Annotated in this window: 55 protein-coding genes, 1 tRNA gene and 2 pseudogenes (2 of these 58 only partly in view); 16 read left to right on the forward strand and 42 right to left on the reverse strand. The window is 69.1% G+C overall.

The genetic code is table 11. From position 1 onward, the window contains the following. The 5 genes from ABH928_RS14715 to ABH928_RS14735 form a co-directional block, all read right to left on the reverse strand. Window positions 1–737 carry the beginning of a mobilization protein gene (locus tag ABH928_RS14715; protein WP_370066210.1) on the reverse strand. 1,024 nt of this gene lie to the left of the window's left edge, so 737 of the gene's 1,761 nt are visible here — the first part of the coding sequence; the start codon lies at window positions 735–737; the stop codon falls past the left edge of the window. Then, a complete protein-coding gene (locus ABH928_RS14720) occupies window positions 734–1,405 on the reverse strand; it encodes a hypothetical protein (RefSeq protein ID WP_370066212.1) in 672 nt (223 codons plus the stop codon). The genes ABH928_RS14715 and ABH928_RS14720 overlap by 4 nt, the downstream gene beginning before the upstream one ends. 337 nt (window positions 1,406–1,742) lie before the next feature. Next, window positions 1,743–2,759, reverse strand: a complete 1,017-nt coding sequence (locus tag ABH928_RS14725; protein WP_370066214.1) for a DUF2637 domain-containing protein — start codon at window positions 2,757–2,759, stop codon at window positions 1,743–1,745. Between the two features lie 142 nt (window positions 2,760–2,901). Beyond that, window positions 2,902–3,885 carry a hypothetical protein gene (locus ABH928_RS14730; protein ID WP_370066216.1) on the reverse strand — a complete coding sequence of 328 codons (984 nt, stop codon included), beginning with the start codon at window positions 3,883–3,885 and terminating at the stop codon, window positions 2,902–2,904. Window positions 3,886–4,194: 309 nt separating this feature from the next. Next, the gene (locus ABH928_RS14735; RefSeq protein ID WP_370066218.1) at window positions 4,195–4,413 is read right to left on the reverse strand and encodes a hypothetical protein; all 219 of its coding nucleotides are present in this window, start codon (window positions 4,411–4,413) and stop codon (window positions 4,195–4,197) included. Between the two features lie 103 nt (window positions 4,414–4,516). Between ABH928_RS14735 and ABH928_RS14740 the strand changes: the two genes are divergently transcribed. Then, complete coding sequence (locus ABH928_RS14740) at window positions 4,517–5,233, forward strand: helix-turn-helix transcriptional regulator (RefSeq protein ID WP_370066220.1); 717 nt, start codon at window positions 4,517–4,519, stop codon at window positions 5,231–5,233. A gap of 47 nt (window positions 5,234–5,280) precedes the next feature. Next, window positions 5,281–6,879: pseudogene (locus tag ABH928_RS14745) on the forward strand (tyrosine-type recombinase/integrase); the annotation flags it as partial. Window positions 6,880–7,393: 514 nt separating this feature from the next. On the opposite strand, the gene ABH928_RS14750 reads toward ABH928_RS14745, so the two are convergent. Continuing rightward, window positions 7,394–8,584 (reverse strand): hypothetical protein, encoded by a 1,191-nt coding sequence (locus ABH928_RS14750; RefSeq protein WP_370066222.1) that lies wholly within the window; start codon window positions 8,582–8,584, stop codon window positions 7,394–7,396. Between the two features lie 344 nt (window positions 8,585–8,928). Between ABH928_RS14750 and ABH928_RS14755 the strand changes: the two genes are divergently transcribed. Further along, a tRNA-Thr gene (locus tag ABH928_RS14755) sits at window positions 8,929–9,002 on the forward strand. Window positions 9,003–9,565: 563 nt separating this feature from the next. Beyond that, window positions 9,566–9,823, forward strand: a complete 258-nt coding sequence (locus tag ABH928_RS14760; RefSeq protein WP_370066224.1) for a hypothetical protein — start codon at window positions 9,566–9,568, stop codon at window positions 9,821–9,823. A 30-nt stretch (window positions 9,824–9,853) separates the two neighbouring features. On the opposite strand, the gene mobF is transcribed toward ABH928_RS14760, so the two are convergent. Continuing rightward, window positions 9,854–14,878, reverse strand: a complete 5,025-nt coding sequence (gene mobF, locus ABH928_RS14765) for a MobF family relaxase (protein WP_370066226.1) — start codon at window positions 14,876–14,878, stop codon at window positions 9,854–9,856. 315 nt (window positions 14,879–15,193) lie between these two features. On the opposite strand from mobF, the gene ABH928_RS14770 reads away from it, so the two are divergent. Next, a complete protein-coding gene (locus tag ABH928_RS14770; protein ID WP_370066228.1) occupies window positions 15,194–15,667 on the forward strand; it encodes a hypothetical protein in 474 nt (157 codons plus the stop codon). A 102-nt stretch (window positions 15,668–15,769) separates the two neighbouring features. On the opposite strand, the gene ABH928_RS14775 is transcribed toward ABH928_RS14770, so the two are convergent. From ABH928_RS14775 to ABH928_RS14880, 22 genes are all read right to left on the reverse strand, one after another. Next, window positions 15,770–16,774, reverse strand: a complete 1,005-nt coding sequence (locus ABH928_RS14775) for a hypothetical protein (RefSeq protein WP_370066230.1) — start codon at window positions 16,772–16,774, stop codon at window positions 15,770–15,772. 59 nt (window positions 16,775–16,833) lie between these two features. Further along, the gene (locus tag ABH928_RS14780; protein ID WP_370066232.1) at window positions 16,834–17,877 is read right to left on the reverse strand and encodes a hypothetical protein; all 1,044 of its coding nucleotides are present in this window, start codon (window positions 17,875–17,877) and stop codon (window positions 16,834–16,836) included. Next, on the reverse strand, window positions 17,874–18,722 hold the full coding sequence (locus ABH928_RS14785; RefSeq protein WP_370066234.1) for a phosphoadenosine phosphosulfate reductase family protein: 849 nt from the start codon (window positions 18,720–18,722) through the stop codon (window positions 17,874–17,876). The genes ABH928_RS14780 and ABH928_RS14785 overlap by 4 nt, the downstream gene beginning before the upstream one ends. Next, window positions 18,685–19,683, reverse strand: a complete 999-nt coding sequence (locus ABH928_RS14790; RefSeq protein ID WP_370066236.1) for a DUF2637 domain-containing protein — start codon at window positions 19,681–19,683, stop codon at window positions 18,685–18,687. Before ABH928_RS14790 ends, ABH928_RS14785 begins: the two co-directional genes overlap by 38 nt. A gap of 83 nt (window positions 19,684–19,766) precedes the next feature. Then, on the reverse strand, window positions 19,767–20,246 hold the full coding sequence (locus tag ABH928_RS14795) for a hypothetical protein (RefSeq protein WP_370066238.1): 480 nt from the start codon (window positions 20,244–20,246) through the stop codon (window positions 19,767–19,769). A 92-nt stretch (window positions 20,247–20,338) separates the two neighbouring features. Next, on the reverse strand, window positions 20,339–20,830 hold the full coding sequence (locus ABH928_RS14800; RefSeq protein ID WP_370066240.1) for a hypothetical protein: 492 nt from the start codon (window positions 20,828–20,830) through the stop codon (window positions 20,339–20,341). Window positions 20,831–20,861: 31 nt separating this feature from the next. Beyond that, window positions 20,862–21,374 (reverse strand): hypothetical protein, encoded by a 513-nt coding sequence (locus tag ABH928_RS14805; RefSeq protein WP_370066242.1) that lies wholly within the window; start codon window positions 21,372–21,374, stop codon window positions 20,862–20,864. Between the two features lie 270 nt (window positions 21,375–21,644). Continuing rightward, window positions 21,645–21,899: a hypothetical protein gene (locus tag ABH928_RS14810; RefSeq protein ID WP_370066244.1), complete on the reverse strand. Its 255-nt coding sequence runs from the start codon at window positions 21,897–21,899 to the stop codon at window positions 21,645–21,647. An 84-nt stretch (window positions 21,900–21,983) separates the two neighbouring features. After that, window positions 21,984–23,132 (reverse strand): DUF932 domain-containing protein, encoded by a 1,149-nt coding sequence (locus tag ABH928_RS14815; RefSeq protein WP_370066246.1) that lies wholly within the window; start codon window positions 23,130–23,132, stop codon window positions 21,984–21,986. 121 nt (window positions 23,133–23,253) lie between these two features. Continuing rightward, window positions 23,254–23,778, reverse strand: coding sequence for a hypothetical protein (locus ABH928_RS14820; RefSeq protein ID WP_370066248.1), 525 nt, complete (start codon window positions 23,776–23,778; stop codon window positions 23,254–23,256). 64 nt (window positions 23,779–23,842) lie between these two features. After that, window positions 23,843–24,295, reverse strand: coding sequence for a hypothetical protein (locus tag ABH928_RS14825; RefSeq protein WP_370066250.1), 453 nt, complete (start codon window positions 24,293–24,295; stop codon window positions 23,843–23,845). A gap of 200 nt (window positions 24,296–24,495) precedes the next feature. Next, complete coding sequence (locus ABH928_RS14830) at window positions 24,496–24,774, reverse strand: hypothetical protein (protein ID WP_370066252.1); 279 nt, start codon at window positions 24,772–24,774, stop codon at window positions 24,496–24,498. A gap of 52 nt (window positions 24,775–24,826) precedes the next feature. Beyond that, window positions 24,827–25,249 (reverse strand): hypothetical protein, encoded by a 423-nt coding sequence (locus ABH928_RS14835; RefSeq protein ID WP_370066254.1) that lies wholly within the window; start codon window positions 25,247–25,249, stop codon window positions 24,827–24,829. A gap of 418 nt (window positions 25,250–25,667) precedes the next feature. After that, entirely contained in the window at window positions 25,668–26,582 is a 915-nt protein-coding gene (locus ABH928_RS14840; RefSeq protein WP_370066256.1) for a hypothetical protein, read from the reverse strand. A 52-nt stretch (window positions 26,583–26,634) separates the two neighbouring features. Continuing rightward, the gene (locus ABH928_RS14845) at window positions 26,635–26,895 is read right to left on the reverse strand and encodes a hypothetical protein (RefSeq protein WP_370066258.1); all 261 of its coding nucleotides are present in this window, start codon (window positions 26,893–26,895) and stop codon (window positions 26,635–26,637) included. A 67-nt stretch (window positions 26,896–26,962) separates the two neighbouring features. Further along, entirely contained in the window at window positions 26,963–27,454 is a 492-nt protein-coding gene (gene ssb, locus ABH928_RS14850) for a single-stranded DNA-binding protein (protein WP_370066260.1), read from the reverse strand. A gap of 16 nt (window positions 27,455–27,470) precedes the next feature. After that, complete coding sequence (locus tag ABH928_RS14855; protein WP_370066262.1) at window positions 27,471–27,752, reverse strand: hypothetical protein; 282 nt, start codon at window positions 27,750–27,752, stop codon at window positions 27,471–27,473. Between the two features lie 583 nt (window positions 27,753–28,335). Next, window positions 28,336–29,022: a Fic/DOC family protein gene (locus ABH928_RS14860; protein ID WP_370066264.1), complete on the reverse strand. Its 687-nt coding sequence runs from the start codon at window positions 29,020–29,022 to the stop codon at window positions 28,336–28,338. Window positions 29,023–29,024: 2 nt separating this feature from the next. After that, window positions 29,025–29,228, reverse strand: coding sequence for a hypothetical protein (locus ABH928_RS14865; protein ID WP_370066266.1), 204 nt, complete (start codon window positions 29,226–29,228; stop codon window positions 29,025–29,027). Window positions 29,229–29,451: 223 nt separating this feature from the next. Then, on the reverse strand, window positions 29,452–30,132 hold the full coding sequence (locus tag ABH928_RS14870) for a hypothetical protein (protein ID WP_370066268.1): 681 nt from the start codon (window positions 30,130–30,132) through the stop codon (window positions 29,452–29,454). Beyond that, on the reverse strand, window positions 30,129–30,680 hold the full coding sequence (locus ABH928_RS14875; RefSeq protein WP_370066270.1) for a hypothetical protein: 552 nt from the start codon (window positions 30,678–30,680) through the stop codon (window positions 30,129–30,131). Before ABH928_RS14875 ends, ABH928_RS14870 begins: the two co-directional genes overlap by 4 nt. A 102-nt stretch (window positions 30,681–30,782) precedes the next feature. Further along, entirely contained in the window at window positions 30,783–32,471 is a 1,689-nt protein-coding gene (locus ABH928_RS14880; protein WP_370066272.1) for a ParB/RepB/Spo0J family partition protein, read from the reverse strand. 426 nt (window positions 32,472–32,897) lie between these two features. Between ABH928_RS14880 and ABH928_RS14885 the strand changes: the two genes are divergently transcribed. Next, entirely contained in the window at window positions 32,898–33,038 is a 141-nt protein-coding gene (locus tag ABH928_RS14885) for a DUF397 domain-containing protein (RefSeq protein ID WP_370066274.1), read from the forward strand. Window positions 33,039–33,189: 151 nt separating this feature from the next. Continuing rightward, window positions 33,190–33,393: a hypothetical protein gene (locus ABH928_RS14890; protein ID WP_370066275.1), complete on the forward strand. Its 204-nt coding sequence runs from the start codon at window positions 33,190–33,192 to the stop codon at window positions 33,391–33,393. Window positions 33,394–33,559: 166 nt separating this feature from the next. Here ABH928_RS14890 and ABH928_RS14895 read toward each other — a convergent pair whose 3' ends face one another. The 6 genes from ABH928_RS14895 to ABH928_RS14920 all read right to left on the reverse strand — a co-directional run bounded on the left by ABH928_RS14895 (window position 33,560) and on the right by ABH928_RS14920 (window position 39,135). Continuing rightward, window positions 33,560–34,237 (reverse strand): aminoglycoside phosphotransferase family protein, encoded by a 678-nt coding sequence (locus ABH928_RS14895; RefSeq protein ID WP_370066277.1) that lies wholly within the window; start codon window positions 34,235–34,237, stop codon window positions 33,560–33,562. 145 nt (window positions 34,238–34,382) lie between these two features. After that, window positions 34,383–35,276: a carbon-nitrogen hydrolase family protein gene (locus ABH928_RS14900; RefSeq protein WP_370066279.1), complete on the reverse strand. Its 894-nt coding sequence runs from the start codon at window positions 35,274–35,276 to the stop codon at window positions 34,383–34,385. Window positions 35,277–35,418: 142 nt separating this feature from the next. After that, window positions 35,419–35,775, reverse strand: coding sequence for a DUF6296 family protein (locus tag ABH928_RS14905; protein ID WP_370066642.1), 357 nt, complete (start codon window positions 35,773–35,775; stop codon window positions 35,419–35,421). Window positions 35,776–35,785: 10 nt separating this feature from the next. Next, a complete protein-coding gene (gene serS, locus ABH928_RS14910; RefSeq protein WP_370066281.1) occupies window positions 35,786–37,081 on the reverse strand; it encodes a serine--tRNA ligase in 1,296 nt (431 codons plus the stop codon). Window positions 37,082–37,527: 446 nt separating this feature from the next. After that, window positions 37,528–38,289, reverse strand: a complete 762-nt coding sequence (locus ABH928_RS14915) for a methyltransferase domain-containing protein (RefSeq protein WP_370066283.1) — start codon at window positions 38,287–38,289, stop codon at window positions 37,528–37,530. Between the two features lie 99 nt (window positions 38,290–38,388). After that, window positions 38,389–39,135 (reverse strand): phytanoyl-CoA dioxygenase family protein, encoded by a 747-nt coding sequence (locus tag ABH928_RS14920; RefSeq protein WP_370066285.1) that lies wholly within the window; start codon window positions 39,133–39,135, stop codon window positions 38,389–38,391. Between the two features lie 95 nt (window positions 39,136–39,230). On the opposite strand from ABH928_RS14920, the gene ABH928_RS14925 reads away from it, so the two are divergent. Further along, window positions 39,231–39,704, forward strand: a complete 474-nt coding sequence (locus ABH928_RS14925; protein WP_370066287.1) for an NUDIX domain-containing protein — start codon at window positions 39,231–39,233, stop codon at window positions 39,702–39,704. Between the two features lie 208 nt (window positions 39,705–39,912). Beyond that, window positions 39,913–40,380 (forward strand): NUDIX hydrolase, encoded by a 468-nt coding sequence (locus ABH928_RS14930; protein ID WP_370066289.1) that lies wholly within the window; start codon window positions 39,913–39,915, stop codon window positions 40,378–40,380. Window positions 40,381–40,534: 154 nt separating this feature from the next. Here the strand turns inward: ABH928_RS14930 and ABH928_RS14935 are convergent, their stop codons facing one another. Continuing rightward, entirely contained in the window at window positions 40,535–40,993 is a 459-nt protein-coding gene (locus tag ABH928_RS14935) for a 2OG-Fe(II) oxygenase (protein ID WP_370066291.1), read from the reverse strand. Window positions 40,994–41,057: 64 nt separating this feature from the next. Between ABH928_RS14935 and argS the strand changes: the two genes are divergently transcribed. The 3 genes from argS to aspS all read left to right on the forward strand — a co-directional run bounded on the left by argS (window position 41,058) and on the right by aspS (window position 45,152). After that, window positions 41,058–42,782 (forward strand): arginine--tRNA ligase, encoded by a 1,725-nt coding sequence (gene argS, locus ABH928_RS14940; protein ID WP_370066293.1) that lies wholly within the window; start codon window positions 41,058–41,060, stop codon window positions 42,780–42,782. A gap of 160 nt (window positions 42,783–42,942) precedes the next feature. Then, window positions 42,943–43,461, forward strand: a complete 519-nt coding sequence (locus tag ABH928_RS14945) for an N-acetyltransferase family protein (protein WP_370066295.1) — start codon at window positions 42,943–42,945, stop codon at window positions 43,459–43,461. A gap of 326 nt (window positions 43,462–43,787) precedes the next feature. Then, entirely contained in the window at window positions 43,788–45,152 is a 1,365-nt protein-coding gene (gene aspS, locus ABH928_RS14950) for an aspartate--tRNA(Asn) ligase (RefSeq protein ID WP_370066297.1), read from the forward strand. Window positions 45,153–45,742: 590 nt separating this feature from the next. On the opposite strand, the gene ABH928_RS14955 is transcribed toward aspS, so the two are convergent. From ABH928_RS14955 to ABH928_RS14980, 6 genes are all read right to left on the reverse strand, one after another. Next, window positions 45,743–45,919, reverse strand: a complete 177-nt coding sequence (locus ABH928_RS14955; protein WP_370066299.1) for a hypothetical protein — start codon at window positions 45,917–45,919, stop codon at window positions 45,743–45,745. A 372-nt stretch (window positions 45,920–46,291) separates the two neighbouring features. Continuing rightward, window positions 46,292–48,757, reverse strand: coding sequence for a leucine--tRNA ligase (gene leuS / locus ABH928_RS14960; RefSeq protein WP_370066301.1), 2,466 nt, complete (start codon window positions 48,755–48,757; stop codon window positions 46,292–46,294). 54 nt (window positions 48,758–48,811) lie between these two features. Next, window positions 48,812–49,897, reverse strand: coding sequence for a hypothetical protein (locus ABH928_RS14965; protein ID WP_370066303.1), 1,086 nt, complete (start codon window positions 49,895–49,897; stop codon window positions 48,812–48,814). Next, a complete protein-coding gene (locus tag ABH928_RS14970) occupies window positions 49,894–50,643 on the reverse strand; it encodes a class I SAM-dependent methyltransferase (RefSeq protein ID WP_370066305.1) in 750 nt (249 codons plus the stop codon). The genes ABH928_RS14965 and ABH928_RS14970 overlap by 4 nt, the downstream gene beginning before the upstream one ends. An 81-nt stretch (window positions 50,644–50,724) precedes the next feature. Beyond that, window positions 50,725–52,143, reverse strand: a complete 1,419-nt coding sequence (locus ABH928_RS14975; RefSeq protein WP_370066307.1) for a radical SAM protein — start codon at window positions 52,141–52,143, stop codon at window positions 50,725–50,727. A 497-nt stretch (window positions 52,144–52,640) separates the two neighbouring features. Continuing rightward, window positions 52,641–53,498, reverse strand: a complete 858-nt coding sequence (locus ABH928_RS14980; RefSeq protein ID WP_370066309.1) for a class I SAM-dependent methyltransferase — start codon at window positions 53,496–53,498, stop codon at window positions 52,641–52,643. Window positions 53,499–54,008: 510 nt separating this feature from the next. On the opposite strand from ABH928_RS14980, the pseudogene ABH928_RS14985 reads away from it, so the two are divergent. The 4 genes and pseudogenes from ABH928_RS14985 to ABH928_RS15000 all read left to right on the forward strand — a co-directional run. Further along, a pseudogene (locus tag ABH928_RS14985) lies at window positions 54,009–54,221 on the forward strand (helix-turn-helix domain-containing protein); the annotation flags it as partial. A 168-nt stretch (window positions 54,222–54,389) separates the two neighbouring features. After that, on the forward strand, window positions 54,390–55,403 hold the full coding sequence (locus tag ABH928_RS14990) for a hypothetical protein (protein WP_370066644.1): 1,014 nt from the start codon (window positions 54,390–54,392) through the stop codon (window positions 55,401–55,403). Then, entirely contained in the window at window positions 55,400–56,284 is an 885-nt protein-coding gene (locus tag ABH928_RS14995) for a phosphotransferase enzyme family protein (protein WP_370066311.1), read from the forward strand. Before ABH928_RS14990 ends, ABH928_RS14995 begins: the two co-directional genes overlap by 4 nt. 132 nt (window positions 56,285–56,416) lie before the next feature. After that, on the forward strand, window positions 56,417–57,040 hold the start of the coding sequence (locus ABH928_RS15000) for a prolyl oligopeptidase family serine peptidase (RefSeq protein ID WP_370066313.1). 1,161 nt of this gene lie beyond the right edge of the window; the window shows 624 of its 1,785 coding nt (coding positions 1–624); its start codon is at window positions 56,417–56,419; its stop codon lies beyond the right edge, outside the window.

Here is a 57,040-nt window from a genome sequence, read left to right on the forward strand (position 1 = left end):
TGGAAGGAGAAGCCCTGCGCGTCCCCGGACGGCAGCCGTCGGACCTTGACTCGCACGCCCTCGGCCTGGACCCGGGCGAGGAACTCGTCCTCGTTCGCCGCCCCTGCCAAAGCGGTGCGCAGCGCGATGCGCAGCGTCTCGCGCGGGGTGCGCTCCCGGCCCTGCCGCTTGGCCTTGTGGACCTCCGCACGGGTCGGGGCCTTGGCCATCGTGCCGCGACCCGGTCGGTGGTCGACCTCCCGCAGGCCGAAGTCCCGCTCGATGACCGCGAGCTCGTCCATGACCCGCTTGTAGTCGTTGTGCAGGCGGGCGTGAGTGAGGTTCGCGCGCACCGTGGTGGCCACGATGTGGACGTGGTCCTCCGCGTGGCGGACCACGACCCACCGGCAGCCGTCCGGATCCCCCTCTGGGGCGATGCCGGCCGCCGCCATGACCCGGCGGGCAACCTGCTCCCACTCCGCGTCCGACAGGTGCCGGTCCTCGGGGGCGGCGCGCAGGGAGCAGTGCCACACGTGCTCCTTCGGCGCGCGCTCCCCGGCCTGGACCACGCGCAGGTCCAGGATGTCCGTCAGCTGCGCGACCGCGGCGTCGAAGTCCGGGTCACGGCCCGGGTCCGGGAGGAACGGCTCGAACGAGGCGACGGTGTGCTGGTCGGTGTGCTCATCCTCGTCGCCCGGCCCGTAGACGTAGGCGAGGACGCCGCGGGTGCGGTCGCCCCGGGTGATGGACGCGATCACGCGCGCCTCCGCGCCTTCGCCACCGCGGTGACCGTCTGGTCCACTTCCCGCACCGTGGCCCGGAGCTGCTCCAGCAGGAGTCGGCCGTCGGCGAGGAAGCGTGTGGCGGCGGGGTCGGTCGGGAGGGTGCCGTCGATGTTGTTGCGGTGGGCGATCTGGTTGAGGTTGTTGCCCCAGGCCCCCAGCTCCGGCCGGACTGCGGCGAGCTCGTCCACCAGGGCGTCCAGCGCGTCCGCCACCGAGCTGCTCGGGGCGGTCCCGGTCTCGGCGGCGAGCAGCCACCGCACCAGCAGCACCGACAGCGAATCACCGGCCTGGTCCGCCTGGGCCTGCCAGCGCGCCTTGACCTCCGGAGCCACACGGAACGTCACCCGCGCGCCCAGGGGCGTCTCGAAGTCCTTCGGGCGGCGCTTCGGGCCCCGACGGCGCTGCGCGGCCCGGGATGCCCGCACCGGACGAGACGTCGCCGGAGTCGGAGAGGCGCTGCTGGCGGTAGCGGGCTCGACAGGAGCGGACGGCGCGCTGATGCCGCGCGCGGCAGCGGTGGCCCCGTGCTGGTCGCGGCTGCCCTCGGCCGCGACCACCCCCAGACCCGGTGCCCTCGCCGGGTCGTCCCCGCCGCCCTCGGCGGGGACCAGCGCGTGCAGGCCGACGTAAGTCGGACGCACGCTATTGCTGGCTCCCCGAACGTGGCGAGCCTCATCAAGCCCAACTACCGGCAGGCTGGTTGAAGCATCTGCAAGGACAGATCCCGGCCCGGCCACGTCGACGGGAGCAGGGACCTGAGCGGCGTGCGGCGACTGCTCGGCGGGCGAGACGGGTGTGTGGGCGGGGCGGGGCCAGAAGCGAGGCGTCAAAGGCGGGACTCCAAGTCGGTAGACGGCAGGAACGGCGTGGCGATGGACCGGGGACGGTCCCGGCCAGCCGGATCACGGGATGAAGCGGAAGAGAGGGGCGGGGCTGTCCGGCCGGAAGTGCCCGGACAGCCCCGTACAGCAGTGCGGATCAGTCCGCGTCGGGGTGCGACAGCGCGGCAGGGCCGTGGTCCAGGAGCTGGACCGCTTCCTTGATCCGCTCGTTTCCGGCGGACAGTCCCGCGGCCTCGATCACGCTGCGCGCCTTCGCACGGGTGATCCGGCCGCCCTCCATCGGGGCGGCGCCAAGGACCTGCGCCAGCTCGGGGATCGACGCGCCGGCAGGCCGACCCAGACGGGCAGTGCGGACCGCGCCGCCGGAATCACCCCCGGCGGTCTGACCTGCGGGGACCGGCCGGACCATGGTGGACTCGGCGTCGTCCCCGGAAGCCAGGGCCGTGGTCCCGGGGACCAGGGCGGCGACCGAAGCGGGAGTTCCGGCCGAACCGGTCCCCGCCGCACCGTCCGGGACCGCGCCGACGGTCCCCGTGTCCGGCTCGGTGTCGGCGGGGACGGGGACGGGGACGGGGACGGCCGGAATCATGGACGTCTCCGCCCCCGGTCCGGCCGCGTCGGCCGAAAGCCCGGACGGTCCGGTCCCCGTCCCCGCGGCGAGCGGTCCGCCCTGCGTCCTGGCGGCCGGGGCGTGTTGGCCGTGGCGGCTGATCAGGATGAACAGGTGGGTCGCGCCGGCCAGCGCGAGCGGCGCGATGGTCGACAGCACGCCGACGACGCTGTCCCCGAGGTGCAGCTCTCCCTTGCCGGATATGGCGAGCTGGTTGAGACGGATCGCGTGCAGGGCGTTGGCCCAGATGCTGGCCGCGGTGGCGGTGGCGAAGAGCGTCCACACGTACAGGCGGGCCCGGAACGGGGCGCCTCGCAGCACGAGGAGGGCACGGACGCCGTAGGCGATGAAGCCGTCTATGACGATGGGGAAGAGCCATGTCAGCGCGGGGCGGACGTGGATGGCGAAGGCCATCTGGCGCAGCGCGTCGTACGACAGTGCGCAGCCGACGACGCCGAGCAAGGCGATGGCGACGCGGTCCCACCAGCCGGCGTGATGCGGCGGGCCAGCGATCTGGCGCGCGGGCGGGGTGGTTGTGGTCATGCAGGTGCTCCTGGAGGGCGTCTGGGGACGTCGAAGCTCGCGCTGGCGGCAGGCGCGGCAGCGGCGTCGAGGGAAGGAGGGTGGTAGGAAGCGGGCAGGCCGAGTCAGGCCGCGATGGCAGGACCGGCGGGTGCGGCGGCGGTCAGGCCGTGGCGGGCTGCGGTCTGCCGCTCAGGGCAGCGCGGACCAGTGCCGCGCCGCGCGCGGTCGCTGCGGCACCGGTACCCACAGCGGGTTGACGTGGGGCCAGACCCGCGCATGTGCGGCAGATCCCCGGTCGCGGGACCGGGTCGGCGCACCGGGCGCACTCGTGCCGCTGGGCGGCTGTGGTGGCGGCAGGCTGCCCCATGTGGCCGGTCGGGAGCTTTCGTCGCAACCGGTCCCGCAGCAGTGCCTGCGGCGCGTGGACCTGGGGTGGCAGCCCGGGCAGCAAGGCGGCGGCGAGGTCGCCCTCGCTGGCGCCCTGGGCCAGCCACTTGGCCACGAGCGGTGCCAGGGCGAGGGCCTCGGACGCGCCCAGGACCAGGCGCGGCTCGGACCGGATCACCCGGAACAGCGCGGCTGCCGCCTCCCGCACCTCCGGCGCGGCATCGCCGACTCGGGAGCGCACTGCGGGCTTGGGCTCGCCGCCCTCCGTCGCGGACGGCTCTGCCGTGGTGGTGTCGGAGCTCTCCCACCCGCCCGCCCGGTCTTCGGGCCGGGGGAACTCCTCCGCGCCGTCGCCAGCGGGGTGGGGGTGGGGGTGGGAGGGTTCTTTCACCAGGTCCTTTGGAAGGACGTCAGGACCACCGAGCGTCCGACGGCCGGAGACCGCAAACCTGGCAGCCGGAGCCGCCTGCGGAGCGTCGTAGACGTGGGACTCGCTGACCACGGTCCCGTCGGCCTGTCGGACCTTCTCGACCCGGTAGTACCCGGCGCGCGCGAGCTCGCGCAGTGCCTTCGCGACCGCGGTTCGGCCCTGCGGGCTGGAGTCGGCCATCTGCCGGCCGTCCTCCCGCCAGCCGTCCGGGCGCGAGAGCAGGTCGGCCAGCAGGCCACGGGCCGTGTACGACAGCCTGCGGTCCTGCAGGAGGTAATTGGGCAGGGCGGTGAAGCCGCGCACATGGCGGCTACGATGAACGTGCATCCGGAGGTCCATCTCCTGGTGCCGGACCCCGGAGCGTTGGCGCGCTGCCGGGGTCGCCTTATTCGGTTGGTGGACCAGCGACACTACTACACACACCATGCCCAATCACCTCCTTCCACAGAGACTGTGATCACACGTCAGACAGCACTCCCGCACGTGCGGACAGTGGTGTTCCGGCCGGTCAGGAAGCTCCCTTCGCCGTCCGCCCGGATTCGGGAGCCTTTCTGCTCCGCGGCGGGTGCGCCAAGGTAGTTCGCTCTCGGCCCGCGACCTAATTGGCGGCCTTCGAGGCCCGGCGCAGCGGGGTCCTCATGCCGCCCGCTGGGCGTCCTGCGGGTGCTCCACACCGAGCAGCCGCAGCAGGTCGGCGGTGATCACGCGGTACGTCTTCCCCAGCCGCAGCACCCGGCACGGGTACGCGTCACGTCGCGCGAGGTCGTAGCCCTTGCTGCGGCCAAGGCCGATCGCCCGGTTCGCCGTCTCCAGGCTCACGGCGGCAGGCAGGGCCAACAGCTCGACACGGGTCATCCCAGCGGCGCGCTCTGTCTCCAAGTAATCCCCCGGTCATCGGTACGGGAACAACAGCTGTACCCGAACTGCTGACCACTCTGGCCGCAGCTATTGTGTCGTCATGACACAGCAACGCCCGGATGCTGGTGGAGACAGTTTTGGCAGGCCCCCCAGGGCCAGGAACAGGGCGGAGGAGGAGAAGGAGGATGCGCTCCTCGACCAGGACAGCGAGCTCTACGGGGAGAAGTGGGGCGACGATTGGCCTCGGGCGGTCATCGGGGTCGCGGCCGCGGAGATCAAGCGCCTCCGTGTCGAGCTCGAACTCAGCCAGCACGACCTAGCGGAAGCATGCGCGGAGATCGGCTACCCGATCCCGCGTAATGTGCTCGCCAACCTGGAGAGTGGCCGACGCGAGTCCTTGCAGGTCGTCGAGCTGCTGGTCCTGGCCAAGGCGTTGGCATGCTCGCCGGTGTCGATCCTCTTCCCGGTCGCCTACCGCGAGACCGTCCACCCCCTTCCAGGCGAGCCGCGCGACTCCCTGGCAGCCGCCGACTGGGTATCGGACGTGCCGAATTCCACCTCTGACTTCGATATCTCCTACCAACTCCCGTTCTACCGCGAAATTGCCAAGGCGCGGGAGACGCGGGAACGAAACCTTTGGACGGTCCGGCAGGCCAAGGAGGACCTGCGTCGAGAAACGCGTCTTGAGAAACGCCGGGAGCTCCAGGCGACCCTCTCGACGGCCCAGGCGAATGTCGCGAACGCCGACGCCACGGTCGCCAGGCTCAAGGCCTACCTCGAAGAGGACGGCCTTCGAGTGCCCATCGGACTGCCGTAATCCACTCACTCACCCACCACGATCAACCTCATTGATACGGAGGCTGCATGAAGGGTTCCACCTACCGCCGCTGCTACTGCCGCGACGCCGAGACCGGCAAGCCGTTCGGCAAGAACTGCCCCAAGCTCTCCAGCCGGAAGCACGGCTCGTACTCGATACGCCAGGAGCTGCCCAACCGGCCCGACGGAACGCGTCGGGCCTTCAACCGCGCCGGCTACACGACCCTCAAAGCCGCTCAGGACGACCTCGACCAGGTGCGCGGCCTCCTCGCCCTGGCCGGTGAGGACGACCCCGAGGGCATCGCCCTGATCGCGGCCCTGCTGGAGCAGGTGGCCGACGAGAAGGCGGCCATTCCCGAGATCGAGGAGACCCGACGTCGCCTTGCCTCGGGCCAGGACCTGGCCAACCGCCTCACCGTCGGCGAATGGCTGGACCAGTGGCTCGCGGGCAAGCGCGGGCGGCAGACCGCGATCAGCCGGGACGAGAGCAGCATCCGGCTGCACATCAAGCCGTACGTCGGCCACCACCGGCTCGACCGGTTGCGGGTGTCCCACCTGGACGAGATGTTCGCCTCGATCGCCGAGGCCAACGTCGAGATCGTGGAGGCGAACGCCGAGCGACAGGCCGCGGTCGACGAGCTCGCGCTGATCCCGTGGAAGGGGCGCGAGCACCGGGCCCGGCGCAAGGCGCTCAAGGCCCAGATCGCCGCCATGCCACCGTTCCGACGCACCGTCAGTGCCGCTGCCTGCCAGCGGATCCGGTCGACGCTGCGTGCCGGGCTGAACGCGGCGATCAAGCGTCAGATCATCACCTTCAACCCGGCGTCCCATGTCGAGTTGGAGGCGCGCAAGCGCCCGAAGGCGCTGGTGTGGACGGACGAGCGGATCGAGCACTGGCGCCGCACCGGTGAGCGGCCCTCCCCCGTCATGGTGTGGACGCCCGAGCAGACCGGCGCCTTCCTGGACCACGCCATGCAGGACCGGTTGTACGCGCTGTTCCACCTGATCACGTTCCGCGGCCTGCGCCGGGGCGAGGCGTGCGGGCAGCGGTGGATGGACACCGACCTGTCGGGCGGGCTCCTCACGGTGGCCAAGCAGCTCGTCGTCGACGGCTGGGAGGTCTACGAGGACGACCCCAAGACCGACGCCGGCGCGCGCACGATCGCGCTCGACACCGATACCGTCGCGGTCCTGCGCGACCACCGGGAGCGCCAGGAGGCCGACCGCGCGAAGTGGGATACCGCCTGGGTCGAGACCGGGCGCGTCTTCACCCGCGAGGACGGCAGCTGGCTCCACCCGGTGAACGTCTCAGACCGCTTCAAGGAGCTCTGCGCGGAGGTCGGGCTGCCGCCGATCCGGCTGCACGACCTTCGGCACGGCGCGGCGAGTCTCGCTCACGCCGCCGGCGCGGACCTGCACGCGATCAAGGAGATGCTCGGCCACTCGTCGATCGCGATCACCTCGGACACCTACACGTCGCTGCTCCCCCAGGTCGACCGTGCCATCGCCGAGGCCGCCGCGCGCCTCGTCCCGCGGGCCACCAAGCCCGCCGCGGGGTCCGCCGCCGTGCTGCCTGGGGATGCCGGGTCCGGGGCCGTTCCGGCGGCTGCTGAGCCGTCCGCTCACGCATCGCTCACGCAGACGGCCCCGGACGAGGTGTCCGGGGCCGTCGAAGAGCAGTCCGGAAGGCCGAAGTTGCAGGTCATCCGGGGTGGTGCCGAGAGCCCCCTGTCGGGTTCGAACCGACGACCCCCGCTTTACAAGTTTTCTCCGGGCAAGCCCCTGACCTGCGAGAACGTAGCTGACAGGGCGTCTGACCTGCGAAAGTCACTCTCGGCGACTCTCGCTGTCCCCCATCGTTTCTCGTCCTCATGTGTGCCGATTCCGTGCTTCGTGCTGCCTCATAGCCCGCGCAGCGGATTCTTGGCACCTGCAACCATCAGCTTGCGCCGCGATCGAACATTACCCCGACCCCACCAACTCACGGAGCACGACGGACGGACGCCCCACCGGCCGCCGCCCAGGGGTTCCTGCTGTCCGGGACCACACCCGTAACCACGGACAGTAACTGCCGCGGACCCATCACCTGGCTCCCGACGGGACTGCCAGCGCTCAGCAGCCGGTCGTCCGCTGTCGCCCGAACTACTGCACGGCTCTACAGTCACTTTCCCCCGGAGGCCCGCCACGCGAGCGATTTGTCGACCGCACTCTGCACTTTGTCCGCGATCGGCACGCCGCCGGTGACCACGGACAACGCCGCTGCCACCAGCAGACTAATCCTGATGCTTGAGCCGACCTGGTTCACATTGAGCGCATCGATCAGAGGCAACGTGAAGGCGAAGACGGCCAGGACAGTGGCCGGCCAAAGTCGTTGCCAGAGGCGGAACCATCGGCGCGGAACAGCCACCTCCGGGGCGTGCTCGGTGAGAGCAGCCCAGTCACCGCCCGACCAAGCGACCAGCGCACGGCACAGTGACGCCTCCGTGGTGTCCAATTGAGCGGCACCCGACGCGGTCAGCACAGGCCCTTTGTGCATCCGGATCACAGCAGCCAATTTGGCTCCTTCCTGCCGGGCCACCGCCCGCGTGCCCGCATCCGCCAGGGGCAGCCGAACCGCGAGAGGCGGGTAGTACTCGGCCGTCCAGGCCAGAGCTTCAAGGCTGCTGAGGATGGAGCGGGAACTTGCATTCGTCCATTCTCCGGTCCGTCGTGCTTGCCCCAGACGGGCAGCGACGGAATGGAGCTCCAACATCAACGTATCCAGTGGCTGCTGAGGCTGAGCGCGGCGGAGTCCCCGGTAGCGCAGCCACTCAACGGCGGTCGTCAGCGCGGCCAGGCCGATGGCGATGTCGATCACGCAGAACCTGGCCAGATCGCTGCTACCGGTCTGCCTCGTCACTCCGGGTGCGTGGTGTGCGACGAGCATCATCCCGACGACTGCGACGGGGATCAGCAACGCATAGCCTCGACCGAGGAAGTGGGCAAACAGCTGGGGCCAGCGAATGATCTTCAGGGTTGCGAGCTTGCCGAAGCTGCGCGAGACAAGAAGAGCGCACGCAGTCGCGCCCATGCTGAAGGCCGACCAACTCAGCACATCAACGGTGGAGCCCGGCTGCGGCGACGAGATCATCACCGGAGTCGCAGCCACCGCGAAGAGAAGGGCGGCGATGGACATCTCCCCGCCGTAGACGAAGCTTCTCTGATGCACTGCGGTGCGTGAGCCGGCGTTCAGCAATGCCCCCGTGACAGCGACCCTCTCGGCATCGGTGAGCTCCTGGAGTTGCTGGCTCTGCGCCACGATCTTGCGATGAATCGATGCCTCTTCTTGCCTGAGCCTGAACGTGATTCCCATCGCACCCCCCTGGTTTCCCTGTGTGTGCAGCCGATGATTCCAGGCCCCTGCCGACCCGAGGCGAAGCAGCCTGTATGAGCAGATCAGGGGCGATGCCATGACTGGCGGGCCTCGCACGCTGGCACGACCGTGAGCCGATGTGACCGGCTCCGGGGTCGCTGAGGCGATAGGTTGGGCCGCCGAACCGACGTTCGCTGACCCATCGCAGCGAGGCGGGAGTGCGGTTGCCAGGTTGGTGACCGGTACCGACCTGCGGGGGCGAAGGCTGGAGCTCACCGGCGGACTGAATACACGGATCTCGGCGGGGCCGACGCGATACAGTACGGTGTGTGCCATCACGGCCCGCCCTTGTAGCTCAGTTGGCCAGAGCACCTGTCTTGTAAACAGGGGGTCATCGGTTCGAATCCGATCGGGGGCTCAGCAGAAGGTCCCGACCCCAACGGGTCGGGACCTTCTCTGTTTGCTCAGCACCGCGTCCCAGACCACAGCGAGCCGTCCGCCGAAGCCGCGGGCCTCGATGATCTCGGTCGACCTGCGACGAGCAGAGGCCGAACCGGTGGTGGCTGGCTCGGCGGCGCTGGACTGACCTGACTCCCTCCGCCGACAGGTACACACGGGTCTGCGATCATCCCGGTCATGACGAGAGTCGAGCACGGGAACGTGATCACCATCGCCGCCGGAGTGCCGTCTCGGGTGGAGCGGGAGTGGGCGGTGTACCTCCACCGGCGAGGGAAGAGTCGGCGTGGCGACGGGTGGATCGAGCAGCACGGCGAAAACGAGTATCGAGTCCTCACACGCCGTCGCGGTGTGAACAGCCGAGAACGTCCTGCCGGATCGAGCACCACTCTGACGGGCGCTGCCGAAAAGGTTGCCCGACGTCTGTACCCGTGGGTGATTGCGTGGCAGGTGGACAAATCATCCTCCTGAGCACCCTGACCGTCTCAGCGTGCGCAGTCCAGGCACTGAGCGCACCGTCGAGGTATGGGTGTGCTGGTGCTGCTGGAAGTCCTTGAGGGATTCCTCCCTGATGAACCGGACCCCGCCTTCGTCCGGTCGGTCCACGCCGCTGCGAGCGATCCTGACGTGCCGGAGGACCCGTTGCCTGCAACGCTCTGCGGGATTTCCACCGATCCCTTGGTGCACTCGCACTACCGGGCCGGCTACGGGCAGCCGTGGTACCCGGCGGAGCTGGAGGACCGGCGGTGCCGGGAATGCGAAAGGGCGCTGAAGCGGATGTGACGCAACTGCCAGCCATAAGCCCCCAGCAGCTCAGCGGATGCGCGGGCCCCGCTGGTCCTGGCGGACCTGCTGCGGCTGCTGAACTTGCGCCTGCGGAGCAGCAGGGCGCTGGGACGGAGCGTGGTTCTGGCGCTGCTCGGCGGGTTCGACCCGGCGCGTCGGCGCAGACCGGGTGGCGCGGGCGGGTTGTCCGCCGCGCTGCTGGAGCTGTTCGCGGTGGGCCTGGCGCTCGGCCTGGCGACCGGCTCGGCGGCGCTCGGCGAGGCTCGGCTGGTGCCCTTCCTCGGCCTGCGGCTGCTGGGGCTGGGTGGCCTCGCTGGTGAGCAGGCGGCGCTCGGCGAGCACCGTGCCGACCTGCTCGGCAACGTGCTGCTGGGCAAGCGCGGCGTCGTCCAGGCGCGGGAGGCTGGCGAGCCAGGTGGCGCCGGTCCGGGTGGCGACGGTGTGCAGGATCTCGGCCTGGTCTGCCTCGGGCAGGGCGCGGTAGACGTCGGCGGCGAGCTGGCGGCGGGCCTGCTGGTCGGAGTCCGCGGTGGTGGCCACCGGGGCGGTCGGCGCGGCGACGATGCGGCGGGCGGCGATGGCGGCTGCGGTGGCCTGCCAGTAGGCGTGGTGACCGGTGCGCCCTTCCTCGATGTATGGGCCGGCGGGCTGGGCGGCGTTGTCGTCGGTGACCTTGTACTGGTCGCGGTAGGCGGCGACGACCGCGAGCTGCTGCTGCCAGTGGGCACGCTGGGTGGGGTCCTGCGGGGCTTCGCCGAGGGTCTGGCTCCACTCCGGGCGGTTCTCCACCGCGCGTTCGGCGAGCACCGTGAAGCGGTTGGCGATCAGCGCGGCGCTGTCGGTGAGGTACTCGTGGTGGACCGGGTTGGCCGCGGTGGAGCGCGGCACAGCGCTGATCCAGGCCGGGAGGTCGGCCCTCCCGGAGGCGGCGCGGGTGTGGGCGAGCGCCTGCTGCTGGGCGCGCTGGAGCAGTTCGGGCAGCGCAGTGCGGCCGGTCACCTCGGAGAGGGCGGTCTCCGCGGTGGTGCCGGTGTTCTCGATGGTCTTCAGCGTCCAGGCGAGGGTGCGCCACAGCTCGGTCTCGGTGCGGTCGCTCTGCTGGGCGGTGGTCGCCGGGGCGTTGTTGGCGAGGTGGCGGCCGATGCGCCAGGCGAGGACCTGGCTGAGACTGTCGGCGCCGGTGAGCGGGCGGCTCTCAGCCACCTGGCGCAGCAGAGCGGCGGGTTCGTGGCCGGCGGTCTCGGCGCGGCGCAGGGCGGCGGTGAGGGCGGGCCAGGTGTTCTCGTTGCGGGCGCGGGTGGCGTGTTCGTCGCCGAGGATGTCGGCGGCGAGGGCCTGGTGGCGAAGGGCTTCGGGGGTGTTCTGGTGGGCTTCTGGGGTGCCGTCGGTGGCCAGGGTGGTGCGGGCGGCGCGGGTCAGGGCGGTGACCGGGTCGCTGGCATTGGTGGCCTGGGTGGCGGCGGTGGTGAGCAGGGCGGTGGTGTCGTGGCCGGTGCGTTCGGCGGCGGCTAGGGCGCCGGCGAGGTGGGGCCACTGCGGGTGGGCGGTGACCTTGTCGGTGGTGGTGCTGAGCGCAGTGGCGGCGGCGGTGGCGTAGCGGTTGAGGGTGTCCGCGGGGACATGCGGGTGCGCGTCGGGGGCCTGGGCGGCTGCGGGCGCGATGCGCAGGGCGGCCGGTTCGGCGGTCGCGCTCTCGGGGTCGAACCGGTGGGCGGGCAGGTTGGTGAGCGCCGCGACAAGCGCGGCGTAGCGGGTGGTGTCGGCGGTAGTGGGGGCGTTGAGGTGTGCCGGGGCGGGGCGGTCTTCGGTGATGGTGTTCAGGCGCCAGGCGAGGGCCTGGGCCGGGGAGTCGGCGCCGGTGAGGTCGCCGCGCCAGGTGGCTGCGGCGATGAGGCGCTCGGGCTGCCAGCCGTCGGCTTCGGCGCCTCGCAGGGCGCGGGCGACGGCGGTGAAGGCGTCGTCGGTGGTGACCTGCTCGGCGAGGGCGGGGCCGAGGAGTCGGTGGACGAGCTGCTGGTAGTACGGGGTGGTGAGGGTCTCGGTGGCGTGCTGGTGGCGGGGCGCGAGCGTGGCCAGGGAGACGGCGTCTTCCTGGGCGTTGCGGATGGTGTCGGTGGCGGAGAGCTGGGCGCCCTCGCGGTTCAGTACGCGCTCCAGCACCTCGCGGGCGGCGAAGGTGTCGGGGTCGTGCTTGGTCTGGTCGAGCTGGTCGTCGTTGTCGAACGGCAGCAGGTCGTGGGTGGTGGTGTAGATGGTGGTCTTGTGGCGGGCGCGGGTCAGCTGGACGTACAGGTCCTCGCGGGTCATGTCCTCGGTGACCAGCGGGTGGGCGGTGTCCACAGTGGAGCCCTGGGAGCGCATGACGGTGGAGGCGTAGAGCAGCTGGACGTGGGCGGCGACGTACTCGGCGGGCAGGCTGAGGCGTCCGCGGTGGCCCATGTGGCGGACCTTGAGTGAGCCGTCCTCGTGGCGCTTGAGGACCTGCCAGGCGTCGCCGTTCTTGACGAAGTCGCGCCCTCGGTTGGTGGTGATCTTGCGGTTGTTGTCGCGGGTGACGATCCAGTCGCCCCGGCCGGCGCGGTTGCCGTCGCGCAGCAGGACTCCGTCGGCTTCGACCTGGCTGGCGGCCACGCGCTCGTCGCGGGCGCGGGCGGACAGGGCGGTGACGTCGGCGCCGGCGGCGGCGCTGATCAGGGTGGTGCGGCCTGCGAGCATGTCGGTCTTCCAACCGTCGTAGGCGGCTTCGATCATGGCGGTGCGGGAGCCGGCGACGACCCGGTTGTTGGCGAGGTAGAAGTCGAGTCCGGCGTTGTTGCCGACGCGGATCTTGAGCGTGGCGTTCGCTTCGGCCTTGTTGCTGAACCGGTGGAGCTGGGTGAGTTCGACGGCGCCGGCTTCGGCGGCGATCAGGCGCAGTGCGCCGCCGGATTCGACGGAGGCGAGTTGGCGGTAGTCGCCGAGCAGGCGCACGGTCGCGCCGCGGTGGGCGGCGATGCGCGTGAGGTTGTCCAGGTTGAAGGTGCCCGCCATGCCGGCCTCGTCCACCAGGATGACGTCGCCGGGGTTAAGGGCGAATGAGGCCCGGTGGGAGGGCACGTTCTGGCCGGTGCTCAAGGCGCCTGCGTGCTTGCCGCCGGTGTACTCCCAGAGGAACTTGTGGAGGTTCTCGGCGGGCTGCTTGAGGTCGGCGGCGAGGACAGCGGCGGCTGCGGCGGAGGTGGCGAGCGGGACGACGCGCTGGCCGGCCTGGGCGGCGACGTGGACGTACGCCTGCATCGCGGTGGTCTTGCCGGAGCCCGCGGGGCCGAGGCCGACGGCGAGCAGGCGGTGGTCGGTGGCGAACGCGGTGACCAGGGCCCGCTGGCCGTCGTCCAGGGCGCGGTTGCGGGCCTCGAAGCCGTCGAGCGCGGCGCCGACGAAGCCTGCGTTCAGGCCGCTGGTGGTGGGGGTGGTGGCGGCGGTGACGAGCCGGGTCTCGGCGGCGATGATGTCGCGGCTGGTGTAGCGGGCGGAGGCGTGCTGGACGAACACGCTGTCGCCGTTGGAGCGCCGCAGTTCCTCGGGCTCGGTCAGCAGCGCGGGGGCGTCCACGCGGATGCTGTGGACCGGGGAGACGGCTTCGGTGACGATCGCCTCGACCAGGGCCTGGTGCTCGGCGGTGTCGGTGGTGGGGTGCTCGGAGCGGGCCAGGCGCTCGGCGTGGGCGCGCAGGTTCCACACCGTCCACACGGCCCGCTCTTCAGCGACGGCGGTGATCACGGCAGCGGCCAGGGTCGGGATCTCGACCGGTTCCTGCTCGCCGTCCTCAATGGTAGTGGCAGCACTTCCGGCGGCGGGAACGGCCGCCATGACGCGCTCGATGATGTCCTCGCCGTGGGCGGCGGTGACGGTCTGGGTCCAGTCGGCGCGCATCTCCTGAAGGGATCGGGCGGCCTTCTTGCCCTCGCGGGTATCGAGGTTGGCCTGGCGGGCGAGCTGGTGGGTCATCCCCCGGGAGGGGTCGTGCCCGTGGTCGCGGCGGTACTCGCGCAGCAGCTGCTCGTAGCGGGCTTCGATCTCGGTCCGGCGGGAGGAGAAGTGGGTGATCGCCTCGACCGGGATGCCGACGATCTCGCGCACCGGCTGCCGCTTGGTGACGGCGTCCTCGCGGGCCTCGAAGGTGACGCCCAGGCGCGCGGACAGCTCGGTCTCAAAGCGGGAGTTGTAGAACTCGGAGGCCGCCACGGTCATGGCGTAGAGGGCGCGGGCGTCCAGCGAGCGCCACTTCCCGTCGATGCCCTGGATCTTGTTGGAGATGGCGACGTGGGTGTGGAGGTTGGGGTCGCCGGCCCGCGAGTCGAAGTGGTCGAAGGCCACCGCGATCAGGCCCTTGGTCTCGATCTGGGCCTGTCCAGTGCTGCCAGTACGGGTGAACGCGGCGTGCTCTTCGAGCAACGCGAACGCGGCGTCCCGGGCGGCCTCGTGGGCCTCGCGCACAGCGGCGCGCACTTCCTCGCGCTCGTCCAGCGCCCACAGCACGGCGGCGGACTTCACGGGTGCGAAGACGGCGTCGAAGCCGGCGACGGCGGCCCGCTGGCGGGTGGACTCCTCGCGCTGGATCTTCTTGATCTCGGCCCGGGTGGGCTCGCGGCGGGCCTGCTTCTCGATGACGGCCAGGCGCTTCTCGACACGCTCGGCGAAGGGGTCGAGTGCCTTGTACTCGGGGAAGGCGCGGCCGAGGGTCGCGGTCTTGATCGCGGCGGCGCGAACGGCCTTGAGCTGCTCGTCGTCCATGTCGGCGCGCACGTTGGCGGCCAGGTGCTCGGCGATGATCCGCTCGGCCTCGGGGTGCTGTCCCAGGCCGTACAGCAGCTTCATCTGCTCCTCGGTGACGGTGGCGCCGTCGAGTCCGAGCAGGGGCGCACCCCGCCCGAGCCAGATGCCCGGCGGGTTGCCCTTCTGGGTGTAGTACTCCGCTGCTGACTGTCCCCGCTGACGCTGTACGTCGCCGCCCGCGACCTGGCGCGTCAGGTAGGTGTAGCCGGTACCGGAGGTGAGCTTGTGGATGGTCATCAACGCGACCACCCCCAGCTTTTCCGATTCCGGACGAGGGTGGGTGCGACGGCTATTCGAGCCGCCGATTCACCTGCCTCATCAAATGTCATGTGAGCACTTTAGCCCCGCGCAGCGGACCATACTCAGATTATCTGCAAGAGGTGTCTGGATGGCTTTCATTTGCTGGCAGATTGGCAGGTCAGAGCAGGTCAGCAGCGGTTTTTGTGATGCGCGCCTCGGCTTTCCTATCGAGAGTTCTCGATGCTTATCAGCGTTTATCGAGAGGGAATCCAGGGGGTTTGTCACCTGGGGTTTTGCGGTTATGGTTCAGGCATGAGCGGACGAATTTCGGCGTCGCGGGCCAGTGCGGCTCGGGCGGCGCAGCAGGCGAAGGCAGCGCGGGACGCGGAGCGTCTCCGGCGCGAGCGGCAGGTGGAGTCGGCACTGACCGACTTCTACGAGCAGACGGGGAGGGCGGATCAGCTGAGGGAGAGCGCGAGCGCTCGGGCGGCGAAGGTCGTGGCGGACGCGGAGGCAGCGGCGAAGGAGCCAGAACGGCTGGCGAAGCTGGCCGTCGTGAGGCTCCAGGATCTGGGCGAGCCGCGTGATCAGATCGCGGAGCTGACGGGGCTGACGCTGGCGGAGGTTAGGGCGGTCCTCGCGGAGGTGGCTGGCGGCAGGAAGCCGCAGGCTGACGAGCGAAGCGCCGCGGCGGCTGCGCCGGAAGTGGTGCCCGGTGCTGCGGAGCCGGTGGGCGCGGTGGCCGGCTCCGGCGGCACCGGGCCGGGCGAAGCGACGAAGGGGTGAGCGGAAGGTGCCCGGTGCTGATGGGCAGCGCTCGGGCGCAGTGGAACGACGACGGCGCTGCCGACCGTGATGGTCGGCAGCGCCGTCGTCGTGTTGGGGGTGTTACTGGGCAGCCGGGGGGTTCCAGAAGGCGTCGAACACCTTCGGGTCGTAGCGCCTGCCGTCCTCGGTCTCGATCGGGTGCGGGACAGCTTGGCCGGCCTTCTGCGCGCGGCTGATCCGCTGGCTGATCGCGCTGAGGGTGACGCCGTAGTGGGCGGCCAGTTCGGTGGCCGTTCGCGGGGGTCCGGCCAACCACGCGCGGTGTTCGACGGTGCCCTTGGGGTCGTAGCCGAATTCGAGCAGCACGGCTGCCTGCTCGGGGCTCGGCTTCCCCTTGGCGGGCAGGTAGCCGAGTTCGACCAGGACGGCGGTCTGCTCGGCGGTGAGCGGGCCCGACTCCGGCAGGTAGCCGAGTCGCCAGAGCACCGGCAGCAAAGCGGCTGCGGGCCACACCCGCGAGCGGCCGACCTTGCCGCTGCTGAGGTCGGCGACCTCGGGGCGGCGGACCAGAGTCTTGACGGCTTCCTTGCCCCGGCCGGTGAGCCGTTCGATCATGGCGGTGGTGAGCACGTTGAGCACCGGCGTGGCGGTCGGCGCGCCAGCCCGGACCGGGGCTTCCGTGCTGCCGCGGGGGCCTGTGCGGCCGGACCGCCGGCTCAGCCAAGCCTTGACCGCGCCCCAGTTGTACGTGCCAAGGGCGTCGGCGGCCGGAAACGGGTCGTTGCTGTCCCTGTAGAGGGCGGGCAGCGGGCTGATGGAACCGCGATTGGTGCCGGTGCGGTGCGCGATCTCGGTGATGGTGACGCGGTCGCCGTCGGCCCCCGGCAGCTCCTCCACGTTGATCCGCGTGGCCTGGTTGGCGCGCATCCACTCGGCGCAGGCTTCACGCGGGAACCGCTGCTCACCCTGGTCGTCGGGGACGGCGGACCCCGGCCACTGCGGGTCCTTGGTGAGGCGGCGAACAGTGGACTCGGACAGGCCGGTCGCGCTGACGATGTCGGCGACGCTGAGACTGTCGGACGGGGCAGCGGCCAACCGCTCGGCGAGCGTCGGGGCGGGGGCCATCAGCTGGTCTCCTTCGGGTGAGGCCGGCAGGAGTGACGGCCTCCCCGTTCCGGCATGAACTAATCTACCTGCGCGAGGTAGCCGGTCTTTCGAGATCGGTCTTCGTGGGAGGGGGCCAGCAGCTTGCCCAGCCGATCCGCGAGGTCGGCACGGCTTCGGCCGTGCTGCTGGCCCCCGTCTTCCGTGGCTGCGGGGTCGTCGCGGCGGGGGTGAAGGATGCGGCGTACCTCGTAGACGCTCCACTGTTGCCGCTGAAGGTGCTGCTGGAACTCGGCGAGGACGTCGGTCAGCCCGTGGGTGCGGGCGAGGTCCTGGGCGGCGACGGTCCCGTAGAGCTTCGAGCGCGGGTTGAGGGCCATGGCGGTGTACTCCAGGGCGAGCGCCTGGGCGCCAATGGCCGGCTCCGTGCGCCACCGCTCGATCAGCTCGGCCCGGCCGCGGTGGCCCGCTGAGAAGGGGCAGTAGCCGCAGGCGGAACGCGACCATGGTTCACCGAAGCGGTCGAGAAGGTACTGGCCGCACCGGTGGCGGTCCCACCCCCAGTCGTCGATCAGCGGGTACTCGGGGCGGCGGCCGATGGCGGTGAAGCCTTCGTCGCGGGCGGCCCGGCGCAGTTCCTCCGCGGCGAAGCCAACGGCGTGCCGGAAGGGCTGGCCGCTGAACTCGTCGGCCAGCCACCCGTCGAGCACCTGGCCTTTCGCTCGCCAGCTGCACAGCCTGCGTTTGGCCGCGATCTGCGGGACGGTGCCGCTGGCGCGCAGTTCGTCTGAGAGCCGCCACGGCCCTCGCATGATCAGCCTGCGCGGACTGCGCGAGTCGTCCAGCACGGTGCAGCCGCCCTGCTGGCTGCTGCGGCCGATCTGCACGAAGCGCGTGCCGGTGTCGCGCAGCAGCGGCAGCAGGTGGTCCTCGGTGAGCCTGCGGGTGACGTCCGGCTCGTCTCCGGTCATCGCGGTGAGCACGGTCAGCCGGTCGAGCGGGAAGGTGCGGGTCGCCGGCTCGGTGAGCCACCGGGTCAGGATTGCTGCACTGTCCAGGCCCATTCCGTAACTGAGAACGATTGGCAGTTCGGCGTCGGCGGGTACGGGGTCGGTGCGGATCATGCGGCGCAGCCCTCCGTACGGTGCGGGAGCGTACGGGGAGCGGCTCCGCACGGGCGCAGGGGCCGTACGGGGTTGGCGTCCGTACGCTCGGCGGCTTCGATGATCTGCGTCATCGAGAGGTCGCGGCGGAAGGGCTGTCCGATCTCGTCCTCGACCAGGGCGTAGTCGAGTGCGGTGTCCGGGTTCTGCCGTGCGGAGGCGATGAGGGCGCTGCGACCGGCGAACGGGCACAGCTTGCAGGACAGGCGGGGTACGTGCTGGTAGGCCGGGTGCGGCGGGATGCCGCTGGCCCGTACGGTCTTCCACACGTCATCGGTGCTGAGTTGGTGGATGGGCAGCCAGGTGGTGACCTGGCGTCGGCCGGAGCTGGCCCCGCGGTCCAGGGCGACGGCGGGGCGGCGGGCCCGGACGGTGCTCTCGGCGGCGCGCAGACCGAGCCCGGTGACGAGGTGGGCGGGCCGGCCGGTGACGCCAAGGCGGGCGGTCAGCTCGGTGTAGAACTTCCTGGCCACGTCGCGCTTCAAGTAGGAACGGCAGTAGGGAGTGCCGGGTCCGGGCCAGAGGCCGCGGGCTCGGACCAGGTCGAGCAGGCCGCCACGTTCGCGGCGCCGGACCTCGAAGGGGAGTCCGTACGCGGCGGCCTGTTCCGCTGCGAGGGCTGGCACTCCGTCCCACTCGGCGGCTCCGAGGTCCAGATGGAGTACGACGGTACGTTCCAGCATCTCCTCTGTGGCGGTGGTGGCCCACAGGTGGAGCATGGCGGCGCTGTCCTTGCCCGCGCTGTTGTTCAGCACGTAGGCGTCAGCGTCACGCAGTTGCGGCGGTATGTGGAGGATGGTGCTCACGCGCGGGTTCCTCGTACGGGTTCGGTGCGGGCTGCGAGGTGGGTGGTACGGGCCGGTCGTCAGCGTCCCGGGGCGTACGGATCGGGCTGAGGGGCTGCGGCGCAGCCGTACGGGCAGCAGGCTCCTCGGTGACAACGGGCTCCGGACGGCCCTGGTGGAGCGTGCGGGCTTCGGCTACGCGCTTCTCGCACCACGACCGGCCATAGCCGGTCGTACGGGTCAGCTCGTCGTAGTCCGGTCGCCAGTGCGGATCGGCGCGCATCGCGGTCAACAGGTCGGTCATGACGCGCAGCCGGGTCGGCCGTTGCCGGGGCGGCTGCGGCGGGTTGGGCTGGTCGTCGGGGCCGGGCCCGGTGTCCGCTTCGGCGGGCTCCTGCTCCTGGGGCTGCTCGACCTGTTGTGCCGGGGACTGCTCCGCGGTGGCCGCAGGGTCCTCGTCGGTGACGTCGGCGTCGGCCCCCTCGTCGGTCTCGGCGGGCGGGTCCGCGGGTTCGGACGGCGCTGCCGCGGTCGGCCGGTCGGCTGGGCGGGACTCGATGATTCCAGCGGCGGCCAGAAACGCGACGGCCGGCCAAGCGGCCATCACGTATCCCCAGGGTGTGGACTGGGCGACGGCGAGGTTGGCGGCCAGGCTCATGACGACGCCGAGGACCAGGACGCCGCGGGGCCAGCGGGCGGGGTGCCCGCGCAGCTTCCTGCGGCGCAGTTCGGAGACTGCACCGATGGCCATCAGCTCGACCGACACGGCGATGGCGTACGCCACCCACCCGGTCTGGCCGGCGCGGTCGGCGGTCTGAACGACGTGCTTGAAGCTCACCGCGAACGCGCAGACGCCAAGGATGCCGACGACGATGTCCGCGGTGGGTGCGTCGGCGTCGCGCGGGAACTGGAGCCGGTGAGGCAGGGGCTGCACGGGTGCGCCGTCGCGGGCCGCCGTGGTGCCGGTGTGGACGGGGGTCACGTGGTGTTGGTCTCTCGGCTTCGTGGGATGTCGCAGCCCGGTTGCCCTCCGGGCCGCGCCTGTTCATCGGTCGGGGCCTGGTGTCAGTGAGCGGTGCGCAGGTGTCGGCGGCGTTCCTCGTCCACGTAGCCCTTGCCGGGGCACTGGATCGACCACCCGCAGGTGCACACGGCCTTGGAGTAGGCACGCCCGCCGCAGCCGATGACGAGGGGCTTGCCGCTGCTGGTGTGCCGGTGGTCAGGCGGGCACGAGGTGCCGTCGGCGTGGTGGTCGGTGCGGGGCGCGGTGAACCTGGCCGCAGGGATGGTGTCCTTTGGCTGGAGGGCCCGGAGCGGTCCCGGCATGCCGCTGGTGCCCGTGCGGCTGAGGGCTTCCTGCTCGGCGTCCCACTCGGCCTGGGTGTGGGCGTCGCCGACCACCAGGGGCTCGGTGTGGTCGTACCAGGTCTTCCCGTCGCCCGCGACGATGCGTTCGGCCTCGGCCTGGGCTGCCTCGCGGGTGGGCGCGAGTACGGGCACCACGTGCACGTTGATGACGTCGATGGCGACGATGTAGTTGGGCATGCTGCTGTCTCCTGCGGTGCTCGGGGTGGGGCCTGGCGGTCTGGCCGGCCTCGGCGCGGTCCGGAGGTGTGTCCGGGCCGCACCGGGGCGGGTCAGGCCGCCAGGTCAGTGCTGCCGACGAGCGGGCCGTGGCGGCATTCCTGGAAGAGAGCGGGGCGCATTTTCACGCCGTCGCCTTCGCGGGCCCAGTCGGAGCTGTTGCCGGGGTCGGTGCGGAAGATGACGAACAGGGGTCCGCCATCGGCGGGGACGACCACTCGGGCCCCGTGCGCGCTCCACCCGGCTCCGGCCTCGGACGGCGGGGCCTCGCTGGCGACGCCGTAGCGGACTCGGCCATCTTTCTCGGTCCAGCGCTGCCAGCCCTTGCCCTTGCACCGGGTCTTGCTGGGCATCGGGACACGGCGGGGGTCGGGCCCGATCTTCACCATGCGGCCGGGGCCGGTGGTCCGGGACAGGCCCAAGGCGAACTGCACGACCTTGGTGTGCTTGGCCTGCGCCCCGAGCTGAGCCGGGGTGGTGACGGTAACGGGGTTCTCCTCGCCGGGCAGGCGGAGTGTGGTGGTGAGGGTGGCGGGGGTGGGCACTGGTGTCTCCTGCGAATGATGCGGGGGTGGATCAGGACTCGGAGGCGCTTGCCAGGTCCTCCCAGTGGCTGCCGTTCCAGAACTGGGTCTCGGCGTCCGGGGTGAGCGGCTGTCCGAGGGCTTCGCGCAGTCGGCGGCGGTCGGTGAGGGTGGCGGGCATCACGGCGGTTCCGGTGATGGTGGTGCCGGCCGGGGTGACCTCGCGGAGCATCGTGCGGCCGTGGCGCTCCTGGGCCCGAAGCGAGCGGGTGATGTTGAACTCCTCGACCAGCAGGTCGAGCAGCAGCGACAGACCGACAGGCTCGCCCTCGAAGCGGCAGGCGTCGGCGAAGCTGGCGAACTCGGCAGCGGTGAAGCTGCCGTGGGGCACGAACTCCGTGCTGCCTCCGTCGCCGTAGTTCTCGGCGGTGCCGATCTTGCGACGGCCGTGGCTGATGTTGGCCTGGAACGGGGTTCCGCGGAGCAACTCCAGCGTCCGGCAGATAGTGACCTCGTAGCGGGGCTGGTCGGGGGTTTGGAGCCCGGTGTGGGGCAGGGTGGGCACGTGGTTCTCCTGGGTGGTGCTGGAAGGTGAAGGTGGGCAGCAGGGAGTGCCGCGCGGGGTTGGGCCGTGGTGCGGGGTCGATCCCCGCGGCTGGGGCCGCCCGGCTGCGGGCGGCAGGGGCCGGCGGGCGGTGCGGCGGGCTGGTGCTGCGGTGGGAGAGCAGCGGACGGGGTTGGGCCGTGGTGCGGGGTCGATCCCCGCAGCTCGGCGCTCCCGGCCGGGGCCGCCCAGCTTCGTGCCGGGCGGCCGGTGGTTCGGTAGGCGGGCTGGTCAGAACGGCTGCGGCGTGAGTTCGACGATGACCCTCTCGATGCCGATGGTCGTCCGCTGGAGCTGGTCGCGGGCCTCGGCTGCGCGGTCGTCGCACAACTCGAAGTAGCGGACTTCGTCCTGCGGCTCGACGGGGAAGCCCTCGCGGTCCGGGTCGTAGGTGGGCAGGGCCGCGTGCAGCTTGTCTTCCCAGTCCTCTTCGAAGGTGGTGACTTCGGCGACGAGATCGCGCAGGCGGTCAGCGATGGCGTTCATGGTGGGATCTCCCGGTTCGCGCTGGGCTGCGGCGGCTGGTCCGTGCCGGGCCGCCCGGCCACGGTGGGCCGGGCGGCGGGGCGGTCAGAGGGAGGCGGCCAGCTCCATGGCGCGGATGCCGAGCGATTCGAGTTCGTGGGCCTCGTCGGCGTCGGGGAGGGTCTGGGCGACGGAGGTGACCGCGTGGAGGACGCCACCGGCGGACAGGTCCGCGCCCTGGATGAAGTGGGCGAAGATGTCGGCCCGGCGCTCCTCGGTGAACCGGAGGCGCTGGCTGACGGTGGTGATCGTCTTCTCGGGGTCCGTGATCCGGGCCCCGGCCGTCTCTTGGATGGCCCGCAGTTGCCGGACGACGTAGTCGTGATCAAGGAATGTCTTGACGGCGTCGGCGGTCTGGGAGGTGACCAGATCGAGCGTGCGGGCCTGGGTGTTGTCGCTCCACCGGATCACCCCGTCGTTCTGGCGTCCGCCGACGTGCACGGACTTCATCGCGTCCGCCGTGATCGTCATCCCGTTGTCGCAGACCTGGACGACCAGCCGGGGCACGATCGTGAACGCCCCGCACCCCGTCTCCGAGTTGGAGATCTCGAACCCTGCGAAGACTGTGGGGTTGTCACTGCCGAGCGCCCCGGAGAACGGGGAGCGGTAGTTGCGCAGCAGTTCGGGAGCGTAGGCGTTGACCTGGGGCGCCACGACGCGGACATACATCTTCCGGTCAGTGAGGTCGGAGCTGTCCAACCGGACATCGACCCCGGCGGCGGCCACACCTTCGAGCGCGGCGGTCAGGATGTCCAGGTTATCGATGATCCGGTAGCCGTTGGACAGGAACGCGCGGGCGGTGCCGGTGTCCTCGTCCTGGCCGGGCCGAAGCGTGCGGATCATGTAGCTCTTGGCCTCGCGGCTCTCGTGCGTGAGCCACCCGTTGACGTTCGCGTCCCACAGCTCCGGGGCTTCGAGCCTGGTCTTGCGCAGGTAACCCACCGGGATGCCCAGCTTCTCGGCCACCCCCGACTCACACACGTCGGTGAGTCGGAACTCTCCGGCCTTGCTGGTGACACCATCCGGGGTGATCTCGTGATCGGCACCGTCGATGATCAGTCGGCCGCCCTCGGCGTGGATGCTCTGCGCCGGGGCGATGACGTCGGTCTTGCGTGGGTGCTGCTCGCGGAGAATGTCCACGATCTCGCGCAGGTTGGCGTTGCGGGTGGAGGTCCTGGCCAGGGAGATGGTCATGTGTGAGGTCCCTTCGCACGGGTTCGTCTTCGTGGGTGTCGGCTGGGGTTGCCCTCCCCGTCCAACAAGAACAATACTATCTCAATAAGGGTTTTGCGTCAATTCATTGGGCATGCGAGCGTTAGCCCGTCGCCTCCGTCGTCGCCGACATCGCGCGGAAGTTCTGCACGGTGACCGCTACCGCCCAGCGGCGGGCGCGGGCGGAGTTCGCCGCGCCGCTCGACCCCCACGCGGCGGCGGCGCACAGGCCCGGCCGGATCGGCAGGTCGGGGCTGATCACGTAGTGCGCGCCTGGCAGATAGGCGTCACGCCAGGCAACGCCGATGGTGTGGAGCGCACCGACGAACGACCAGCGCAACTGCCACTGAGGGGTGAGACTGCCGCTCGCGAGCACGGCGCCGACCTTGGCCTGAGCGTCCGCCAGGAAGGTGTCGAGGGCGACAAGCGCGCGGCACGCCTGCTCCCAGTCGGCGACAGCCAGAGGTGGAACTGGCGGCAGTGCTGCCCACTCCTGCGGAGCGACTTCCCGGACCACGGCGGCGGCGGCGTCGAACTGCGCGCCGATGTCGGACAGGACGGCGAGAACTTCCCGGGAGCGGGCCGGGCGGGCCACAGTGAGGTCATGCTGAACGTCGATGATCTTCATGGGTCTTCCTTCGGATGCAAGGGAGGCGGGCCCGGCCCAGTGGCCCACCGGGCCGGGCGGCGAATCAGCGACGGAGGCCAGCGGCCCAGAGCAGGCCCGCGAAGCTGCGGGCGACGGCGGCGAGGTCGTCGCCGCCCCGGGTCCACGTCGGCACCTTCTCGTCACGGACCTGCTCGGCGGGCTCCGCATAGATCGCCCCGCGATACAGGGTGTACTCCTCGCCGGGCGCGGGGATGCGCAGCTCCCACGTGCCGAGTTCCTTGCACATGACCTGGACGGCGTAGGTCCGGGCACCGTGGACGATCACGAGCGTGCGGGGGGCGCGAGGGATGCCGAGTTCGGTGAGCCGGTGGTCGAGATCGACGGCAACGGCCAGGCGCTCGGCGAAGGGAAGTCCGGCGATCGCCTCGGGGGTGAGCCAGCACCAGGCACAGCCGGACCCGTCGCTGTGGCCGCACTCGGCGCGCTTGGCGCTGTTGATCTCCTGGAGACGCGGCAGGTCGAGAGTCGTGGTCACGTGACGCCTTTCGGTCGGTTCCTCGTGGGCGCCGGCCGGGGCTTGCCCTCCCCGACCAACAAGAAAAATACTATCTCATTAAGGGTTTTTGGTCAAGCCTGAGAGCAGAATGCACGCTCGAGCCAAATAGCTGACGGACCGCCAGATTCGTGGGCGCACCTCCCCCGGCGGCGGCCACCGCCACCGCCGGGGGACCGGTCTCAGGGGGAGTCGAATCCGGCAAGTCGCTCGTAGGCGGCTTCCTCGCGGTACCGGCAGTAGGCCATGCGGGCAAGCTCTTCGCGATCCCCCGGGACTCCGGTGGCGTCGGCCAGGTGGAGCAGCGAGGTGATCATGTCGCGGATGATCACGGACACACTTTCCGGGTCGGCGGGTTCACCCTGGTAGGTGCCGGGGTTGGCGGAGATGTAGGCGCGGACGGCGACCAGCGCGGAGTCCGCTGCATCGTCGGCGGTGCGCTCGGGAAGGAGAGTGGGCACGGGCGGGTTCCTCGTTTACTCGACCGGGTGAGCGGATCAGGGCGGGGCTGGACTACGAGGCAATGGCGGGGATGTCGGCCGCGCGGGTCGGGGCGAAGTCGAGGTCCCGCTCAACCAGGATGGGCACGGCCAGGTGGCCGGGCCGGGCGGCGGGGGTGAGGTAGAGCTCTTCTAGCTCGACCAGGTGGATGTAACCCCATTCGCCCGTGAGGTAGTTGACCCGCGCCCAGCCGAACGCCAGGCCGCTGGACGGGTCGAGTTCGGCTATGTACCAGTCCGATCCGCCGGTGAAGTAGTGGATGTGGCAGACCTTCCCCGCGAACTCCTGGCCGTCGGTGGCGTACAGCTCGGGGATCTTCGCGAGGTCGGCGAACGGCGGGTAGAACTCGTGGCCCCTGGCATGCCTGTTCTGCTCAGGCATCACCCCCCAGGACCAGGCCCCGGGTTCGACGTTCGTGCTGTGCAACTCGGTCATGCTCTGCCTCTCGATGCGAGGTTCGTGGGTCGGTCTTCGGGTTGCCCTCCCGTTGACCTGATGACATCAGTTTATCTCAATAGGGGTTTTTGGTCAAGCTCGAAGGCAGAGTCCACCGCACGGGTCAGACAGATGACGGACCTTCAGATTCATGGGCGCACCTCCCCCGTCCCCCCGATAGCTGCCTGGGGTCCGGGGCAAAGAGGGCGTCCGGGTCAAGGGCCGGCCGAAGGCCGGTGGCGTGCCACGCGACCGAAGGGAGCGCCCTTGAAGCGGGCGGCCGGCTCCGGACACTGGGCCGCGCAGGGGGGCCGGGGGAACCGCGCAGCGGGGCGCCCGGCAGAAGAATGCAGCCGCGCCGAAGGCGCGCCCGAATCCCCGCCGCCGGGGGACTGATCCGGCGGTGGTGGTGGTGAGGTCACGCGGCGGGTGCGGTCTCTTCCTCGCGGTCGGGGATGTCCACGGTGAGCGCCGGGTGCGTGGCGGCGATCCGGCGCAGTCGGCACCGGGCATTGGCGCGGGCGGCGCGGCTGGGCGCTTCCCGGGCCGCCTCGGTGAGGTAGTCGGCGAAGGCGGCGAGCGCGGCGGCGGTGGGCAGGATGATCCGACGGGGCTGGAACACCGCTGCCGGGTCACCGAGTCGGCGGGCGGCCGTCCAGGCTCGGTAGACCTCCTGGCCGCCGGGGGTGAGCGGTTGGTGTCCAGCGAGCCGTCCGCCGAGCCAGTCGGCGAGGTAGCCGCCGACATCCACGGTGGTGGTCGAGTTGGCCTCGGGTGCCCGGACTCGGGTCCAGCGGTTGATGCGGGTCTCCAGCACGGACAGGCGGTGGACGGCGGGCCGTAGGTCGTCGGCTTCCCGGGTGACCCTGGACAGTTGGTGGTCGGCGATGGATCGCAGGTAGCGGGAGTGCTGGGCGTACCGCTGGCGGTCCAGCCGGTACTCGGTGATGATCTTCTCCCCGATGTCCCGCATGCGCGAGCGCGCGGACTCGGTGGCCAGTTCGTAGGGGCTGCGGTGGAGTTGCTCCCAGGGATCGCGGGGACCGGTCGCGCCGAGCGGGGGCAGCGTGATGCCGCCGTAGATCCACGAGTTGTAGACGGCTAGCCGGTCCGTGTAGCTGCTGGGGCTCTCGTCCGGGTCGTAGCGGCCGGAGGTGAACCGTAGACGGGTGTAGGCGTCAGGGTCGTCGGCTTCGCCGGGCGCGGCTTCGGGGTGCAGGGTGATGGTGCCGATGACGTGCGGGGCGCGGACCGTGAAGTACGTGAGGCCGTTCTCCCCGTACTCGATGTCATAGCGCAGCAGCAGGCGGGTTGCGGTGCGGGTGGTGATCAAGGGTTCTCCGGATGGCCGACCGGGCCACGGCGGCCCGGCCGGCTCGGGTCGGTCATCGCCGGGCGGTGGGGGCGCTGGGCAGGATGGGCGGGATGCCGCGCTGCTCAGCGGCCTCGTTGATCAGCTTCGGCAAACGCAGGGTCACCGTCTGGAGCCACAGGAGGCCACCGACGACGGCGAGCAGTGCGAGGGTGAGCAGAAGCTGGTTGCTGACGGCGCCCGTGGCCGTAAGGGCGAGCACGGCGGCGAACAGGCCGCGCTGGATCGTGTTGATGGTGGTGGTCAGCCCGGTCTTGGGCGGGGTGTTGCTCACGGGGTTGGGCCTTTCGTCGGCAAGGTTCGGGCGGGCCGGGCGGGTCGAGGCCGCCCGGCTCGGGTGATCATCCCGCCACGGCCGGGGCCGGCCAAGCGCCGACGGTGGGCGGGTTGGTCGGAGCGGGCGGCCACGTCGCACCGAACGCGCCGGGTGCGGCCTGGGTGGGCGCGGCCTGCTGCTGGACCGGACGGCTTCCGGCCTTGGCGACCTCGGCCGTGGCGAAGCGCAGGGCCGGGCCGACCTCGTCGATCAGCAGCTCGGTGTAGTAGCGGCGGGGCCCGTCGGCTGGCTGGTGGGAGCGCTGCTTGAGTGCGCCGGTGACGACCACGCGGGTGCCCTTGGTCAGGGATGCTGCGATGTTCTCGGCGTACTGCCGCCAGGCGACGCACGGCATGGACAGCGAGTCGCCGTCCCGCCAGGCGCGGGCGGTGCTGTCGTACGTCTTTTCGTTCGCGATGACGGTGAAGTTGACCACCGCCGCGCCGCCGTCGGTGTACTTGAGGGTCGGGTTGTCCGCGAGGTTACCGATAAGGGTGATCTTGGTCTCGCCTGCCATGGTGTCGCTGCTCCTCTTAGCGTTCGATACGGGCGCCGCCGCGCGGGCCTAGGGTGATCCGGATATCCGGACCGCTGCCGAACGGCACTCCCACACCGGCCATCTCTTCCGCGTCGGCGAGCATCTGCTCGTCGGTGATCACGTAGAGGTCGGCCCAGGACTGCTCGGTGCAGCCGCTGTAGGGATCGCGCCCCCGGGTTCGCAGCCGGTCCGCAGCCTGGCGGATCGACGTGACGCCCTCGGGGTCGCTGCTGCCGCAGAGCGGGTTGGTGAAGTACGCGATGTAGCGCGGGTTCATGTCCGCCCTTCGGTGTGCCGTGGTCTCAGTCCGCTGATCGGGGGTGCCATCCCCTCCCAACAAGAACAATAGTATCTCAATAGGGGTTTTTGGTCAAGCTCAAAGGCGGAGTCCACCGCACGGGTCAGACAGATGACGGACCTTCAGATTCATGGGCGCACCTCCCCCGTCCCCCCGATAGCTGCCTGGGGTCCGGGGCAAAGAGGGCGTCCGGGTCAAGGGCCGGCCGAAGGCCGGTGGCGTGCCACGCGACCGAAGGGAGCGCCCTTGAAGCGGGCGGCCGGCTCCGGACACTGGGCCGCGCAGGGGGGCCGGGGGAACCGCGCAGCGGGGCGCCCGGCAGAAGAATGCAGCCGCGCCGAAGGCGCGCCCGAATCCCCGCCGCCCCCGGCGGCGGCCACCACCACCGGAGGTTAGCCAGCCGCCCGGCCAGTTCGCCGTCGAGCGCCGTGGCGCTCCGGCCGGTGCCCTACGCTGGAGGTCCGCATGCTCCACCGCGTTCGCGGGGGTGCTGTGGTCTCTGGCCGGTGGACCGTGCCAACCCGTTCGCGGGGGTGTCCACCGGCCGCCGCCGTTTCCGGGGTCAGCGGCGGATGGTCGGGTGGTTGGACGGCTGGACCGGCTGCGGGGGCTGGATCAGTGGTGCCGGGCTCTGGACCGTGGTCCTGGTGGCCGGGCTGTTTCTCGGGGCCGGCTGTTCGGCGGTGAGGTCGGCGAGCATGGCGCGCAGTGGGCCGTTGTTGCCGTTGAAGGAGGCGACGGACGCAAGCGTGTTGCGCTCAGGGTCGAGCCGGGTCCAGTCGATCGGGTGCCCGGCGTCGGCCGCGAACTGGGCGAGGAAGGCTCGCTGAGTTCGCCCGTTGCCCTCCCTGAACGGGTGCAGCGCGTTGACGTCGCCGTGGAGGTCGGCCAGGCCGGTGAGGAAGGCGTCCCGGTCGAGCCCGCGGAGGTGGTCCTGGCGGCGGGCGAGTCGGCCGAAGGTGTCGTTCGCGAAGTCGGGGATCATCCGGACGAGACAGAACTGCGTGTTGCCCTTGGCGATCTCGATGCTGCGGATCTGTCCGGCCCACGGGTAGATGCTGCCGAAGACCTCCCGGTGGAACGCCTGGAGGTGTGCCAGGTCGTAGGCGCCGGGGATCGGGTTCTCGGCGAGCCGGGTGAGGCGGGCGGCGGTGATGTCGGCTTCGGCGGCAGCGAGGGCCTGGGGGTCGGTGATGCCGAGCTTGTTGCGCAGGACACCGCTGTCCGGGTCGGCGTACGGGTCAGCCATGGTCAGGGGGCCGGTTGCTCGGTGCCCGGGGCGCGGTGGCGAGCCTCGGCGCGCTCCACCAGCTCGTCAGCGGAGATCCGGCCAGCGGCATAGTCCTCGGCATCGGCGAGGTAGTCCGCGCTGGGGGTGAGTCCCTCGGCCCTGACGGAGCCAATGGCGGATGAGAGGGCGCGGCGGCGGCTCTCCGGAGTGGTGCGGTCTTGCATCGGCGTTGCTCCTTGGTTCGCGCCGGGCGGCGCGGGGCTCTGATCAGCGTACGTGCCCTGCGGTGGTGAGCACGTGGTGCTGGAGTGAGGCGGTCGGAACGGGCGCGGCAGGTGGCCGGCCCCGGTCGGCGGTCGCGGGGGAGGGGGCTCGATGCCCCCTCCCCCGCGATGCCGGCCGCCCGGTCCGGCCGCCCGGTCCGGGCGGCCGGTTCAGGCGGCCGGTTCAGGCGGCGAGCGGCTGGCGCTCAGCCACCGGTGCGGGCAGCGCTGTCACGCGGCCCGCGCCGGTGGCAGCCTCCTCGATCACGGCGGCCTGGACTGCTGCCCGCTCCCGCTCCTGGTTCACCTTCTCCTGGAGCTTGGCCGCCTCCTCCTCCAGCTCGCGGATGGCCTGCTGGTGGTGGCGGTGCCGGGCGGGGGCGTGCTGCTCGTCGTGGGCCCGGCGCAGTTCGGCCGCCCACGGGCGGGAGAGCATGTGCCGAGTGATCGCGTGAACGATGGCGGCGGTCCTGCGCTGGGTGCCCTCCGGGGCGCTCGGGCTGTAGTGGCCGCCGATCTCCCGCCGGACAACCAGCCACCGGTGATTGGTCGGACTCATCGTGTCGGCGTGGAAGTGCGCCCTGTCGGCGAGCAGGACGCCGTAGACGGTCGGCGCGTCCTCGAAGTGGTGCGTGAACGGGCTCCGGTCGGGCTTGCCGTAAGTGATCTCGATGGCGTCACCGGCGCAGCAGTTCAGGAAGTAGTGGCCTGGCTGCCACCCCACCGTGATGGTGCCGCCCAGCTCCGCGATGCGGTACAGCGCGGCTCCCTGCTCCCAGTCCAGGGTGATGGTGGCGTGCATCCGGTAGCCGCCTTCGGTGGCCAGGGTGACGTACTGCGGGCCCGTCGGCCGGGAGTTGCTCACGCCGCCGCCTGGGTGAGCGCCGGGGCCTCGGTGTCCTCGAAGCTGGGCAGAGCTCCGGCGGCCAGCTGCTCGATGGTGGGCAGGTTGTTCCAGTGCCGCGCGGCGTGCCGGTAGGCGGTGGTCCAGAGGGTGAGCTGGCTGGTGTAGGCGTCCATGTCGGTGACGACAGTCAGCAGGCCACCGAAGCTGACGCGCAGCTGCGGCACGCGGGTCGGGCTGATCTTCTCGTGCAGCGTCTCCACGACTGCCGGGCGGACCGGAGCGTCAAGGCGCAGGTGCCCGGAGATCTGTCCTTCGGGTTCGGGGACGGTGCCGGAGCGGACCCCGGCGAACAGTGCGGCGGCTCGGTCGGCGGCGGCTGCCCACGCCGTGTACGCCTCGTAGGCGGGCTGTGGGTGAGCAAGGCGGATGCGGGCAGACGGCATGGTCAGCAGGATCGTCCGGGCGATCAGCACCGCGTGCGCCTCGTGGCGGCCAGCGAGGTGGACGGCGAGGTCAGTCCGCACGATGGGCGGTCGGTGGTCGGTGGTGGCGAGGTACAGGTGCATGCGGGCCTCCGGCGCTGGTGGTGTGGTCAGCAGGGCCGGGGGTGTCCGGTGCCATCGGGCACCCCCGGCAGTTGTCAGGGAGGGATCGCCCCTCCCCTAGGGTTAGGCCGCGATCAGCTCGTTGATCTCCGGGAAGCGGGCTTCCCAGTCGATCTCCTCCGCCTCCCCCGCGTCCTCGCTGTCCAGGTCATCCGGCTCGTCGTCCATGACGATCTCCAAGTGCCTGCTCTGCGAGTCCGCCTCGTCCTCCTGGTCGTCGTCGGCCGCCAGCTCGGGCGCGTCCTCCTCGTCCCGGTCCTCGTCCTCCTCAGCTTCGGCCGCTGCCTTCGCGGCTGCCCGCGCCTCGGCTTCGGCGATCTTCGCCCGGAGCCCGGCGAGCAGCTCGACCTCGGGTTCGTGCAGCTCGTAGCCGTAAGCCATAAGGAACTCGAACCATTCGATGGCGGCCCACTTGTCTCCGTAGCCGGAAGCCGCCTGGCGCACAGCACGTTCCGCGCGGACCGCGACGGTGGCGAGAAGCGCCAAGGGCAGGCGCGCCTCGGCCATCCGCCCGACGAACCGGCCGTACCTCGCACGTGGGTCGTCATCACCCGGTGCCTTGAGGAGCGACAACGCTTCGGGGCTCGCCTCGTCTGCCCCCAGCGTGAAGAGCATCGCGATCAGCTTCCGGGTCATCCCCTTCGGCACCTTCTTGGAGCGGCAAAGTTCCTGGATGTACTCGTGCCGGACCTCCTCAGCGATGGCCAGCGCCTCCCGGCGCTCACGGGCGCCCTGCTCCGCCGCCGCCTTGGCAGCCTCCTCCGCCGGGCTTAGGAACGAGTAGGAAGCGGGCACCTGGTGCCCGTACTGGTGGGGGTCGCGGCAGAGGAACGTCGCCTTGAGGTCGCCGTCCTGGTGCTCGTTGAAGAACGCCGCGTTCCCGGGGCAGTCCTTGTGATTCTCCGGGCTCAGGACAACGCCGTCACCATCAGCGAGGCGGTCAAGGCCAACCTCCTTCGATGACTTCCACGAGAAGCCGTACGGCTCGCCGACCATCCGAACGCCAGCGGCCTTGAGGGCCTGTGTGGTCTCCTGCCGCAGCACGGCCCGCGCCGCCTTCCGCCGCTCGTCCTTAATCGCCCAGGTCAGCGATCCGGCCTTCTCGATCGTGCCGAGCAGCCGCTTGTACGCCTTGGGATCGCCCTCGAACTCAGACAGCAGCGTGGCGTCCTCCAGCGTGAGCGCGCCCTTGTCCACAGCGACCCGGGCCGTCTTCGGCATCGCGGCCAGCGCGATCGACGCCCGGACCTTCTTCGGGTCCTGGGCGACCCGAGTGGCGATCTGGTCGGCGTCGAGTCCGAGTTCGATGGACAGCTGTGCGTAGGCGTCGGCGATCTCGCTCTGGCGCATGTCCTCGCGGTGCATATTCTCGGCCAACTGCGCGATGATCCGCGCCTCTTCGGCGGTCAGGTCGTTGCGGACTATGACGTCCACGGTCCGACCGGCCTCGATCGAGCCCTTGGCTCGCCGGTTGCCGAGGATGATCGCGATCCCATCCTCATGGGGGGTGGCGATGATCGGCTGATAGAGACCGTTCTCCTTGATCGAACCGACGAAGTCCGGGGTCAGTTCGGCCTTGCGGACGTTGCGGGTGAAGATCAGCTCGGACGGGTCCACGTCTTCGAGCAGCACCTTCGCCGCGACCGGCGCCGGGTCGGCGGCATCGGCGGTCAGTTCGACCTCTGCGGCGGCCAGCTCCGGCGAGTCAGCCTCGTCGTTCAGCAGCCCAATGGGGGCGAGTACGGTGGTCACAAATCCTCCAACAGGTGCTTGGTCTCTGTCCGTTGGGCGGAGGTGCCATCCCCTCCCAACAAGAACAATAGTATCCCGAAAAGGGTTTTCCGTCAACTCTCTTCGGCGACCCCAAGCCTTTCGGGCGCGGCGGATTCATGATCGTTTTGGCCTCGTGCGGAAGGTGCGGCGGTGCAGCTGCCCAGCCCATACACACCTCCCCCGTCCCCCTGATAGCTGCCTGGGGTCCGGGGCAAAGAGGCCGTCCGGGTCAAGGGTCGGCCGAAGGCCGGTGGCGCAGCCACGCGCAGCGCCCTTGAGGCGGACGGCCGGCCCCGGATACTGGGCCGCGGAAGGGGGACGGGGGACCACGGACGGCCTCGCCCGACCACCGCAACAAGGGGGCCCGCGCCGACCGGCTGCCAGCCCACACCACCCCATCAGAGCGTGGAGTTCGGCGCCGTCGGCGGCTTCGTGGCCGTGCGCGATTCCCAGCGGCCCGAGCAGACGCCGTTGATCTACACGCGCGACGAGATCAAGGCAATGATCCTCGGCGCCAAGGCCGGGCACTTCGATCACTTCGCCTGACCGCATCACCGCAGCCAGTGACGAGAGGCGGAGGCCGGCCCCAGAGATAGTGGGGCCAGCCTCCGCCGTCATCCTCCCAGAACCCGCATCGATCCAAACCGTCTGCCCATCCTCAAGATCCAGCCACGTTTACGGCGTCGGGGCCTCCCAGATGGTCGCCACCCAGCTCCAGGATTCCGGCTTCACCCTGGCCGACAGCATCGGTGAGGAAGTGCTCGTCACCGCGGCGCCGCCGCCCGGCTGGGATCGGACCGCCCACCGCGCCGGCTGCGACGCCGAGGTTCTCGCGGCCCTCAGCGAACCTGCTGCCCCGGATCGGCCCCGCAGGCGCGCACTGTGGCGCCGATGGCGTTGAGAAGCCCCAAATACCTCATCGAGCGGGGCCGCACCCGGGTCGGGCTGCGGCGGTACGTTGTGCCGATGACCGATTCCCTGCCGCCCGGCGGCGCTGTGCTCGATGTGGACGAACTGGCGGTTGCCCTCGGATGCCCTGAGTCGACGCTGCCTCAGTAGTTCACCAACTACTTGAGGGCGTCTTCAAAGACTTTGCGGTGCTCGGCAGTGTGTTCGTGCTCTCGCCGGGACCAGGTGATGCTATCCGAGATCTGCTGGGCAGTGGCTTCGACGGCCTGGAAGCCGGCCTGCACCTCCGCCCAGAAGCGGACGTTGCGGGCCTGCCGTTCCAGCATCGCGTCGACGAGCACAGCACGCTCAGGACCAGCCAGGCCATAGGCGTCCGCCAGCACACGCACCTGAGTGGCCTGAACATCCGCAGGAGGCGCTCCGGCCTTCGAGGACACACACCACGTCCAGGTCATATACCCGACATCCTCCAACGGGCTGCCCGGCGCAGCCATGTCGAAGTCGATGAAGGCGGTGGGCCGGTCTTGGATGAAGACCGTGTTGTTCGGGCCCGGGTCGTGGTGGCAGACGGTAGCGAACGGTACGGCGAGTTCGCTGCCGCGGATGGCGTCGTGCAAGGCGCGAAGCAGCACGCCCGCGTCGGCCACCTGAGCGTCGGTCCAGCGCTGGAACTTGGCCGGCACTCGGCCGGGCAGGTAGCTGAGGATGTCCCGTCCGGCTTCGTCGCGGCCGAGGTACCGAGGAGCGCCGCTGAAACCGCGCTGTTCGAGATGGCGGAGCAGCCGGGCGGTGAACGGCGACGACGCCGAGGCCGGACGGCGCACGGTGTTACCCACCCGGACCACTCCCTGGGTGAGACGGCCCCCGCTGAGCGGGATCTCGGCTTCGCCTCTGCTGAGCATGCGTTCTCCTTCTCCGAGTCCCACGGGGTGGATTCACTATGGGTTCCGATCGAGGCCGCCGAGCCGTGGAACAGGTCACTCAGAACAGGGTTCGGGTGTCGCTTCTGGCGTCCCCCTGCACGATCCGCCCGTCGTAGAGCCCTGCCCGTGCTAAGCGGCGCCAGGGACGTGCGTGACGCACGGCGATCTCGATATCGGTGTCGGCCGTGCCGAGGTCGATGTCTGCGACGGCTAGGGCCGGTCGGCCGTCGCCTGGGCAGCGAGCGAGCCACCGCCCGCCCGGCGCGACGATCCCGGACGGCACTGTCGCGCTGAACTGAGCCGGCACTGAGTAGCCGATCCAGTAGCTGTACAAGGTGCCATAGGCCTGCCCCACGACCGCCCGCGCCGCGTCGTCGACCATGACCGACAGCAGCACACAGTCGACGTCCAGGCGCTCGTACTCGGCGAACAGTTCGGGGAAGTTGGCCTCGATGCACAGGGCACATCCGAACCGAACTCCGTCGACCTCGAAGACGAGCGGCGCTGTCCCCGGGGTGTACATGAGCGAGACCTCGGTGTTCGACAGGAAGCGCTTGTCGTAGCGGGCGACGAGGCGGCCCTGGTCGGAAATCACGTAGAGGCTGTTGTGCGGGCGGTGCGGCGGTGTGAGCGGGTGGATCGAGCCGAAGGCGACCCAGAGGCCGAGCTGGCCGGCCAGGTCGGCGATCGACTTCGCCTCCTCGCGCAGGACATCCCATGGGACCCGGCTCCAGTCCGAGGCAACGAGGGTTCCTGGCCCACCCGACGACATCACGTGCTTGCTCGGGTAGGTGATCGCTCCCTCGGGGAACTGCACCAGTCGTGCGCCCTCTCTGCCCGCCTCCCGGACCAGGTCTCGGATTTCCGCCCCGCTCGCCCGCAGTGCGCCGGTGTCCGTCGGGTCCTCCGGCACCGTGCTCTGCGCGACCGCCAACCGCAGTGTCTTGGCCATGTGGGGACGATACCGGTGGGCGCGGGTGCGCGGCGGCATGTTCAGGTCGAGGAGGCGCGTGTGCCGGTGGCGACCCCGGTCTCGACGAGGCCCGGGCGGCAGTCGAGGACAAATGCGTGCACGGTGGCGCCGGTCTCCGTCCTCAGCCGTTGGCCAGGGTGTCCTGGATCTTGACCCGGTTCGGGCTGGCACCGGCGGTGTCCGGGTAGACGGACCCGCCGTCGGCGCCGATGTGGTCGGTGACGTGGACGACGACCACCTCGGGCGGCCGGCGGCCGGGGCGGGTTCGCCGTCCGGGGCCGTCGCCGCAGCCCGGCTCACCACGATCCTGCGGGGCTGGGGCGCCGGTACGACTAGCGCCGTGACCTTGCCAGTCGCGGCCACCGCCACTGCGAATCGCCTCACGGTCAACAGCCCGGTCCGCTCCCGCAGCCCGCAGCGATCCCCGGGACAGCTCGGCCAGCCCGCCCGGCCGGCCGCCGCCCCTTCCTGCGATCAGCCGACTTCGGTCACCGTGGCACCGACGGCGTCAGAACCGCGCTCCGGAGCCACGGTTGAAGTACCTGGGGCACTGTGACGGCACCGTCGGGCTGCTGGTGCTGTTCCAGGATGGCCGGCAGGAGGCGGCTGGTGGCCAGCCCGGATGCATTGAGGGTGTGAAGGAAGGCTGGCTTCCCCTGCGCTGGGCGGTAGCGGATATTGCCGCGCCGAGCCTGGTAGTCGCGGGCGTTCGACACTGAGCTGACCTCGACGTAGGCGTTGATGCTGGGCAGCCAGACTTCCACGTCGAAGGTCTTGGCCATCGCGGCGCTGGTGTCCTCGGCGGCCAGGCGGGTGACCCGGTAGTGCAGGCCGAGATCAGCCACCAACTGCTCTGCCTTGCCGAGGAGTTCCTCGTGTGCGGCATCCGAGGCATCAGGGCGGACGAACTGGAACAGTTCGACCTTGTCAAACTGGTGGCCGCGCAGCGTCCCGCGTTCGGTCGCGCGGTACCCGCCGATCTCCTTGCGATAGCACGGCGAGTACGCGAAGTACCTCCTCGGCAGGTCCTCCTCCGGCAGGGTTTCGTCGCGGTGGAGGTTGACCAGGGCAGTCTCCGAGGTGGGCAACAGGAACCGTCGCGGTCCGGGTTCTCCGGTCTCTCCAGGCTCGATGACGAAGACGTCGTCGGCGAACTTGGGGAACTGGCCCGCCGTGTAGCCAGCCTCGTAGGTCAGCAGGTGCGGGGGCAGGACGAACTCGTAGCCGTCGCGCAGGTGGGCCTGGACGAAGAAGTTGAGCAGCGCCCATTCGAGCAATGCGCCGTTGCCGCGGTAGATCCAGTGGCCGCTGCCGCCCAGTTTCACGCCGCGCTCGTAGTCGACGAGCCCCAGGCGCTGAGCGAGGGCGACGTGGTCGCGGGCCGGGAAGGCGAACTGCGGTGGCGCGCCGATCGAGCGCACGACCTCGTTGTTCTCCTTGCCGCCGGCCACCACGTCGTCGTCGGGAAGATTGGGCAGCTGGTCGAGGAAGTCCTTCCGGGCGGTACCCAGTTCGGCGAGCCGGGCCTCCAGCTCGGTCAGGTCCGCGCCGACGATCTCCGACCGCGCACGCAGCACGGTCACGTCCTGGCCGGCGCGGAGCAGCCGAGCGACCTCCGCTGAGATCTGCTTCCGCTCGGCCCGCAGGCTCTCCACCGCGGTTCGAGCGTGGCGGAACTCCTCGTCGAGCATGAGGAACGGTGCGAGATCGACCTGAAGTCCTCGCTTGGCCAAGGCGTGCTGCACGCGCGCCGGGTGTTCTCGGATCAGGGTGATGTTCAACATGGTGACGGGCGCTCCGCTCGGTCGATCCGCGACGTGATCCCTTGGGAGCGCGGGCGAGCAGGGACTCGCGGTGCCACCGCGCCTTCGCCGCCGACAGGTGGCAGCCTCAGCCCGGCTCGGTCACGGGAGCCAGCCGGCGGGGCATTGGACCTGGCGGCCGTTCCTCCCCGCGCTCAGGAGGGGATTCGCCTTGGGGCGCGAGACTGCCTTTCCAGCTACCGGCAGCTCTCTCGGCTCGCGTGGTCCCGCGGCTACTCGTCTCCGTCATCGCGTTGCCCCCAAGCGTAGGGCGGGCTGATCCGGCAAGCAACGAGGTTACTGCGAGCGGCGCGGCGGTCGGCTTTCGCGCGGCGCCTGAGTTCTGGGGCGGCCCCCTTGGACGTCATGCCGCCCGTGATGCCGCCGTTCCGGCAGCTGACGCTGGCCACCTCGGGGCGAGCCTCACGCTACGCCGCGCGCTTGGCACTTACGACCAGCGCCGTCTCGGCGAAGAAGAACCGCGCGCCCGCAGCCGCGTCCTGCACTGCTGTGTGCCATGCCTCGACCTCCTCGAGGTCCACGAGGCCCTTCCCCCGCTGGGCCGAACTGGTCAGCGCCTGCCTGATGTTCTCGACGCGCCGGGCCGCTTGGCCGTCCAACTCGGTTGAGGACGTGACCCACGTGGCGACCCGCTCCAAGGTCAGCGGCGATGCCTGAACCAGCCCGGGGAGCTTCCGACCGATCCGCCCATCCGCATAGTCCATCCACGGCTGTTGATCATCGGTGAAGGCATGACAGATCCGTCTGTCCAGGTCGCGATCCGGCCCCGCGATCACGATGGAGTCGAAGTCCACGTGCGCCAAGACCGCGCGACCACCGGGCTTGAGCAGCCGCCAGATCTCCGCGAGGAACGCCGACGCGTCCGGAAGGCACTCGAGCACGTTGTACGAGACGACCGCGTCGGCGCAGCCGTCAGGAAGAGGGACTGGCTCTCGCAGGTCTGCGACCAGGACTTCGCTTCCGCCGGCGTGATCACCCAGCAGTTCCCGGGCCGCCTCGACGCTCGCCGTGGAGCGGTCGAACCCGGTCAGGCGCACCATGGGGAACCTGTGGGCGAAGGCCGCCAGCGTTGGCCCCCTTCCACAGCCGAGATCGACCACTCGCCCCTGTGGGGGTGTCTCAGCTGAGTCAACCAACTGATGGTGAATTGGCTCATCGTTCTCGGACATCCTGAGTTCTCCATCAATGCTGTGCTCATCTGAGCAGATGGTCAGCGTTCAGGTGGCTCTTCCCTGCAACGCGAAGGGGAGAGCCACCTCTGTCAGGAATCACGGGGAAGCGAACTCGACCAGCGGAGAAGTGACGACCTCGCGCCAGCGAAGACGATGACCGGCCGCGTGAAGCCGGAAGTACACCGCTTCGCGGCGCTCGTCGGTGGCGGTGCCGAAGTGGCCACCGATGTTGTGTGCGAGCAAGTAGTGCACGAGGACGAGGCTCCCGGCCGGGGCGGTGACCTGGATGGGTTCGCCCAATTCGACCGGCGGATAGGGAATCGCGCTCCCCAGAGCATCGGCACCGTGCTCCCGCAGCCAGCGCCCGGTTCGCAAATGGGTGCCCGGCCAGACCCACAGGTTGCCGCGGTCGACTTGTTGCTGGTCGGTGAGAACCACGCCGACGAGCACCGTGAAAGTGCCCGGCCGGCCGTCATCCTCGGTGGGCGTCAAGCCATCGATGTGCGGCGCGCTCGGACGGTGAGGATAGGGCGGGATGGTCAGCGCGAGTTGCGCGAACTCAGGCTCGTCCAGCAGGAGTTCGTGGTGCATGAACGACTGAACCACGCCACCGACGCCGCTGTTGCCGTAGAGCTCGAGCAGCCTGTGGCAAGGTGTATCGAAGTGCGGCCACAGGAAATACGGCCCGGTGTGGCCGGCTGGGGGCGGGGTCTGTGCCACGTAGTCCGCGACGGCTGCGCGCCAGTCCGACACCTGCTGAGCGGAGAGGATGTCGGGCAGCACGGCGTAGCCTTGATCGCGAAAGTGGCTCATCACCAACCGAGTTGGGGTAACCATGGCCATGAGTAGAGCGGTTGACGTCGATCGGGGCAACCGAAAATAGCTCAGCGGAAGCAACCGTGCCCACGTCGCTACTGATCGAGAGAGAGCCCACTACCATGCCCGAGATCATCAAGCGCAGCGCCCGGGCGATTCTGCTCGACGGCGATCACCTGGTCCTCATCAAGCGGACCAGACCCGGTCGAGACCCGTACTGGGTCACAGTCGGCGGTGGCGTCGAAGAGGCAGACGCCAGCATCGAAGACGCCCTGCACCGAGAGGTGTACGAGGAACTCGGCGGAACAATCGACGGCCCTCAGCTTGTCTATCTGATCACCGATCACCTGGCTGACGGCATCAGCGTTCAGCATATCTTCGCCGCACGCCTGGCAAGCATCGACCTGGACGCCCGCACGGGCACCGAATTTCACCGGCCCGAGCGCGGTGGCTACGAGGTTGTCAGGGTTCCCTTTGCCCCAGACGCGGTCCGGGCTGTCAACCTGATGCCGCCCCAGCTGGCGGAGTACCTCATCGCGAACACCGACGCGATCACGTCGGTTGTTGCAGGCCCCTCGATGACGTCAACAACCTGATCGGCTGCTCGCTGCGGCCCCTGATCTAGCAGGCCAGGGGGTGGATCTGGGACGCCACTGGTGGTCGGCGCGCTCGGTTGTCATCGCGGCAGCAGGTACTTCGATGGGATCCGCAGCGACGGATGGTTCGACAGCTACGCTCAGAGCCTCGAAGCAGTCTGGGCTGTCGCCTGGCCGTGGACGGACGACCTTGAGGAGACCCACTCGCATGGGCCGAGTTGAGTACTACGACGACCCGGCGGCTCCTGCGGCCAACGCGCTCGTCCCCGCCAGCAATCTGCTCGTCACGGATGACGACGGCGCGATCCTGCTGCAGCGCCGCCGTGACACTGGACAGTGGGCACTGCCGGGCGGAAAACAGGACATCGGGGAATCGGCCGCGGACTGCGCGGTGCGCGAGTGTCTGGAGGAGACCGGCATCATCGCGGAGGTCACCGGCTTCCTCGGGGTCTACTCCAACCCGGTACACATCGTCGCCTACAGCGACGGGGAGATCCGCCAGCAATTCGAAGTGGCCTACATCGGGCGGCCGATCGGCGGCACGCCCACGATCAACGACGAGGCCGACGGCGTGTGCTGGGTCCACCCTGGCGACCTGGACGACTACGACATCCACCCGAGCATGCGCCAGCAGATCGGCGACTACCTCAGCGGCAAGTACCCCTACCTGGCATGATCCGGCGCCGCCGCGGCAAGCCTGGCCTCGGCTCGCGCCGCCGCAGTGCTGCGCTCGCGGATCTACGATGCCTGACACATTGGCGCGATCCGCTTGAAGCGGCACCGCCTGGGCGACGGCCCCGTGCCCAGCCCAAGGCCGTCGCGGACGCGCTTCATGCGGCCCGCTGAACGCTGCCCTTCACGTCTCGGCGGGCCAGCAGCGTGTACCGGGAACCTGCGGTTATGGGCCGGACGCTGTGCAGGAAGTGGCGGGTTGCGGGGAAGGCGACGAGGGCGCCCTTGGCGGGGCGGAGGTCCAGCGGCGGCGCCTCGAAATAGAGTGCGCCGCCGCCGTACTCGTCAGGGCCGCTGAGGAAGAGGACCGTGGTGAGGTCGCCACCGATCACGGGCTGGCCGTTGGTGGCGGCGCGCTCCAGCGCTACCTCGGTCACCTCGTCGTGGTGCGTGACGAAGCCAACGCCCTCCCCGTACCGGTAGATGAGGGTCGGCCGGCCGGGAACCGGGTACGTGTCGACGCCGAAGAAGGCGTCGATGAGCGGCGTGACAGCGGCCGTTCGACTCGCTGCTCGCTCTGATCGACCGAAGAGCACGTGGCCTCGAGTAGAGCCCACGAGTCGGTCGAAACAGCCGGAAAACCCCTCGGCAGGAGGAGCAGAGCGGTTCTAAGATCCGGAAATGGCTAACCTGGAAGAGCTGCTGCGTCAGCGGCTCAAATCGGCGTTCGAGGCAGTGGCGGGAACTTCCGTGGACCCCCTCGTCCGACGATCCCAGCACGCGCACTTCCAGTCCGACGCCGCCCTGCCCCTCATCCGCAAGATCGGCGGCAACCCGCGCGACCTCGCCGCGAAGGTGGTCGAACAGGCCCAGCTCGACGACCTGTGCTCGTCCGTTGAGATCTCCGGGCCAGGCTTCATCAACCTCACCATCTCCGACGACTCGCTCGGCCGATTGCTAGCTGGCATGCTCGACGACGACCGACTGGGCGTTCCGCAGGTCGAGGCACCCGAGACGATCACCGTCGACTACTCGGCGCCGAACGCCGCCAAGGAGATGCACGTCGGGCACCTCCGGTCGACGATCATCGGTGACGCCGCCGTGCGCCTGCTCGATTGGCAGGGTCACACGGTGATCCGCCAGAACCACATCGGCGAATGGGGCACGCCGTTCGGCATGCTCGTCGAACACCTCCTGGACATCGGCGAGTCCGAGGCCGCCCACGAGCTGTCCGTCGGAGACCTCAACGGCTTCTACCGTGCCGCGCGAAGCAAGTTCGACGCCGACGAGACCTTCAAGGACCGCGCCCGCAAGCGCGTAGTCCTGCTGCAGAGCGGCGACGAGACCACGCTGCGGCTGTGGCGCACCCTGGTTGACGAGTCAAAGACGTACTTCCTCACCGTCTACAGCACGCTGGGCGTGCGCCTGAACGAGGACGACTTCTTCGGGGAGAGCTACTACAACAACCAACTCCATTCGGTTCTATACGAGTTGGACGCGCTGGGGTTGCTCCGTGACAGTGAAGGCGCCAAGTGCGCCTTCCCGGGCAACTACCTCAACCGAAACGGCGATCCGCTGCCGATCATCGTTCAGAAGGGCGACGGCGGTTTCGGCTACGGCGCCACCGACCTCGCTACCGTCCGGCACCGCCTGCGGAACCTGCACGCCACCCGGCTGCTCTACGTCGTCGGCCTGCCCCAGCACCAGCACCTCGAGATGGTCTACGAGACCGCCCGCGAGGCCGGCTGGCTCGCCCCGCCAGCCCGCGCCGAGCACGTGGGCCACGGCTCGATCCTCGGCAGCGACGGCAAGATGCTGCGGACCCGCGCCGGCATCTCGGTCAAGCTCGTCGACCTCCTCAACGAAGCGATCGTCCGGGCCGGCACGGTCATCTCGGAGAAAAACCCGGAACTCGACGAGGACACCCGGGCAGCCGTAGCTTGGGCAGTCGGGATCGGCGCGGTCAAGTATGCCGACCTGTCGACCGACCGCCTCAAGGACTACGTCTTCGACTATGACCGGATGCTGTCGTTCGAGGGCAACACCGCCCCGTACCTTCAGTACGCCCGGGCCCGGATCTGCTCGATCTTCCGGCGCGCCGGGGTAGAGCCTGACCGCTCCATCGGCACGCTGGTCATGGCGGAGCCGGCCGAGCGCGCGCTCGCGCTGGAACTGGTCGGCTTCGGCACGCTGATCTCCGAGGTCGCAGAAGACCTGGCGTTCCACCGGCTCGCGCACTACCTCTACGGCCTCGCCAGCGCCTTCACGTCCTTCTACGAGAAGTGCCACGTCCTCCGTGCTGAGGGAGACATCCTGCAGAGCCGGCTCGCCCTGTGCGACCTCACAGCGCGGACCTTGGCACTCGGCCTGGACCTGCTCGGGATCGAGGCCCCCGACCAGATGTGACGTGGCTGTCCCGCAGACCGTCAGAGCGTGCCGCTCAGGGATACGCCACCTCGGATGCAAATCAGCTACTGGCACAGGAGCCGCGTGGCGCTCCTCCGAGACCATTCGGCATGGCGATCCGAACGCCGACCGGCGCGGATCCAGCCCGGAAGGACGCAACGTGCTCATTCGCGGAGTGGTCACCGCTGACATCCCAGCGCTGGCCCGCGTGCACGTTGATGCCTGGCATGTCGGATACGCCGGTCTGATGCCGCAAGGCCTGCTCGACACGACGACCATGGAACGCCGCACCGCATCGTGGGAACGCACCGTGCGCACCCAACGTGACCCCAGAGAGAAGATATTGATCGCTGAGGTCGACGGAACCCCCGTCGGCTTCGCGCACACTGGCCCTGGTCGCGACCCGGACGCTGCGGGCACGGGGGAGCTTTGGGCGCTGAACGTAGCGCCGTCGCATTGGGGCAGCGGTCTGGCTCCCCATCTCCTCGAGGCAGTCCACGAAGCCCTGCGTCACGCCGGCTTCGAAAGGGCGACCCTGTGGGTGCTGGCGGGCAATACCCGTGCCCGCAGGTTCTATGAAAGGCACGGCTGGGGCCCTGACTCCGTCACTCGCGAGGAGACCATCAGAGGCTTCAGTGTCGCTGAGCTGCGGTACACACTCGACCTGCGCCTCGACTGAGCTGCCACCTGCCCTCCTGTCTGAAGGAGGGCTATCGCCCGGTCTCCTCACGGGTGACGGTCTCGGGTACTCCTTCGCGCCACCCGTATGGGGGATCAGGTCACGTCCGTCGTTTTCGCGTTGCCGTCTCGGGTGCCGTGCCTCTACCCTCACAGGCAGCGCGTTGAGGGAGACGAGTACCTGCGGGACGGCGCGAGCCGAGAGAGCTGCCGGAAGCTGTGAAGGCAGTCTCACGCCCCCGAAGGGAAGACACTCCTGAGCGCAGGGAGGAAATGCCCTGCCGGCCGGCCCCCGTCATCGGGCCCGAATGAGGCCGCCGCCCCCGGGTGGTGGCGAAAGTGCGGTGGCACCGCGAGTTGCCCCTTCTCGCCCGCACTCCCAAGGGATCACGACGACGCCCCTGGAGGGCTGCGATGATCCACCCTACGACCCGCGTACTGGCCGCTGAACTGCCGAAGCACGCGGGTGAATCCGTCGAAATCCGTGGCTGGCTGCACCGCCGCCGTGGACTCAAGTCCGTCACCTTCCTCGTGATCCGTGACCGTTCCGGCCTGGCGCAAGTGGTGACTACCGAAGCGCGGGTCGACTTCCCCGAGGAGACGGTGTTGCGGGTGCGGGGAATGGTCACTGCCAACGCCCAGGCTCCCGGTGGTGTCGAGCTGACGTCCCCTGAGATCGACGTACTGTCCAGCCTCGCGCAAGCTCCGCCGTTCGACCTGTACCGCCCGACGGTCCCAGCTGGTCTCCCGACGATCCTGGACAACGCGCCGGTGGCGTTGCGACATCCGCTGTTGCGCGCTCCGCATCAGATCTCCGCTGCCTCCGTGGCCGGCTTCCGCGGCGCTCTGGACGGCCTCGGGTTCACTGAGATTCAGACGCCGAAGATCGTCTCTTCGGCGACCGAGTCCGGTGCCAACGTGTTCGCGCTCGACTGGTTCGGCGCCAAGGCGTACCTGGCGCAGTCCCCGCAGTTCTTCAAACAGGCCCTGGTCGGGGTCTTTGAGCGCGTGTACGAGACAGGCCCTGTGTTCCGCGCCGAGCCGCACGACACTGCCCGGCACCTGGCGCAGTACACGAGTCTGGACGCCGAACTGGGCTTCATCGCCGACCACCGCGAGGTGATGGTGGTGCTGCGTGAGGCGGTCGCGGGGATGGTGGAGTCCGTGGCCGGGCGGGCCAGCCGGGCGGTGGAGCTGCTGGGGGTGAAGCTGCCGGTGGTGCCGGCGGAAATTCCACAGATCCATTTCTCGGAGGCCATGCGGATGCTGGGGACGGACGAGCCGGACCTTGCTCCAGCGCATGAGCGGTGGCTCAGTGAGTGGGCGCTTCGGGAGCACGGGAGTGAGTTCCTGTTCGTCGTCGGGTATCCCATGAAGAAGCGGCCGTTCTACACGCACCCGGAGCCCGGCAGGCCCGAGTACTCCAACAGCTTCGACCTGCTGTTCCGCGGGCTGGAGCTGGTCACGGGCGGACAGCGGCTTCACCGTCATGAGGACTACCTGGCGGCGCTCGCGGCGCGTGGGGAGTCCGCGGAGCCCTACGCGAGCTACCTCCAGGCGTTCGCGCACGGGATGCCACCGCATGGTGGGTTCGCTCTGGGACTCGAGCGCTGGACGGCCCGGATTACGGAGGCCGACAACATCCGCCGTACGACGCTCTTCCCCCGGGACCTGCACCGACTGACTCCCTGAACAATGCACAGGGCGCCCACCCGGACGACGTGCTGACCGGGTGGGCGCCGTGTGCATTTCTCAGCTTCGGGATGGCCGCGCAGTCAGGCGTGCCGCAGTTGGGGGTGGGTGCTCCGAGGATCTCGCGGACATCCTCAGGCAGGTCCGCCGGCCAGCACGGAAGGGACCATGAACTGAGAACACATCAGATCTGGACGTCGGACTGGTGAGGTTGGCCCAGTGCACGTCCCCGTGGGCCGTCGACCAGGCGAGTGCAGCGGTGTCGATGGCGACTCCCAGGTACCGCGGCATGGCCCGGTCCAGATACTCCTGACGGACCGCCACGCGACTGGTGGGAACCTCGGCGATCGCGTTGAGGGCGGTGCTGAGGCCGCTCCACCAGGCATCGTCCAGATCCGGGACCGTCCGAAGCAGGGGCTCCTCAGTGGTGACGGTCCGAGCGGTGACCTTGTCGTTCAGCTCCGCCAGGTAGCCGTACTCGCCCTCGGTCCAGGTACGCCGCTCGCGCAGACGCGGGCGGGGTGGAGTAGAGAGCGATCGCCGCTGGTGTGGAAGGCACTTACCCGCTGTTCTGGCCGAGGCCCAGGATTTCAGCCGGCGACGGCGATGACGGCGACTCGGCGCAGGAGGTGAGCGGTCGGCAGGCGCCGTCTGGCCTCGCTCTGCAGACCGGCGAACGCCGTGTTCTTACCCGGATCGCCGAATTGGAGTGCGACGCGGTAGGTGCGCAGGTAGGTGAGGTCCCCCGTGTTCTGAGTCGCCCACACGGTGTGGGCCGTGGGAGTAGCGGCGGGGCAGCCCCATTCGGCAGGATCTTGGGCACGACGCGCTCACCGCGGCCATCGAGGATGCCACCCGGCTGCTCGGCACGCGCTGACGACGACCAAGCTCCGCTACGCGACACGGCGTCAGCGGGCCCTGGCTATCAGCCTCTGCGGATGGGCGATGCGGCTGGCCGGAACCTCGCAGATGGCGTTGGTGAGGCCGCGCTGGCGCCCATTGCGCAGCACTCGTTGTCAGCGAAGCAACCCCCGACACCCCGCCCTCGACTGCTATCGCCTGGCCCCAGGTGAATGGATACCCCGCTTCTACGGCTGGTTACCAGCACCGCCTTGCGGCAGCACTGGTAACCAGCACCGCTAAGCGATCAGAACGTTCACCAGTCGACCTGGTACAACGATGATTCGCTTGATACTTTGGCCCTCGACCTCGTGCTGGACCACGGGAAGAGCCTGGACTGCTTGACGGATTTCGTCCTCGGAAGCATCCGAGGGAACGCTCACCTCAGCCCGCGTCTTCGCGTTGATCTGGACGACGAGCTTGATCGTCTCAGACCGGAGCAGTGCCTCGTCAGCAACCGGCCACGGCTCTTCCCACACGCGCTTTCCGGTCAGCCGGTGGTAGATCTCACTGGAGACGTGGGGTGCGAACGGCAGCAGGAGCGATGCCAGGGTGCTGACCGCCTCGGTCACTGTCTTCTTCGCGATGCCGTCCTGCAGGGCCCGACTGCAGTCGTTGGACAGCGCCATCAGTGCGGCAATGGCGGTGTTGAATGCGAACCGCCCGGACATGTCCTCGGTGACCTTCTGGATGGCCCAGGCTGTCTTCCGCCGGAGGGCGAGATCACGCTCGGGGTCCGAGGCTGCGCCGATCAAGTCGGAGCCGGTGCTCGTGATCTGGTCGGTGTACCTCCAGACCCGCTTGAAGAACCTGTGAACACCCTCCAGTCCCTCGTCGGACCAGTCTGCGCCGTGCTCCGGGGGGCCCATGAACAGGACGTAGCAGCGGCCCGTGTCAGCGCCGTACTTCTCGACGATCGACCTCGGTGACACGGTGTTGCCCTTGGACTTGGACATCTTCGCGCCGTCTTTGGTGATCATCCCCTGCGTGAAGAGCGTGCCGAAGGGCTCCTGCACGGGGAGGAAGTCGAGGTCGGCGAGCGCCTTGCACAGGAAGCGCGAGTACAGGAGGTGCAAGATGGCGTGCTCGACTCCGCCGATGTACTGGTCGACCGGCATCCACGCGCGCGCCGCCTCTTTACTCCACGGCTCGTTGCTGTTGTTCGGGTCGCAGTACCGCAGGTAGTACCAGGACGAGTCGACGAACGTGTCCATGGTGTCGGTCTCGCGACGTCCCGGGCCGCCGCACTGCGGGCACTCGGTGCGGACCCAGTCCTCAGCGGTAGCCAGAGGAGATTTTCCCTTGGGGGCATAGTCCTCGACATCGGGGAGTGGGACAGGGAGTTGGTCCTCAGGGACTGGAACCAGCCCGCATCCGTCGCAGTAGACGATGGGGATGGGGCAGCCCCAGTACCTCTGACGGGACAGGAGCCAGTCGCGGAGCTTGTAGCTGACGACGGCCTCGCCCTGCCCGATGTCAGTGAGCTTGGCCGTGACTCGCGCGCCTGCGTCTCGGCTGGGTACCCCGTCAAACTCCGCGGAGTTGATGGCAACGCCCTCGCCGGCGTACGGAAGTTCAGGCGTCGCGCCGTCGGCAAGGCCGATGACAGGCTGGATCGGGAGTCTGAGCGCGTGGGCGAAGTCGAAGTCACGCTCATCGTGCGCGGGCACGCCCATGATCGCGCCGGTTCCGTACTCCATGAGCACGTAGTCGGCTACCACGATGGGGATCTTGTTGCCTGTCAGGGGGTGGATGGCATGCCGGCCGGTGACAACGCCCGTCTTCGGCCGCTCGTCGTTCCCGCGGTCGCTGTGTCCCGCGCGCCGAGCCGCGTTGGCGTACTCGCGGACCGCTGCTTCCTCCGGTGTCCCACTGGTGAGGCGCTCAAGGTCCGGATACTCCGGGGACAGCGCGATGAACGTAGCCCCGAACAGCGTGTCAGGCCGTGTGGTGAAGACCTGGATCTCGCCATCCACTTCGGCGCACCGGAAGGTGACGCTTGCGCCTTCCGATCGTCCGATCCAGGTACGCTGCATGGTCTTGACATGCGCTGGCCAGTCCAGGCCGTCGAGGTCGTTCAGCAGCCGCTCGGCGTATTCGGTGATCCGGAAGAACCACTGCTCGAGTTGCTTGAGTTCGACCAGGCTGCCGCACCTCTCGCACTGCCCGTCCACCACCTGCTCGTTCGCCAGCACCGTGGCGTCGGAAGGGCACCAGTTAACGGCGGACCGCTTGCGGTAAGCCAGTCCTGCCTTGAAGAGCTGCAGGAAGATCCACTGCGTCCAACGGTAGTAAGTCGGCTGGTGGGTGCTGATCTCCCGACTCCAGTCGATGGAGATGCCCCACTGCTTGAACTGCTCACGGAAGGAGGCGATCGACTCGTCCGTGGAGACCCGGGGGTGCTTCCCGGTGCGGATCGCGTGGTTCTCTGCCGGCAGTCCGAAGGCGTCGTAGCCCATCGGGTGCAAGACGTAGTAGCCCTGCCGGCGCAGGAAGTGAGCCACTGCGTCGCCGACCGCGTAGTTCTTGAGGTGGCCTACATGCGGCTCTCCGCTCGTGTAGGGCAGCATCTCAAGCACGTACGCGCGCTTGTCAGCAGCTAACGTGTTCGAGACTTCCCACGTCCGCTCCTCCCGCCAGAGTTTCTGCCAACGCTCTTCGATCGCACGGGGGTCGAACTGCGGCGATGGGTTGAGTTCGGTCATTGGAATCCTAATTCGCGACGAACTTGCCGAGCCATAGAGATGGCGCGCATTCTATCACATCTGAGCAGTGAGTGTTCGCAGCAAAAGCGCCCCAAATGTCCTGGCTCGGTGGATGGTCACCGGCATACCTTGATCGACTGCGTTCGGGTACTCAATGGTGAGTGCGACGCGCGTATTCTTACGGCTTCGAAGCCAAGCTGAGCAGCACTGTCCAGAGCGAGAATTGGCAGAATTCCAAGCGTGGTCGAAAAGTAGCAGCTGGGCTGACTGGAAGTTCTGCCCGCCTGGAAGCGAATTGAGTGTCGCTAGGAAGGTCTTGGCTACTTCCTTATCTCCAGGGTCGCCAGAGGAGACCACGTACGGCACTTCTTCAATAGGTCCACGCAGGCCGGGTGTATGCAGGTCCAGCGCAAATATGGTCCGGCCATCAGATGTGAGCCTGTCACGCAAAGCAGATACGGACCGATATGCACTTGAGTCGCCGTAGTCCCGGTTGTGATCCCAGGGCTTTCTGGCCTTCCCTTGGTCGCCATGGGCGACGCCATCCAGGTCCATGATGGGAAGTGCTACCAGCTCGCACTGGGAGGCGATGTGGTTTCCCGCTTGCCGCAGTCTAATGAACTCGCTGACCGCCCCCTCCAGCACGTATGAAGCCATGGCTTCGCAGGCATGGTGCCGGGCAGTGAGCAGAACGAGGTACTTCGATTTCGGCTGGGGCACTATGAGCATGGGGACGTTGCCGCCGATTTCACTGCGCGTCAGGGCCCGCCAAATCGCGGATGCCCCCAACTCGACGCGGAACGCCTCAAGTTCCCGAGGCCCGTACGGCATGGTTGCGGAGAGCCCCAGCACAGTCTGGCCCTGTAGAGGTACCTCGAAATCTGTGTCAGGTCCCGGTGATTCCCAAAGCCAGTTACGAGACTCCGCCGTGCTGACGACAGGCCCGAACTGGCCAATCAGTAGGGGGCGCGCCAGGCGAATGCGCACCATGATATCGCGATCTGAATGCAACCGCACATGCCAGTACCAACGGTCTCCGGTCGAGTCCCGCAGATCACGATCAATGACGAACTCGTGCGGCCCCACCTGATGCACAAGCCCGTTGCCGGTGGGAAACGCCGAGCTGATCCTGATAGTCACGAGCTTGTGCCGTCAACGGATTCGGCGATAAATATGAGGTGGCCTTTCCCGCGAGGCGACGGACTCTCCTTTCGGAAGCTCCCGTATTCCTCGGTGACCGTAAGGCCGGCTTCCTTCAGCAGTTGGCGAAGCTCCGGGGCGGTCAGCGCCATCTGGTCGAAGAAGTTGTCATACATTGACACCCGCCCGTCCGCCTCCCGGACCAGGATGGTCTCCTCGTGCCTCCAGTTGGCGGTGTGCGCATTCACCGCGTGCCGAATAAGCCGAGTGATCAGAATTCCTTCATGCCTGTGATGGGCGACGATATAGGGCTGATAGCTGTCGGCGAAGTTCAACATGTGGCCGATGTCTACAACGAATCGCCCGCCCGGCCGCAGCCATCCTCGCACCTTCGCCAGTAGCCTTCCGAGCTCGTCACGCTTGAGATAATTGAGTGTGACGAATACGGCATAGATCAGGTCGAACTGCTCCTGCGCCTCGTAGTCGGCAGCGCTGCAGTGGACGTACTCGATATCGCCGCCGGCCTTCATGGCGAAGTCGATGAATTGTTCGCTCTGGTCCACTCCTGTGCAGGCGTACCCAAGGTCGCTGAGAGCGCGGAGGTTGGTCCCGGTTCCACAGCCGAGATCCAGGACTCGACCGGCCGCCGGCAGGTAGGAAGAGAAGAAGGAACTCTCTACCTCCAGGTTCCGGAAGTCCTTCCTGATGATCTCGTAGTACTCGCCCGGGAATTCAAAGCCGGTCATCGTCATCTCCTTAACGTGGAACGCCGCTGGCCCGGCGGGGGTTGCCCGTCCGGGCCAGCGGCGAGCGGAGTGGATCCGGGCCTACAAGAACTCGTGGCTCGACCGCAGGAGCCGGTAGTCGAGGCTGTGGATCCGACCGCCGGCCCCCAGCTCTCGCAGCTGCGCCAGGTTCGGGCTGTTGTCCCAGATGTGCGCCACGGAACTGTCCGTCATGTTGTAGCCGCCGGAGAAGTCGGAGCCCTTCAACTTCCCCGCCGTGTAGGAGGAGCCCAGCGGGTCGAGGCGCATGCGGCTGAAGGGCCACTCCGTCAGGTACGGCAGTTTGTCGACGAGATCCGTCAAGTCGGCGAAGGGCTGGGCGGTTTGTCCTCGCCGGACATAGTGGCTGTGGGAGGGGGTGTAGTCGCCGGAACGCACGCCCTGGAGGTAGAGGTCCAGGCTCTCTCGGATCTCGGCCTCGTTGAGGACGAGATCACGGAGGTTGACGCCTCGGCCGACCGGCGAGAGAAAGCCGATGTCGAACCACTGCGCGCCGAACTCGGTTACCCTGCGCCCGATTTCCCGGACCGTGGTGTGGTTGTTCTTGTGGAGGGTGGCGCCTGCGGCAACCGGGATCCCGGCGGCGGCGAGGACGCCCACTCGTTCGCGCAGCATGTCGAAGGCGCCACGGCCGCGCATCCAGTCGTGGGTTTGGGCGTCTGCGCCGTCGATGCTCGTACCGACGTGCCACAGTCCGCGGAGCGACTTGAGCCTGTCCACGTTCTGCGGGTTCAGGGCCGCCGTGTCGCTTCGGACGTAGACGCTCAGGCCGGCCGCGTCGGCTGCCTCCACGATGTCGAAGGAGTCGTCCCGGAACAGGGGGTCTCCCCCCGTGAGTTGAACGATGAGCACTCCGGCCTCAGCGAGCTTGCCGAAGATCGCGCTCCACTGCGGGGCGGTGAGTTCTTCCGGCATCCTCGCTTCCGGCGAGGACTCGTAGGCGCAGTGGCGGCAGGCGCGGAAGCAGCCGTACGTGACCTCGACCTCGACGATGATCGGGCTCTGGAGGTAGTTGAGGGACAGGTCGCGGGCCGCGAAGTGCTCGACGGTCGAGCCGGTGCCCAGCGAGCCCAGCAGGTTGTTCTGGAGCAGGGACCCCAGGGTCTGGCGCCCCTGTCCCGTCTCGCCGGAGTGCTCCGTGAGGTGCAGCAGTTCCCGACCGGTGCAGTGTCCAGCCGCCGCCTCCCGGAGGATCTCGTAGGCGGTGCGGTCGACCATGAAGTGCCGGTGCTGGTCTCGGTCGAACAGGATCCCGCCGAAGAACTCTTCGCGCAGCTTGGCGTTGAACGGGACGCTGATCGGGACATCGAGGATGGCCTCGATGTCGCCGGCCGAGGTCTTGTAGGTCGCGAACTCGGGGGCGCAGGCGCAGTCCAGCATCGGGTGGAGGTCGCGGCTCAGGAAGAACGGTCCGGACCGCTCGAAGTTCTCCCGGAGGATCTTTTCCTGGGTGTTTGCCAAGCCTTCAGTTGCAACTGACATACTTGCTCTCCTTCCAGGGCTTCCGCACGTCAACGTCCGGCTCGGCGCATGACGGGACGGCCTTGCGGCGACGTGATCGTGCGGGTGTCCAGGTGCAGTAAGCCGGGGGCAGGCACGAGGCTCGGGCAGTCGATTGGTCAGATCGCCTATGACAGCGGAGGACCTTGATGCTCCGCGTGGCACCTACATAGAGGTGATGGCCCGTCACTACTAGTGCGAGACTGTAGTACGAAGAGCGCCTCCCCGCGCCCCTTTATCTGGGCACGCCCGCAGATGGCTGGAACTGTGCGCTCCCCGCCACGCTGTTGCCCGCGAGGGCAACAGCGGTCCGCCTGACCGCCTGCCCCCTCGCTGCCGTTCGCCGCCTGTGACTGGCGCAGGTCAGGGGCTGCGTCGTTCATCGTCGTGGCGCTGGCTGGGGAACCGTCGAGTTCGCCATGACCACCCGCGCAGAACCGCATAGAGGTTCCTTCACTTCAGTCGCGCCTACCGGCAGCAAACAGCACATGGGTGCCACCGTCACGGGCGCCTGACGCGTTACAGGCCATCGTTTCCTGGTCCAGGAAACGGCTCCACCGCTCTTCGTCCGCTTCCAGGTAGGCGAGTGCCTGCGAGTCCCCAAGTGAGGCCCAGTTGCTCGCGGACCCCGTCAACAGCGTGCCACCCGCCTGCTCAACCAGCTCGACAACCTGGTCCCAGGTGAACAGCCGGCACACATGCGCCCGCTCGGGGACCACACGGAGATCTCCTGTCGCCAGGATCGCGCTGATGACCTCCGGTCCGTACCTGGCGTCAAGTTCCGCCGCGATCGGCAAGGCCACTCTCCAGGTGCCGTACAGCGACATCACCGAGGCCAGCACCACCCCGCCTGGCCGCACCGCACTCAGCATGCCGGCCAGCGCCTGCGTCTCCCCCTCAAACAGGTAGGACAGAGGTCCACCGAAGGCGACCACCGCGTCGAAGCCCTCTCCACCGAAGCGGCCTACCTCCCGCAGGTCCAGGACCTCCCGACGCTCCACCGCCTTCTCGTACCCCTGCGCTGCGACGAACTCGGCGTTCAGGCGCAGCTGCACCCCAGAGATATCGGTGACCAGTACCTTCGCGCCCAGTCTGGCCAGTCCCACAGTGAAGCGGCCCGGGCCGGCGCCGATCTCCAGTACCCGCCAGCCCGGCTGCACGAATCGTGCCAGGAACCGAAGGTGCACCTCCAGGCTCACCCGTCCGCGCACGTCTTTCACCAGCCGGTCTAGCTCCTGGATGCCGATCTCGTCGAAGTATTGGCGCGCGCCCTCTCCGGATGCCCAAGCGGCATACTCGTTCCCTGGGCCATCCACAGCGGCTCCTTCGGCCGGTCGGCGGCCTCGACCAGCCGAGCGATGTGCTTAGCCTGCCCGGAGTCGGGTGTCCCCGGCGGCGTCGATTTCCTCCTCCATCAGCGTCGCCGACACCAGCCACTGCAGCATGCAGACATGCCGACCCCCTGCAATACCAGACCGGTACGGCGGATAGCTCAGGAAGGGGATGCTGCGGTGGGCAGGGAACTACGGCTGACCAGGCCATCCAGCGGACAAGGCGTTTGTCCGTTTCGCAGGCGCCGTTGTGCGAGGTGTCAACGGCCGACACCATCCCGAATAGCGGTTGAGACTCTGGCAGGGGCCGGTCACCGAGGGTTCGGTCAGTGCGCAGGAAGTGGGCTTGTTCTCGTGGATAGCGCCAACCTGCTCCACGTCACGGTAGACGCGGTATGTAATGGAGCTTGTACGCCTGGACGTTGCCCAGCTCAGTAGAGGCCCACGGGCATTCGGACAGCGACCACTGGCCACCACAGAAACCCGGAGGAGCAGATGCCACGACCGCCTAGGCTGTTGGATCCCACCCGCTCCCCGGCGCACCGGCTTGGCGCCGAGATCCGGCACTGGCGATCACTCCGAGGTCTGAGCCAGGACAAGCTCGGCGAGTTGGTGCACGTCAGCGGCGACCTGATCGGCAAGTGGGAGAAGGCCGAGCGATCCTGCAGTCCCCGTCATGCCGCGGCTCTGGACGTCGCGTTGGAGACCGGCGGCGTCCTGTCTCGATGCCTCGTGGCGGCTCAGGCTGAAACGGACAATTGCTCCCGGGAAACGGACAACTCGTCTCTCAGCGACACAACGGCTCGCCCATGGGGCAGAACAGGAAGCACGCTGGAGGGGTCACGGTCTACCTCCGAGTGGAACGAGCTCAACCCCATGGAACGACGGAACTTCCTCGCCGCGACCAGCGCGGCGGCCCTTGCCGCCGGCCCCCTGCTCCAACTGATCAGCACCACCTCGGCGGCAGCCACACCCTCACTCGTGCGCTCGGCCGACGTCGAGCAAGTCCGCACGGCCGCGACCACCCTGCGCAGCTGGGACAACCTCTACGGCGGGGGTGGTGTCGTCCGCGAGACCGCACTCGCCCAACTGCGCTGGGCCGCAGGCTTGCTGAACACGAGTTGCCCGGCCTCGCTCAAGGTCGATCTGTTCACCGCAGTCAGCCGCCTGGCGACCGTCGTCGGTGCCTCGGCTTTTGACGCCTTCGCCCACGAGGATGCCCGCCGTCTGTTCGTCTTCGCCACCTCGTGCGCGGAGGAGGTGGACTACTGGCCGCTGCGGGCCATCTCCTACAACCTGCTGTCTCGGCAGGCCACGTGGCGCGAGGATCCGGACGCTGGTCTTACCCTCGCCGAACTCGGCCTCGCCCGCGCCAACCGCCTCTCACCGGCCGAGCGGTCGATGCTCCACAACGCCCGCGCTCGAGCCCTCGCCAAGATGGGCCACGCCCAGCAGGCCCTCGCCGCTATCGGGGAATCCGACGACTCGTTCGCTTCGCTTGTCCCTGCCGACGAGGGGCCGTGGATGGCCTACTACGACAGTGCCCAGCACCACGGCGACACCGGGCACGCCCTGTTCGACCTCGCACTCGCCGGCCACCCTCCGCGGGAGGCACTCGGCCGGCTGCAGACCGCTGTCGATGGCCACGGCCATGGATTCGCCAGGTCCCGCACCTTCTCCCGTACCAAACTGGCTTCCCTGCGGATGGCCACCGGAGACCCGGCACAGGCAGTGGACGACGGCCGTATCGCGCTCACCGAGGCCAGCCAACTCCGCTCCCTGCGCGCCAACCACGAACTGGGTGAACTGAGCCGCCTCGCCCACCGCCACCGGACTATCCCGGACATTCGCGACCTGCGCGAGCAGATCACCTCTACGGTGGCGCTGTGAGCACCGTCGACTACTCCCACGCCCTGCTTCTGAAGGCCTGCGCCACCGCTGGCCTGTCGGCAGACCAAGCCGAGCTGATCCGCATCGGCGAGAACGCCCTGTGGAAGCTCCGCAACCAGGTCGTCGTCCGCATCGCCCGCCCAGGTCAATGGGACGCCGCCTTACGGGAACTCGCCGTCGCCCGTTGGCTGAGCACCTGCGGCGTCCCGGCTGTGCGGCCGCTCGACCACATGCGGGAGCCCCTGGACACCGAGGGGCACCCGGTGACCTTCTGGCACGAGCTACCTCGCCACCGGCCGGGCACCGCAGCCGACATCGCCCCACTCCTGCGGCGCCTCCACTCACTCCCCATCCCCGACTTCCCACTGGGCCGGCTGGACCCGTTCGTCCGCCTCGCCACCCGCATCGACAACGCGGCCACGCTCGATGACGAACAGCAACAGTGGCTCCACCACCGTCTGGCCAACCTCCAGGCCGCCTGGTCCAGCCTTCCTGAAGGCCGCCCGCCGAGCGTGATCCACGGCGACGCCTGGGGCGGCAACGTCGCGGTCACCCCCACGACCGTCTATCTCCTCGACTTCGAACGGACCTCCCAGGGCCCGCCCGAATGGGACCTCACCGCCACCGCCGTTGGACATGGCACCTTCGGCACCGTCTCCGATGAGCAGTACGCCGCGTTCTGCGAGGCCTACGGCACCGACGTGACCACCTGGGCCGGCTACCCGGTCCTGCGCGACATCCGCGAACTCCGGGTCACCTGCTTCGCCCTCCAGCACGCCGCCACCGACCCCACCCGCTACGGCGATCAGGCCCACTACCGACTCGCCTGTCTCCAAGGCCAGCACGGTTCTCGCCCCTGGGGTTGGACAGCAGTGAGCTGAATCCCCAGCGACCGCAACGGGAGTGTCAGGCGCGTGAGTGTGACCCAAGCGGACAACGCGGTTGTCCGCTTCGTGGACACGGGCGTTCGGGGTACCGTCGAGGTCGGGAGCACTGTGGGTCGAGGGGATCGAATGACCGGTGAGGACAGTGGACCGATCGATGCTTCGTGGGTGGCACGCAAGCACACGTCCTACGACGAACTCACGTCTGTCGGAGGGTCCTTGTGGTGGCTTCAGTCCGATCCAGACTTCGGAGGTGCTCGACGTCTGGTCCGTGCCGAACGTGACGCGGCACCCCGGGCGCAGACTCCACCCGGTATGTCGGTGGGTGGGTGGCTGCATGCGTACGGAGGCGGGTCCTACGCGATCGCATCCGACTGCCAATGGATCATCAGCGCCCTGGACAGCAAGGTCTATCGGATCGGCCCCAGTGCTGAACCCGTTGCTGTTGTCCCTTTGGAGGACGAATTCCTATACGGGGACCTGCACATCGCGGACGGCATTCTGCTCGCGGTGCGGGGCACTGACAGCGGGGACGAGCTCGTCCAGATCCAGCCTGACGGCGGTGATGTGCGGGTCTTGGTGACCTCGCCGGGCTTCCTAGGAGCCCCCCGGCTTCGCGGTGGCGTCCTCGCGTATCTGGAGTGGGGCGCCGACCGCATGCCGTGGGACTGCGCCCAGCTCCATGCCACCGACTACACGACCGGCGGCCAGCTCGGCGCTGGCAGGGTTGTCGCCGGGGGCGAGCACGAGTCG

The sequence above is a fragment of the Streptacidiphilus sp. MAP5-3 genome (genome assembly GCF_041262505.1).
Classification (GTDB): Bacteria; Actinomycetota; Actinomycetes; order Streptomycetales; family Streptomycetaceae; genus Streptacidiphilus.

Coding starts and splice junctions, on each gene's coding strand:
- ABH928_RS14725 (WP_370066214.1), bottom strand. CDS start 2,759: ATGACCACAACCACCCCGCCCGCGCGCCAGATCGCTGGCCCGCCGCAT.
- ABH928_RS14730 (WP_370066216.1), bottom strand. CDS start 3,885: ATGCACGTTCATCGTAGCCGCCATGTGCGCGGCTTCACCGCCCTGCCC.
- ABH928_RS14735 (WP_370066218.1), bottom strand. CDS start 4,413: ATGACCCGTGTCGAGCTGTTGGCCCTGCCTGCCGCCGTGAGCCTGGAG.
- ABH928_RS14740 (WP_370066220.1), top strand. CDS start 4,517: ATGACACAGCAACGCCCGGATGCTGGTGGAGACAGTTTTGGCAGGCCC.
- ABH928_RS14750 (WP_370066222.1), bottom strand. CDS start 8,584: ATGGGAATCACGTTCAGGCTCAGGCAAGAAGAGGCATCGATTCATCGC.
- ABH928_RS14760 (WP_370066224.1), top strand. CDS start 9,566: ATGGGTGTGCTGGTGCTGCTGGAAGTCCTTGAGGGATTCCTCCCTGAT.
- mobF (WP_370066226.1), bottom strand. CDS start 14,878: ATGACCATCCACAAGCTCACCTCCGGTACCGGCTACACCTACCTGACG.
- ABH928_RS14770 (WP_370066228.1), top strand. CDS start 15,194: ATGAGCGGACGAATTTCGGCGTCGCGGGCCAGTGCGGCTCGGGCGGCG.
- ABH928_RS14775 (WP_370066230.1), bottom strand. CDS start 16,774: ATGGCCCCCGCCCCGACGCTCGCCGAGCGGTTGGCCGCTGCCCCGTCC.
- ABH928_RS14780 (WP_370066232.1), bottom strand. CDS start 17,877: ATGATCCGCACCGACCCCGTACCCGCCGACGCCGAACTGCCAATCGTT.
- ABH928_RS14795 (WP_370066238.1), bottom strand. CDS start 20,246: ATGCCCAACTACATCGTCGCCATCGACGTCATCAACGTGCACGTGGTG.
- ABH928_RS14810 (WP_370066244.1), bottom strand. CDS start 21,899: ATGAACGCCATCGCTGACCGCCTGCGCGATCTCGTCGCCGAAGTCACC.
- ABH928_RS14815 (WP_370066246.1), bottom strand. CDS start 23,132: ATGACCATCTCCCTGGCCAGGACCTCCACCCGCAACGCCAACCTGCGC.
- ABH928_RS14820 (WP_370066248.1), bottom strand. CDS start 23,778: ATGAAGATCATCGACGTTCAGCATGACCTCACTGTGGCCCGCCCGGCC.
- ABH928_RS14835 (WP_370066254.1), bottom strand. CDS start 25,249: ATGACCGAGTTGCACAGCACGAACGTCGAACCCGGGGCCTGGTCCTGG.
- ssb (WP_370066260.1), bottom strand. CDS start 27,454: ATGGCAGGCGAGACCAAGATCACCCTTATCGGTAACCTCGCGGACAAC.
- ABH928_RS14855 (WP_370066262.1), bottom strand. CDS start 27,752: ATGAACCCGCGCTACATCGCGTACTTCACCAACCCGCTCTGCGGCAGC.
- ABH928_RS14860 (WP_370066264.1), bottom strand. CDS start 29,022: ATGGCTGACCCGTACGCCGACCCGGACAGCGGTGTCCTGCGCAACAAG.
- ABH928_RS14865 (WP_370066266.1), bottom strand. CDS start 29,228: ATGCAAGACCGCACCACTCCGGAGAGCCGCCGCCGCGCCCTCTCATCC.
- ABH928_RS14875 (WP_370066270.1), bottom strand. CDS start 30,680: ATGCACCTGTACCTCGCCACCACCGACCACCGACCGCCCATCGTGCGG.
- ABH928_RS14890 (WP_370066275.1), top strand. CDS start 33,190: ATGGTCGCCACCCAGCTCCAGGATTCCGGCTTCACCCTGGCCGACAGC.
- ABH928_RS14900 (WP_370066279.1), bottom strand. CDS start 35,276: ATGGCCAAGACACTGCGGTTGGCGGTCGCGCAGAGCACGGTGCCGGAG.
- serS (WP_370066281.1), bottom strand. CDS start 37,081: ATGTTGAACATCACCCTGATCCGAGAACACCCGGCGCGCGTGCAGCAC.
- ABH928_RS14915 (WP_370066283.1), bottom strand. CDS start 38,289: ATGTCCGAGAACGATGAGCCAATTCACCATCAGTTGGTTGACTCAGCT.
- ABH928_RS14920 (WP_370066285.1), bottom strand. CDS start 39,135: ATGGCCATGGTTACCCCAACTCGGTTGGTGATGAGCCACTTTCGCGAT.
- ABH928_RS14925 (WP_370066287.1), top strand. CDS start 39,231: ATGCCCGAGATCATCAAGCGCAGCGCCCGGGCGATTCTGCTCGACGGC.
- ABH928_RS14930 (WP_370066289.1), top strand. CDS start 39,913: ATGGGCCGAGTTGAGTACTACGACGACCCGGCGGCTCCTGCGGCCAAC.
- argS (WP_370066293.1), top strand. CDS start 41,058: ATGGCTAACCTGGAAGAGCTGCTGCGTCAGCGGCTCAAATCGGCGTTC.
- leuS (WP_370066301.1), bottom strand. CDS start 48,757: ATGACCGAACTCAACCCATCGCCGCAGTTCGACCCCCGTGCGATCGAA.
- ABH928_RS14970 (WP_370066305.1), bottom strand. CDS start 50,643: ATGACCGGCTTTGAATTCCCGGGCGAGTACTACGAGATCATCAGGAAG.
- ABH928_RS14990 (WP_370066644.1), top strand. CDS start 54,390: ATGGAACGACGGAACTTCCTCGCCGCGACCAGCGCGGCGGCCCTTGCC.